Consider the following 55577-nt stretch of genomic DNA (forward strand, 5'->3'; position numbering starts at 1 on the left):
CAGAGACATTAATCCGTGAATATCCGGAATCTAAAGCATTCGTAAGAAATTTATATGGAGCTAGAGAATTCATGAGCAATTCACCAAGAAAATGCTTATGGTTTCAGGGCATGGATTTGGCTGATGTCAGAAAATTCACTTGGGCAAAAGAAAGAATTGAAGCAACTCAAAAGTACAGGCTTAATAGTGACAGGCCAGCAACCAGGGCTTTAGCGCAAGTCCCGCATCTTTTCGGCGAGATACGGCATACAGGAGAAGACTTCCTCTTAATTCCATGTAATTTGCCGAGCGACAGAAGCTATTTCGCAATGGGTTTCAAGTCAGGCGAATCTATATCTACAAATCTAAATCACACGGTTCCTTCTGCTAATTTGTTTGATTTTGGAATCCTTAGCTCAGCAATGCACAACGCATGGATCAGATTCACTGCGGGTGGGCTTGGGGATGGGCTCCGATATTCGTCGGTGTTGGTCTACAACACATTCCCATGGCCCTTTGTGGTTAACGACATCGATGCAGCGCAAATTTATGCAGCGGCTCAAAACATCTTAGATATCCGCGAATCTTTTAGCGAAAAATCAATGACAGATCTTTACCGAGATCAAAGCATGCCTTCGTCTCTGAGAGAGGCACATGAAGCCTTAGATGATTTGGTTGATGTTATCTATGCTTACCGAGGAGCAAAATCAGAAGAGGACAGATTTGAGTTTCTCATGGCAATGTATATGGAACGGAAATCAAAAAGATAATTGATTTGAAAGGAATCTATTTAGAATCCGCTAAATGGTTGGGGAACCATTCGGTTGACGAGACTCTAGCAATTTTGACTGGCCCTTGCTCGGTCAATGAGTAGAGATCACCATGAGTAGTTATTTTCAACTCATCCAGCGGGTTTACAGCTTTCTTTAGAACAGCTGTTAGAGTTCGTGCATTTTCACCGAGAACCTTGCTCAAGTTCTCGCCAGTTGATTCGCAAACTATGCCATTTTCGGTGAGTGAGTAACTGTAAGGAAGGCTAAACCCTTGAACCTCGGAGAGGTCGCGTTCAGGTTCTGCACCGAGGTAACCAAGTAGACGTTCTTGTCCGTGTTTGTAACCAAACAGTGCTCCGTCAGAGTCATCTACAAAGATATCGCCCATGGGGTCAATCATTTTGAGACGAGCAATCTGGAGTGCAGCTTCGTCACCCCACAGATGCTTGACCGACTCTTTAGTTTCTACGTCAGTTAGATCATTCAGTTGTCTCTTAAACTTAAGAGCGCGAGTAGGCTTTGGGCCGATCCACCTTCCGCCCACCCGCGGACGCGATTCAGATTTCGCAGCAGTTCTTTCTCGCGTGCGCTCAGCCTTTTCAGCGTCATCTTTTTCAACCGCTACTTGAACTTCTTCAGATGTTTCTTCTGCGCTGACGGTGACAGGTTCTTCTGCTGAGGTCTCAGGATTGAAAGATCCCGAGAGGATGTTATTAATTCTTTGAAGCAACTGTGGCAAGGCACCCTCGATAGACAACTTAGCTTCTTGGGCTACGAAGTAGAAGTACTTCATATCCTTCTTGAGCTGTTCTAGCGAAGGGGATATTTGCCTATGTTCCCAACGATTACGGGCCCAGCGGCAACTCTTGTAGTTGTTATAGAACTCAGCATTATTTGGCAGAACTCGCCATAACAAACTGTCGTGGTATTTCAAAGGTTGTGAAAAGACAAAGCTGGGGTCAAATGGCGATGTCCAGTTCGAGATCTCCTGGGGGTCCCCGCCCTGGGCGACTAGCTCTTCAAGCCAGTCATCACCAAGTTGTGCTTGGCCAACCTTTTCGAACTTTTGTCCAAGCTCGATAACGAGCGCTTGGCACATCTTGTGGAAGGCGTCTTCTGCTTCTTCTTCAGTGTCTGCTTTGGGGAGATAAAGTTTTCTTACGCCGACCATTAGTCAATGGCCTTCGGGCTGTTGACTCCAAGTTGCTGTGTGATGGCTTCAACTCGAGTCAGTGCGTAGATCGCTGCGATCACAGCAACGTTTCCGACGGGGCACTTCAAGCCTGAATCGCCTCTTTGGGCAGGTGCTGCGCCGGGGTAAACCTCGAGGTATGTACCAGTGTGAGTGGCCCCGAGTGAGATGAGGAATGCCTTCGTGTCCACGCCCTTGTTGAGCCAGTCAATTTCGCCCCAAGTGACCCTGTTGCCTGTTGGCCATGGCTTTCCATTGATTTTCATTGCTGTCACCCTGGCGACCCATTCACCGTTGATGGTTTTCATGTTCATGGTGCCAGCGCGAATAAGTCGCGTGTAGGGCTCTGGTCCTTCTTCGAAATCGATGACTCGAACGTCTGCCCCGTCTCGTCCTGGCCAAGTGATTACTCCAACGGTCATCTCCAAACCATCAGGGGTTCTCATGTTTGCGAGTTGAGCAGATCCAGTCAATTCACCAGCACCACGCTCTGGTTCGCCAATGAAGTCAGTGGCCCCTTCTAGGATCGTCACATCTACGTGGCCGACAGTGAAACTATTCATCTACATTCCCCTCCACTTATGAATATAGTCACCACTTCAGACAACCGTGCTTATCTGTAGTTTCTTTGGTACGACGATTGATTAAGACAGTAAAAGGGGGCGACTTGGTCTCTCAAGTAACTGCCATCCAATAGCTAGAACTGTTCTACCGTGGTCCAGAGCTATCTGGTCGATTGAGTGCCCCATTCGGTATTCGGCCTCGATTTCGTCTTTCTCACCTTTCCTATACGTACGGCGATTGTTCCCAGCAGATTCTTCGTCCTCCATTGCTTCTTCTGGATCAATCAGCAGGCGTATAAGTCGGATGGCAACCTGCTTTTGATCAATTACCAGCCGATTGGCAATGGCAAATACGCCGAGACCTTGTGCGTAGAGGTCAAGTAATTGTTCATCTTCTTCACTGGTGAAAGGTCGTTCACGGCCTGCATATCGATCAACATACTTAACTCCAGGAATTCCAAGGTTTGTCCTGGTCCGAATTGCAGGAGTTGAGTTTGAAATTGAGCGCGGTATTGTCTCTTCGTCTTCGTCTTCGTCTTCGTCTTCGTCTTCGTCTTCGTCTTCGTCTTCGTCTGCTATCACTGCAATTTGAATTGGTTGATAGGTTTTTGGGACTTGCTTTTGTCGCTCAGCAAGCACATTGGCATTGCGTACCAACTTTTTGACCCACAGAGCGCTCAAGAGCATCGTCAGGATTCCCACAAAGAGTGCGATGCCGCCGTTTTCGCCATTCATCAGTGCAAGTGCTCCTAAAGAAGCAACAAACATCCCCATCCAGAACAAAAGCAAGTGCATTAGCCACTACCAATGGACGAATCAGCACTTAACCATTCAGACAATTCAAGTACATCCTGAGCTCTGAAATATGCAACATCCCCGTGCGCATGTTCTTCAACTTCAGCTAAGAATCCCTCATGTCCGCCCCCATCAATGGGGTCTTCTGACGTCCCCTTGACATAGGTGATAAGAATCTTGGCAGCTCTGGGCGGAGACTTTTTCCTAATCACACGACCCATGCGTTGAATCATTTGGCGTTTGCTTTTGCTTGCGGCAATCACGATTGCAATTTCAGCTTCTGGAACATCGATACCTTCATCGAGGATTCGAGGAGTGCAAATGACTTTGAGCTTTCCAGAGCCGAATTCCTTGAGACGAGCTTCTCTTTCTAGATGTTTATCATCACCTGTCAATGGCATCGCAGTGGTTGCTTGTGAGGCAATCCAAGCTAGCCTTCTAGCGCTTTCTTTGGTCTCGGTGAAAATCAATGTTCCGCTGGATTTATCGAGAGAATCTCGAATGCCAACCAGGAAACCTTCTTTACCAGAGGCCTCAGCCATAATGCTTCGACGATGTGCGAATCCCTCAACATATTGACGGCAGAAATAAGACTCTGTGTCACGTGAGTGGTCTTTAATCTTTGTTTGCACTTGAGCAAAGAACTCTGGCCAGTCATCTGGATAGAAGCAATTCTTAACTAGATAGCGCTTTGCCTTTCGACATTTTTCTGTTTCGAGGTCGTACTCATGTTTTTCATGAGGCGTGAACTCTGTAGCTACTAATGCCAGATTGAAAGGTGCAACCACGTCATCTCGAAGTGCGGGGCCGTAGCCATAGTTATAGATGACCCCGTCAAAAAATGGGTTTAAGTATTTCTCAACACCATCATCTTGCTGTCTTTCATAAGTGCCAGAGAGCGCGAGCCTGCGGTTGTAGCTGCTATTGAGGGCAAAGCTGAACTGAGATGATCCATATCTGTGTGCTTCGTCTGCTACGAGCAAAGCCAAGCTCTTAGGTTTTGGCTGATTCTTGCAAGCAGTTTGAACTGTACTTACTAGGACGTTGTAAGAGTTGAAGTCGTCGTGCCTGCCCCCGGTGAGTTTGCCAACACGAGCCCTGGGAAGAGCCTTTTCCAAATTGCGGTGCCATTGTTCTAGTAGCGCTGAGGTTGGAACTAAAACTAATGCGCAACCTCCCTCTGCAAGGACTTGTCTAATTGCGGCAACGCCAACGAGAGATTTGCCTGTGCCAGTAATGGCTTCGACAACTCCTCGATTGCTATTTTCGCCCCAATGCCAAAGTGCTTCCTTTTGCCACTGTCGAAGCTCAGGGCCGACATAATCGCCATTTCGGCCAATATCTTCCCATTGATAAAGATCCACTATTCCCCCCCCGCGTGTAATTCAGATTACTGATTACTTGAGTGTCTTTCGAAGAGATAACGGAAAGAATTTTCTATGCAGCCAAACTAAAGTCTTCTGCTGAATAGAGCTGAACATCATTACAAGCTGATTGAAGAATCAAGCTCACAAAAACTGCACGTGCAAAAACCTTGACCTTGACTCCTAAATTCTGAAGTGCCTCAGCGGCTTCTGCGAAGAAATGATCTCCCGATGCGATGACAACTTGGTCATAGCGCTTCTCCACGTTCTCTTCATAAGCGATCTCTAGAAGTGCACGGTCAGCACCGTCGTGACCTGGTAACCACACGGTTCGAGCTCCTGGCCACCCGAATGCTGACTCGAGCAGGTTTTGTGAGCTGCTCGATGCGACAACAATGTGTGCATCAGCAGGGACATTGTTTGCTTCTAGATAGAAGGCCCGAAAGCGAGCAATGTCTGATGCTTTAACTTGGCTTGTACCGAGTTCGTTCTCTATATCGATGAGGTGTAGTTCGCGGTTGGCAGTGTTGAAGTGGCGAATGTTCATCTGGATTCCCCTCCGGTTGCTGTGGTGACATCAACCTATTGGTACCCACGGACATTCTCAGAAGTTCTCATTTTGTTTTTCACAATTGGGACCACTGGCAATTTTTATTCTTCAGGAAGACCCTGTGGCCCGAATACTTTGTATCCCTTATTCGAAAGATACGTTCCCCATTTCGTTTCTTCATCATGTGCATCATAAGTTGAAAAATACGAGATACTTGTTGGTTCTAATTTGGCCAATCTTCTTTTGAAGTGTTTCTTTACTTTAGTCGAGGCCAAGTAACCAGATCGATGTTGGGCAATACGATCTTCTGGATTTCGAGACGTAACTCCTACATAGATTGGGACTCTGTTGTCCTTAACCCAAGCCTCTCTCTTCAACTCGACAACATAAATTGAGTAGGGAATTTTGGGATCCGGATTTATGCAGTATCCCTGGGCAGCAAGCTTCTTGCAGAAACTGTCTTTTGCTGATGCAAGCGTTCGCGAATCCTGATACCAACCAATGGGGGATAAATCTTCGCGGAGCTTGATTGCATGCTTTGCATATTTTCGGCGAGAGGTAATCAACTCATTGAAAATTCTTGGGTCTTTCCGTCGGAGCGATGTGGTTGTTACAAAAACGTTTGGTTTTGTTCGTCTCCGCCTTGGAACAACATCTCCCAATTCAAAAACAATAATTCGGTGGCGAGAATCAAGTTTCTTTGTTTCTTTCATTGTCCCCAGATCGATAGATAGCTGAATGCTTACTTGAAGAAAAGAATATGACTCAGTTTGATCTCACAGTCGAAACTATTCCTAGGTTCCCACGATCCATCTCCCCAGGCCGCTTGTGAATCACAATTGTCTTCACCCACATCGGGTGAACCTTCTTCAATACTTCAATAGGAATGACCAAGGGCTCTCGCCAGAGCTGGGGATCTTTGAGTCCTCGAGCTTGCAGCCAACCTCCTGAGCCATCAAGAACAGTGGCAAACTCAGGACTGTCTTCTTGGATTTGTTGAACCAAGCCTTTGAAGATCTTGGCCTGAGCTGTGCGGGCCTTGTTCCAGAGGGCATAACTTGCTTTATCTTTTCCTCGGCTGGGCCAGCCCTTAGCTTCCATCATGTCTTGAGCTGCCAGCATTTCTGGAAGTATCTGGTCTGCCTCGAAGAGGATCTCGGTTCGAGAGCCTCGCATTCTTTGTTCCATAGGAACTGCCACTGCCTCGGCAATGATCGAGGGCGATTCAAAGCGACGAGTGAGTACTTTGCCAGGATTGATTCTCCAGCCGGTGCTCACGCCAAAGGTGAAGTCTTTGAGTCCATATAGTTCTTCATCTGACCACACAGTCATGTGTTTGCCTCCTTCTTTGGATGAATAGTTAGCTGTAACCGGATTCCCACTCGTAGAGGGTCACCGTGATGGCGGCGTCATCCCACGCGCCATTTCGTATTTGTGCCGTCATGGCTTCAATATCTTCCTTGAATCTCCACAGCTCTGAGCCATAGCTTTGGATCTGTTCTCGGTTGAGATCCACAAACTGCTTGAGTGTGAGATTGGCTACCCAGTCGGTGTAACCAGGAAGATCTACCCGGGTGAACAGATCATGTCCCTTGACGTTTCGTGGAGTCCACCACCAGAGCTCGGTGGAGAAGAGAGTTTTCTGCTTGCTGTCTTTCACTACGAGTGCTGTTCCCAACGCAGGCATCTCTTTGCTCCCCTCAACTCCTCCTACTTTTACCATGGCACCACCCACTGACATTTCAGTGGGTGGTGCCTCTCCTCACTGGGCTATCCAGTGAGGAGAAAGTAGTTCTTCAGTGAGAGCTAGTGGCTCTTCTCCTGCCCGATAACGGGCTAACCAGTTCGTCCACTGCTGGGCATTGAGTCGGACATATTCTTTGTTGAGGTTGCCCCAGGTGGTAGTTATCATGGTGTTCCTTTGGCCACGCTTGTGGAACTTCCTCACCTGAGTGTTGAGCTCAATGAACTCTTCTGGAGTGAATCCTGCAGCTCTGAACTCGAGTGCAAGATCAATCCAGCCCTTGCTGTTGGTTATGCCTGTTTGTTTGGCGTGCCTGTCATGCAGCCCCATGACGGTGGCACCTAAGAACATGGGCGGGAACTGCAGCGTTGCTGCAGTCCACGCTCTGCGTTCTTCATCAGTGCAGTCACCCCAGGGGTCTTCTGCGGGTGTTGTGTTCTCTGGGGTGTTGCTGGCGAGTGTGCCTTTCTGGAGCAGCCATTCATAGGCAGTGACACCCAGGTCGTCCCAGTATCGGGCAACAGCAACCCACTGCCTATTCATGACGATGCCATCTCGGTGAAGAAGCTGAGTGTTCTGGAGCTTGCCCATGACAGTCAGATCAGTGGGTGGGTTATCCAGCAGAGCATTACTCCACTGAATGCGTTCACGTGGGGGGATGGGTCCCCAGAGTTCTTCCCGCAGGAGGCGAAGCTCTCGGCTAATCGGTTCTTTCTCCTGCCAGGTGGTGCTGGGGATCTTTTCTGGTGCAGACATAGGTGCCTCCTTGGTGTTGTGGAGGCAGAGGTTGCTGCACTCCATTGACTTATATGAGCGCGGATGCGCTCATATCTGTTCTTCCCCTAGGGCACCCCACTCAATGGTTGGGGGTTGCCGGATAGCTAGCTAGGTACTTGGCGCTATCGCTCTGGAACGTTGTACCGAGTATGACACGAGCCGCAGACATTTGAGGTTTGGGGTGGGTGCCGTACGTTGCAACCTAACGGCGTGACTTTGTACTAAAAGCCCAACAGTCGAACAGGGAAAAACACCTAGACTTCGAATATGAGTCCTCGTGGTTTTAGACGTTTATGTGCTGTGGGGGCAGCATTATTTTCTGCATTATTTGTTGTGGTTTTTGGTGGGGTTGTTCCAGCTCATGCCGCTCCTGCAAATCAGATGCAGCTCGAGTTTGCTACTTCGGGGATGTACGAAAACATCAGCGTTACTCTCGGCGGCGAATTGAACAATGTTGTTATCAACTGGGGTGACTTAGATAGTGATCCAGGCACGACTGATGTGATTCAAAATGTGACAAACCAGGGACCAGGTTCTGGCGATGTCACATTGACCCAAACGGTTGATTTTGGTGGGACCTATGTTGTTTCCATCACCGCAACAAAGTTGGAACGTTTTGGTAAATGCCTAGGTGGTTCCGACACAACTCTCACCAAAGTATTGAGCTGGGGAGACTTTGGCATGACGAGTTTGCGCTGTGGTTTTGATCACCGCAGTGAACTCAGACAAGTTCCGGCAACTCTTCCTGCCACGGTGACGGATCTCAGTAATGCATTTTCATATGCAAATGGATTCAACCAAGACATCAGCGGATGGAACACCAGCAACGTCACCAACATGTCACACATGTTTGAGTCCGCTGTGAGCTTCAATAGGTCACTTTCTACTTGGAACATTTCAAACGTCACAAATATGACTGACATGTTCAAAAAGGTTGGGTTCTATTCAATGTCGAATGAGAACTACTCCAGCACACTCGTTGGATGGGGTTCGCAGAGTGTGCAGCCGAATGTGAACCTTGGTGCAATCTCGACCCAAGCGGTCACTTGTGACGCAGTGAATGCCCGAGCCACATTATTAGGAAGTCCGAACAACTGGACTATTTCTGATGTTGCGCCAACCATTTCTTGCCCAACAAATAACAATCAGAACAACAACCAAAACAACTCTGGTTCTTCTGGTGCTGTCGCTGCAGAGCTTGCTCAAACGGGTTCTCCGGTAAACGGATACTCCGAGTTCGCATGGCTCCTGGTTATCGTGGGCACACTCGTCCTGGTATCACCAAGGGTGCTCAAGAGATTTAATCAGTAGAGGTGCTTCAACATCCCGGCACTTGATCCCGATCAGCAATAGCCCTTTGCAGTGCGTCACGTGCTCGGGTGAACTCTGACTGGTTGTCAGCTATGCGTTGGCGTTCGAACGCTATCTCTTCATTCGAATCCACGCGCCACACATAGGGTGTTCCATCGGGATTCCATTGGAATACTTCAATGGGCCTATAGGGAGAAGCTAGGAGTTCTTCGAGGTGTGCAGTGTTACTGGCTATCCAGCCTTCTACGCTGGTCACGTAGTTCTGTGCTTGATCAACAGCAGCCTGCTTGGTGGCACGAATGTTGTTGTAGTAGGTCTGTTCTTCCGGGGTATAGGGGCAGGGTTCAGCTGTGGTGATGAACCCCGTGCTGGGGCTTGACCCTGCCTGGGCATCGGGTGTGCTGCCTGATGTCCCTGGTGTTGATCCTGGATCAGCACTGCCGTTGGCAGTGCTGGATTGTGGATCCAGCACTGTGGTCAGTTCTTGTGACTCGCTTGTGGCTTCGGTGTTGCTTGAGGTGCTGGTTGTGGTGGTGGGGTCGTCGTTGTTGTTCAGAGCAATAGCTCCACTGACCCCACCACCGACCAGCACGATGGCTGCGATGAACAGTCCATAAACCTCGGCGCGCGATGCACGCCCTCCTGTGAACTTCTTGGTGTGTGTTTTCATGTGTTTCCCTCCTGGTGTGACTGTAGGAGGGGGTACGGACATTCCTCCACAACTAGATGCCAAGCAACTTGTCCACATCCTGGTTATTGGGCCATTGTTCTGCGCCACTGTCTTCCTACAGTGGCGTGCATGGTTTTCGAATCTTTTGCGCATGTTCCTGTTACGGAGGAACTCCTTCGGCACGTGTGGGAGGGGGCAGTAGATCCCACCAAAGGTGGGCATCGTCATGGGTTAGGGCGAGAAGGAAAAACCGAGTTTCCTCAGGATTGGGATCTTGCCATGGTGGAACAAGCCATACACGCAGTATTGGAACATCCACAGAGCATCCGCGTTAGAGGAAGCGAGGTCAGTTGCCTCAGAGTAGTGAGAGAAGTAATGGTCAAAGTTATTCTCAGATCAAACGCCCAAGGCCTATTTATTCACTCCGTTTATCCAGTTTGTGGTGAAGGTGTTGTCACAAACTTCTACGGCAAAGCTGTTTCGGTGCCTCTCGATTTATCAAAATTGGAGTTTTAGAATGTTGATTATGGACAACAGCGAATTCGTTGCACGGGCGTTGCGGGATTATTTGAGACCTCTCGTAACTGAGAACGAAGTCCAGCACTTGGACACTTCAATTCAATGTGGTGAAGCAGATGCTGCAATTTTCAGTGGAATTAGCATTGCTCGCCACTTTGGTATTGCGCTTCCTCCCATTTTTCGAGAGAAAATCATTGAATTAGGAGTCCTCCCCATGGGCATGGATGAGGCAATTCTTAAAGAGTTTGATGCTCTTCCCGCTTATTGGCAGGCCGCTTCCTAATCCCGCTCTTCGTGGTTCCACTCGGCATCAGGAACAAACCCTGAACCGTATTGGGTCTCTGGATATCCCGTCATTGGTGAATACCCATGGGGGCCGTTGTAGTAGTCCCCATTGTTCATGCCATCAATGTCATCTGATGCTGGCGGGGTGTATCTGGTTGGGGTTTGTGTGGGGGAGCTCAAGAGCTTCCCAATGCCCCGGATAAAGGCAATAAAGCCCCACCCAATAAGTCCCAGCCCAACAAGGAGCAGTACTCCTGCAATTGTTTCCATGTGTTCCTCCCTCAATGAGTAGCACTGTAGAACCTGCCACGGACAGTGTGGTTTGTCCGCGTGGATTGGCAATGTCCGTGGCTGCTGTGATGCTCACTTTTTGTGACGGGGAATCGGCACGGGGGGCTCTGCTGAAACTGCCGGGGGAACCGTCACCAGTGAGGGGTGGTCACTGATCATCCCTCACTGTTCAAAAGCTTTGACCCTTCGCAGCTGCACTTAGACGTTGAGCGCAACAATCAGTGTGCAGATAGCGCTGACCAAGAGAACTGGAACCCACAGGTTTCGTTCCTTCTTACTTCTACTGATGCTGTTCACAATGAGACCTAAGACAGCAAAGCCAAACCAGAACCAGTTCACTATGGCGTTCTGTCCAGGGCTGAGTGCTGGCGTGAGAATTCCTGCTTGGGCGAGGTAGTGACCGCACTGGGCAAGCATCACGATAGCTGAGACAGCTGCGGCGATGCGCAGCTGCCCCGGCAGCTTGCCGGGGTTCTGTCCACCGAGGGTGTATTCGCCCCAGGGAGCACCTGAGAGAACTGCTATTTGAAATCCTGCGACGCCCAGTGAAATCAGTGCCTGGATAAGTGCTGCTGTGGTGACAAGCGTGGTCATGGTGCAAGTTTATTGAGCAAATACTCCTACACACTCAATCTGGATTTGGAGATCTCCACAGTCATTCAGGTTGTTCCGCTTGGTGATATTTGTCATCAATAACTTTGCCTGCATGGTCTTTGAATCCTTCTCGCATGTTCCTGTAACTGAGGAACTCCTTCAACACGTGTGGGAAGGTGAACAAGATTCCACTAAGGGTGGTCATCGCTATGGGTTGGGGCGACTCTTCAAGACAGAATTTCCTCACAGCTGGAATCGGGAACATGTGCATTTAGCAATACTCAAGACCCTGTCTCGCCCTCAGTTCATCAACAGGCAAAGCAGATTCATCTTGTGTGACCGTGAAATTGAGAATGTCATTGTGCGCGTGGTTATTGCAGAATTCATTTCGCATCAACACATTCACTCCGTATATCCAGTTTGTGGTGAGGGCGTTTTTCGAAACGACAGGACCGGAAGAGTAGCACTGCCACTCGATTTCTATATTTGGAAGGAATAACATGACAATCATGAACGAAGCGGAATTCGTAGCACATGCGTTGAGTGATTACCTCGGTACGTACATTCCGCATGCTGAATCCGCCACCATCCACAACATCATCATTTCAGGGGAGCCTCTGTCGGGAATTGGGTTTGCCCTAGGAGTTGCCGTTGAAAACTCTGTTGCAATCCCAGAATTACTGAGAGAAAGAATTCTTTCTCTGGCAGAACTCACTCCTGAAGAAAACCAATTGTTTGTCAGCGAATTTCAGTTACTTCCCGCATTTCAAAAAGCTGCGTGACATATTAACGAGGCAGAACTGCTAGCACATGCACTGTGTGACTAAATACACAAATTGCCTAGCATTCCTGTGAGTCATAGGTTGCGTTTTTCGAGGCCAAATTATTTCTTGCTGCGCTGAAAAAGTGATGGGACACTTGCCTATCTCGCCCAGTTAGGCTGGAGTAATGTCCTACAACGTTGTTGAGAAATCCTTGAGTGAACTGCGCCATGATTTGGCTGCTGGAGTGGTTACAAGTGTGGAGCTGGTAGCTCGCTACCTTGATCGCATTGCGTTCTATGACCGTCACGGAATTACTCTCAACGCTGTCCCCATCTTGAGCCCAAGTATTTTCGCTGAAGCGCGCGCTGCGGACGAGCGTCGCGCTCGGGGAGAAGTCCTCAGCCCTCTCGATGGAATCCCTTACACAGCGAAGAACAGCTACAAGGTCAAAGGCTTGACGGTTGCTTCCGGGTCTCCGGCATTCGCCGATCTCGTTGCAACAGATGATGCCTTTACTATTGCGCAGTTGCGCAAGGCGGGTGCCATTTTGATTGGTCTGACCAATATGCCCCCGATGGCTAACGGGGGCATGCAGCGCGGTCTCTATGGCCGCGCAGAAAGCCCCTACAACGCTAACTTCCTCACCGCTGCTTTTGGTTCTGGTTCATCTAATGGTTCGGGAACAGCAACCGGGGCAAGCTTTGGTGCTTTTGGGTTGGGTGAAGAAACCTGGTCCTCTGGTCGTGCTCCGGCTTCTAATAATGGGCTGTGTGCGTACACACCCTCTCGGGGTGTGATTTCTACGCGTGGTAACTGGCCATTGGTTCCCACCATGGATGTGGTTGTTCCTCACACCCGAACGATGGATGACATGATGGAACTGTTAGACCTCATCGTGGATGACGACTGGGAAGTCCGCGGAGATTTCTGGCGCATGCAGCCCTGGGTTCCAACCCCGAAAAGCTCGGAACTGCGACCTGACTCGTATGTGGGGTTAGAGAACCCAGAGGCGCTGCGCGGTAAGCGCATCGCGATTCCGCGGATGTACATCAACAAGGATCCCGAGACCATCACTCTCGAGGAGATTGACCGCATTCACACTCGTGACTCCGTTGTGGAGCTCTGGAATAAAGCCAAGGCTGACTTAGAAGCATTAGGTGCTGAGGTTATCGAAACAGATTTCCCCGTCGTGACCAACTATGAAAGTCGAGGCCCAGGAGCCACAAACCTCGTTTCACGAGGTTTGGTTCCAGAAACCTTTGCCGAGCATGAGCTGTGGGAACTGTCCATGTGGGGATGGCATGACTTCTTGGCTGCTAATAATGACCCTCACCTCAATGCTCTCGAGCAGGTTGATGGAGACAAGATTTTCCCCGTACCCACCGGGTCGGTACCAGGTCGTTATGACGACCACCTGCACCGCTTTGCTCCTGAGGATGTTCCTCTCGAGGAATATGTGGTGCGCGCTAAGCGTGACGGAATTCCTGAGCTCGTAGACATTCCCGACATGGCCGAAGGTATTCCCGGTTTAGAAAAGGCCCGCAAGTTAGATCTAGAAGACTGGATGGACGAGCTAGGCCTGGATGCTGTGGTGTTCCCTGCTGTAGCGGATGTGGGCCCCGCTGATGCTGACGTTAATGAGGCATCTGCTGATTTGGCTTGGCGCAACGGAACCTGGGTTGCCAACGGCAACCTGGTTCCTCGCCACCTCGGCATTCCCACCGTGACTGCTCCACTAGGCGTCATGGCAGACATTGGCATGCCTGTTGGCTTAACCTTCGCTGGCCGCGGTTATGACGACAGCAACCTCTTAGCTTTCGCGTGGGCTTTTGATCACCAGCGCAACCGCCGCATTGCAGCACCACGAACTCCTGAGCTGGGTGATGTTTCTTGGAACGCAACTGGTCACGCAGGTGAGGGAACCCCCACCCTGGCGGTCACCGCCACCGCAGGTGAGGTGACCGGGGGTGTGGTTCCCCTTCGTGTGGTGATCAACACCACGGCTGCCGAGGTTGCCGTCACCATCAATGGTGTTGCACTCTCTGGTGTTCACACTGCCGAGGGCTATGTGGTGGAAACAACCGTTCCAGAGGCAGAGCACACCCGTGTGCACAGCGAATGGCGCGGCGGTTATGGCTCGCTTATCGTGGCGCTGGCACGCACCGGCCACGATGTTGTCGGAGACTACGTCGTGGTGGGAGGCGTGGCCTAAGCCAGAGAATCCCGCCAGGCGGTGTGCAAGCTGGCGAACTTACCTTCACCTTCAATGAGGTCATGGGGTGTGCCATCTTCGATGATTTCTCCGTGTTCCATGACGAGAACTCTGTCAGCAATGGCCACCGTCGACAGACGGTGGGCAATGATGATGGCAGTGCGATCAGAGAGCAAGGTTTGTAGGCCTCGCTGCACCAAGCGTTCGCTGGGAATATCCAAGGAAGCGGTTGCCTCATCCAAGATCAACACGGTGGGATCTGCAATAAATGCGCGGGCAAAGGAGAGTAGCTGGCGCTGTCCTGCCGAGAGGCGACCACCGCGCTTATTCACATCGGTGTCATAGCCTTCGGGCAGTCGCATGATGAAATCATGCGCGCCGACGGCGGTGGTGGCCGCGATGATCTCGTCCCTCGTGGCATCGGGCTTACCCAATGCGATGTTCTCGGCTACGGTTCCTGAGAACAGATAGGACTCTTGGGTCACCATGGTTACCGCATTGCGCAGGTCTGCATTACTCAGGCGACGTAAGTCGATGCCGTCCAGGCTGACAGTTCCTGAAGTGGGGTCATAGAAGCGGGCGACAAGTTTGGCCAGTGTTGATTTACCGGCACCGGTGGTGCCCACTAGGGCAATGGTTTGGCCAGCAGGAATGTGCAGGTCCAGATCAGGCAACACCACGGTGTGCTCGTTGTAGCCAAAGCGCACATGTTTGAAATCCAACGCACCCTGGGGATGGGGAAGAGCAATAGGGTCTTCGGGTTCTGTCACCGTGGCGCGCTCTTCGAGCATGCCCGAGACCTTCTCCAAAGCAGAGGACGCATTCTGGAAAGAGTTGTAGAACATGGCCAACTCTTCCATGGGCTCAAAGAACCGGCGGGTGTACAAAACTGCAGCCAAGAGCACACCCACATCCATAACACCGTTGACCACACGGAACGAACCCAAGATCAACACGGCAGAGAGGGTGAAGACACCAATAACTTTGAGGCCAGGGTCATAGGTTCCAAACAGGCGAATGACTTTCCTGTTTGCTTCGCGGTAGTCATCCACGGCAACGGCGTAGCTTTGTTCGTTGCGTTCTTCGCGGCGGAATGCTTTAACCGCACGAATACCAGTCATGGTTTCCACGAATTGAACAATCAACCGGGCAGAGAAGGTGCGTGCTTCACGGAACTGCTTTTTAGAGGTTTCAGAGAACCACCTGGTCAGGTAGAAGCAAGGAATGAGCGCAACCAGCAGCGGCACTGCACTGGAGGGATCCAGAGCAATCAGAGCACCTGCGGTGAAGAGCATGAGCAGCACACCTCTAAAGAGGTTGCTGATGCCACCGTCGAGCAGTTCGCGCAGTACTTCAATGTCGCTGGTTTGGCGGGCGATAACCCGGCCTGAGGTGTAGTTCTCGTGGAAGCTCATGCTCAAGTTTTGGGTGTGCTGGAACACACGCTCGCGCAGATCAATGAGTACTGTCTGGCTGATTACTGCGGAGGAGCGCATATAGACCGCCATCATGGTGGAACCAGTGATGGCGGTGATGACATACGCGCCCACAATGAGCTGTGCGGGGAGCCAGTTATGGTTTTGCACTACCTGGGTAAGCCCTTGGTCAATACCTAGTGCAAGCAGGGCAGGACCGGCAACCTGGGCAGCCGTGCTGATGACAACAACAAGCAGCGTCCAATACACCCGCACCCGCACAGGGTGCAGCAGGGAACCCAGCAGGGCTAAGGAACGCTGACGTAAGCGCTTGCCTTCTGCTTTTGTGAAGTCGGAACGTTCTTCTCCGCGAACACCGGTAATGGTCATTGCTTCTCCTCATCCAGTGAAGCAATCACGTTGCGGTATTCGGGGCAGCGAGCCAGCAACTCGGAGTGGGTGCCAACATCCAAGATCTTTCCTTCGTGTAGCAAAGCAACACGATCGGCCAGCATCACTGTTGAGGGGCGGTGCGCCACTATCAATGCCGTGGTGGTGTTGAGCACGTGACGCAACGCCTTCTCCACAGCGGCCTCCGTGGTGACATCAAGAGCAGAGAGGGGGTCATCCAAGACGAGGATGCTGGGTTGAACGGCGATAGCTCTGGCTAATGCTAAGCGTTGGCGTTGACCACCGGAGAGGCTCAGGCCTTCCTCGCCAATTTTGCTCTCAACTCCGTTGGGCAAATGGCGGGCGAAGTCTGCCTGAGCAATATCCAGCGACTGGTTGAGCAGGGCTTCTGCCTGCTGTTGTTGCTCTGGGGTTCTTGCATCGCTGAGTTCTTCACGGCCTAAGAGCACGTTCTCTCGAACAGAGATGGAGAACAAGGTGGCGTCCTCGAAAGCCATGGCAATACGGGTGCGCAGGCTTTCAATGGAGACATCTCGTATGTCGACGCCGTCAATGAGAATGCGTCCCGAGGTGACATCAAAGAGTCGGGTGGTCAATGCTGTGAGGCTGGTCTTTCCAGATCCTGTTGCCCCCACCAGTGCCATGGTTTCGCCAGGCTGAATGCTCAGGTTGATGCCGTTGAGCAGGTCGGGGTGCTCCGGAGAGGAATCTTCATAACGGAAGTGAACGTCCTCGAAGACCAGTGCACCGGGCCCCGCTGGGGCCTGGGGTGCACCGGGCTTGTCCAGGATTTCTATCGGCGCATCCATGACTTCGTGGAAACGATTGAGGGAGCTAGCTGCCTCAATCGAGATCGACAGCATCGGTGCAATCGATTGCATGGGGCCCTTGAGCAGGGCTGCGGTGGCAAAGAATGCCACGAGTGTTCCCACCGAGACGACACCGCGTTCTGCCTGCACAATTCCCAGCAGCAAGGTCAACGCAAAACCCAGGTCAGGAATGAGCAGCATCCAGAACCACATACGCCCGTTGGCCCGGCCCTTGGCCAGTTCTGTTCCCCGCAAGATATTTGCCTGGTCTAAGAAGTCATCGAGGGCTTCGCCCGCGCGACCAAAGGACTTCAAAACACGAATACCGTGAACAGATTCTTCAATAGTGGTGGCGAGGTCACCTTGTTGGTCTTGAGAACTGCGTGCTAACTGCGAGAACTGCCGCTGGAAGCGAATGCTGAAAATAATCAGCGGAAGAGAACAGGCCAGGAAGATTGCGCCGAGCAACGCACTGAAGGTAAAGAGCATGGTGAAACCAGCCACCAACATGATGGTGCTGGTAATCAGCTGCACAAAAGCAAAAGAAATCCAGCGGCGAACCGTGCTGACATCTCCCATTGCGCGGGAGAGAAGCTGACCACTTTGCCACTTGTCGTGGAAGGCCACCGGCAATTGCTGAAGGTGAACATAGATGGCATTACGCATCTTGCCTTCGAGGTGAACCCCAGGACCTAAGGTGAGCCAGCGGCGTAGGTAGATGAAAATCACCTCGGCCATGCCGAGGGTGAAGATCACGGCAACGCCGGGAATGATCTGGGCAATATCCCCTGAGGACAGGGGGTTATCTACCAACCAGCGCAGAGCAAGCGGAATAGTCAGTGCTATTGCTGCAGCAGCGAGTGCAATAAAGACGCCCAGAAACAGACGGGGGAATGCACCTTGCACATAGGGAATCACGCGCCACAAACTCTTCACAGTTGATAACTGCTGAGTTTGTGTGGTCACGAGGAAATCTTTCTAAGAGAAAAGCTAGTCCGGCTCTTGAGGGCCTGGGCTTTCTGTGGTTCAGGAGAGAAAAGTGAGCTCTCGAACCCACAGACTGTAACGTCTGCGCACCCTGTAATTATTCCGGATAGGGCTTGGCAGAAATGCCGGAGCCCGCCTCAACCTACTCTCTATGTGAGCGGGGCGTAAAGTTTTCATTTCCTTCACGGGGAAGAAGGTGACAGAGTCAGAGTATGACCATGGATGCTTCAGAGAGAACCCCTTACGCTCACGCCCTCGGAGAGTTCGCTCGCAGGGAGACCCTGCGCCTCAACACCCCTGGTCACAATGCCTCGGCAGCTGCATCTCCAGCCCTTGCTGTGTTCTTTGGCCCTGAGGCTCTCCTGCTCGATGCCCAACCGTTGCTCAGTGGCTTGGACAAGGGAGAAAACAATCCTTTCGATCGAGCAGTGCGGGCAGCGGCACGTGCGTGGGGTGCCCGCCGGAGCTGGTTTCTCACCAACGGTGCCTCCCAGGGAAACCGAATGGCCGCACTGGCATTGGCACAGTTTGGCTCCGCTGAACAACCGGTGATTACTCAGCGCAGTGCCCACTCCAGCTTTATTGACGGCATTATTCTTGGCGGAATCTCACCCCGCTTTGTTCTGCCCACCATTGATACTCAACACGGCATCAACCACGGCATTACGCCGGAGGTTTTTGCTCAGGTTGTTGCCGAGAACCCCGATGCCAAAGCTGCCTATGTGATTAGCCCCTCCTATTTCGGAGCTGTGGCAGATATTGCTGCCTTGGCTGAGATTGCTCACGCAGCAGGAATGCCCCTCATTGTTGATGGGGCGTGGGGTGCACACTTTGGATTCCACCCTGACGTGCCAGTGAACCCTCTGGCACTGGGTGCAGATGTGCTGGTCTCGAGTACCCACAAACTCGGGGGATCACTGACCCAATCGGCCATGCTCCATTTGGGCGAGGGACCATTCGCAGACCAACTTGAGCCACTGCTCGAGAGCGCTTTCTCTCTCAACCAGTCCACCAGCGAAAGCGCACTCCTGCTGGCTTCACTGGATATTGCTCGCGATGAGTTGGAATACGGGCACGACCGCATCGCGCTCGCGATCGCCTCGGCAGATCGCTTACGCGATGCCGTTCGCGCATCTGAGTGGCTGTCTGTGGTCAGTGACGGGTTTGATCTATTCCCTGACATTGTTACCCACGACCCCTTGCACGTCTCGATTGATGTTCACCGCCTAGGCCGAAGTGGCCCTGATCTGCGCGAAGCTCTCATGGACGAATTCGGCATCTTTTGCGAGATTGCCTCCCACAGTTGCATCGTGGCACTGGTGGGGCCAGGCATGGAATTCGATGCCGACTTCTTTGTCTCAGCACTGGTTTCGCTTGCTGCCCCGGATGGAAACTCCTCACAAACTGCCGAAGTGCTTCCGTTACCTGCGCCAGGAGAAATGAAGGTTCTTCCCCGCACAGCCTTCTTTGCCGCACGTGAACTCGTTCCAGCTAAGGAAGCCATCGGCCGCATCAGTGCAGATTCCCTGGCGGCCTACCCGCCAGGAATCCCGAACGTGCTTCCCGGAGAAGTCATCACCACAGAGGTGGTCGAGTTCTTGCAGGCAATAGCCACAGGCCCTGGAGGGTATGTGCGCGGAGCACACGACTCCGACGTCAGTTCATTCTGGGTTGTTCGCTAGCTCATTGTCTGACCTGTCAGACAAGGTTCTGGGCTCTTTTCTCGCTCTAGGACATCTGCGGTTCTAGCCTGAACTCATGCATGATTTCCTTCGCTTAGGTGACGAACGTGACAGTGTCTTGGAAGAAACCTTCGACATCGTCAACAAGATGTGGCAAGGCCAAGACAAGGCCCGCGAGGGTGAACCAGAGTTCACCAACGAAACCAAAGCACTGCTTCAAGAGAGCCTTCCTGAAACCGGCATGGACGCATCAGATGCGCTGGAATTGGCAGCAGAAGTGCTGGATCAATCCATTGCGCAATCCCGACCACGTTTCTTGGCCTATATCGGCTCCAGCGGACTGGAAGTTGGCGCTGTCGCCGACTTCTTAGCTGCAAGCTATGACATCAATGTTGCGCTGAATTCCAAAGCCTCCACCCTGTTGGAAGTGCAAACAGGCAAATGGCTTGGTGACTTCATCGGATACACCGGGTCTCGTGGGCTCTTCACCTCTGGTGGAACTGTCAGCAACATCACGGGCTTGGCTGTAGCGAGACAAAAAGTTCTCCCCGAATCTCGGGAATACGGAAACAGTGTTCCACTGGCTGTGTACTGCTCTAGTGAAGCCCATTACTCCAACCGCCGAGCAGTGGAACTGCTCGGCCTGGGAAACAAGGCCATTCGTTCGATTCCTATCGACGAACAGCGCCGCATGATTCCAGCAGAGCTGGAAAAGAGCATCAAAGAAGACATTGCTCAGGGCGTGAAGCCAATGGCCATTATTGCCAGTGCTGGAACTACGCTTACCGGTGCTGTGGATCCACTGCGAGAAATTGCCCGCATTGCCCAGACGTATAACGTCTGGATGCACGTGGATGGCGCATATGGTGCACCTGCAGCGGGAGCAGACTCCACCCGCGAACTCTTTGATGGTCTTGAATTAGCTGACTCTGTCACTATCGATGCACACAAGTGGCTCTTTGTGCCCAAGGCCTGCAGCATCCTGTTGGTGCGTGACTATGCAGCCTTGGCTGAAACCTTCGGGCACAACGAGGCATACATGCCACACAACACCGAAGACGCTAACCCTGTCGATGTGACGCTGGAATACTCACGACCACTTCGTGCATTGAAGCTGTGGCTCGGTTTCAAAACCCATGGTGCAGAACAATTCCGTGCAGCCATCGAACATGATCTGCACCTGGCACAGATCACCTATGACCGCGCCAGTGTTAACCCTCGCTACCGCGTGATGCCACACCGTCCGCAGCTCTCTGTGGTTCCCCTGCAATACATTCCTCAAGGAATGACTGACCCTTCGCAGATTAGTGAACACAACGCGAAGTTGTGTAAAGCGATTGTGGAAGATGGCCGTGTCTATCTCTCGCCAGCAGATATTGATGGGCACGTCTGGCTTCGTCCGTGTTACACCAACTTCAGAACTCAAGAAGAGGATGTTGACGTATTCTTCGAGGTCATCGAAGAACTCAGTCACAAACTGCATCACTAACTTCGGTGGAAGAATGATGGCTATGACCAACGCCATTGTGATCTCCGAATTCGGAGACTCCTCTGTCCTGAACTTCACTGAGGTTCCCACACCAACACCTGCCCCCGGACAGGTGTTGGTGAAGATGCGTGCCACGGGTGTGAACTTCATTGAGATTTATCAGCGCAAGGGCCTTTACTCTGTTCCCCTTCCCACCGTTCTTGGTGCTGAAGGAATGGGTGTTATCGAAGCACTCGGTGAGGGTGTGACCACCCTTGAAGTGGGTCAACGCATTGCCTTCACCGATGGCATCTCCACCTACGCCGAGCATGCCCTCGTTGATGCTCAGAAAGCTTTACTCATTCCTGAAGGCATGGATGACCTCACGGCAGCTGCGCTGCCGTTGCAAGGTCTCACCGCGCACTATTTGTCTTCTTCCACCTTTGCCCTTGGCCCTGAGCACACCGCGCTGATTCATGCCGGTGCTGGTGGTGTGGGGTTGTTGTTGATTCAGCTGGCCAAGATGCGCGGAGCGCGCGTGTTCACCACCGTCTCAGATGAATTCAAAGCTGAGCTTGCCCGTGAAGCCGGTGCGGATGAGGTGTTGTCCTATGACGGTTTTGATGTTCGCGTCCGGGAGCTGACCAACGGCCGCGGCGTAGACGTCGTCTACGACGGCGTTGGTCAAGCCACCTTTGACCGTTCGCTGATGTCTTTGGCTATTCGCGGAATGATGGTGCTCTTTGGTGCCGCCTCTGGACCGGTGCCCGAATTTGATCTGCAACGACTTAATTCCGGTGGTTCCCTGTTTATTACTAGGCCCACACTGTGGAATTACCTCTTAACTGCTGAAGAACGCAATTGGCGCTGGAGTGAGCTCACAGAAGCCGTCATTTCCGGCAAACTCAACGTTCGTATTGGCGGAACATACCCGCTAGCGCAAGCTGCACAGGCTCATGACGACTTGGCTGGCCGGAAAACCACCGGCAAACTGTTATTGCTTCCCTGAGAAAGATAAGGCACACATGAACAAGGGCGAATATCAGATTATTCACCGGCAGTCATCTGACTATGACTCAAAGCTGCTCAGCACAGACGGTGTTGAATCGGTCACATTAGGTGAACACACCTTCACTCAGGTTTCACCTGAAGCCCTCGAGAACCTGGCATACACCGCCTACCGCGAGATCAACTACTTCCTGCGCCCAGCCCACCTGGCACAGCTGCGCAAAATCTTGGATGACCCTGAAGCTTCCGGCAATGACAAGTATGTTGCGTTGGATCTTCTCAAGAATGCCAACGTTGCCTCCGGTGGCGTGCTGCCCATGTGTCAGGACACCGGAACTGCACTAGTCATGGCTAAGCGTGGCCACCGCATCTTGACCGATGGTCGCGATGCCGAATACATCACCAACGGTATTGCTAAGGCGTATCACGACCTCAACCTGCGTTACTCCCAAATGTCTCCCGTGACCCTCTGGGATGAGGTCAACACCGGAACCAACCTTCCTGCCGAAGTAGATATTTCCCTGACCAAGGGGGACAGTTATGAATTTTTATTCATGGCTAAAGGTGGCGGTAGCGCCAACAAGACCTTCCTCTACCAAGAGACCAAGGCAGTGCTCGAAGAGCAGCGCCTGTTGGAATTCCTGCGAGAGAAGATTGCCAGCCTCGGAACGGCTGCCTGCCCTCCCTACCACCTGGCCATTGTGATCGGTGGAACTTCCGCAGACTTCGCCGTGAAGACAGCCAAGCTGGCCTCCACCCACTACCTGGACTCCCTGCCCACCGAAGGTGGCAAGGAAGGCCAAGCCTTCCGTGACGAAGCATTCGAGCAGAAGGTATTCGAGATGACCCAAACCATTGGGTTTGGTGCACAGTTTGGTGGCAAGTATTTCTGCCACGACGTACGTGTTGTTCGTCTACCTCGCCACGGCGCATCGTTGCCAATTGCGATTGCCGTGTCCTGCTCCGCAGACCGCCAGTTGCTGGCCACCATCAATAAAGACGGAGTCTTTATTGAGGAGCTTGAACACGACCCTGCCCGTTTCATTCCTGAGACTGGTCTTGAGGCCATCGAGGAAGCTTCACCGGGTGTTCCCATCAACTTGAACCAACCCATGCCAGAGATTCTCAAAGAACTCTCTGCCTGCTCTATCGGTACTCGTGTAATGCTCACCGGAACCATGATTGTGGCCCGTGACATCGCGCATGCGCGTATGCGTGAGCGGTTGGAACGTGGTGAAGGCCTGCCTGACTACGCAATGAACCACCCCATCTACTACGCAGGCCCCGCAAAGACTCCCGAAGGTTTGCCTACCGGCTCCTTCGGGCCCACCACGGCAGGCCGCATGGACAGCTATGTCGAAGAGTTCCAGAAGGCTGGCGGCTCCATGATCATGCTGGCCAAGGGTAACCGCTCCTCTGTCGTAACCAAGGCTTGTGGCACTTACGGTGGTTTCTATTTGGGTTCGGTCGGTGGTCCTGCTGCCCGCCTGGCTCAAGACAGCATTCGCTCGATGGAAATCATCGACTATCCCGAACTGGGCATGGAAGCTGTTTACAAAATCGAGGTAGAGAACTTCCCTGCCTTCGTCGTCGTCGACGATAAGGGCAATGACTTCTTCACCATGGACACCAGCAAGCCTTTGCTTCTCGGTCCCACTCGCACGAAGTAAACACATCAACGTTATGCAGGGGCTCTGTGAGCCCCTGCATTGTTTAACCACGCGCATGGTGTTCAGTGCCAGACTGGAAAGATGAACACGGTCGTCAGTTTCCTGCGGAAGAACCCCCTGTTCAGTGCCACGGGGGTTGTTGCCCTCGTTGGTGCCGGGTTCGCACTCTCCGGCGCGAACGAGATTGCTCAATGGCTGTTGAGTATCTTTGCGCTCATTGTGGCGGCTAAAGAATCTGTCGGTATGGTTCGCTCGCTGATCAAAGGCCACTGGGGTGTGGATGTTTTGGCGGTCACCGCCATCATTGCCACCGTGTTGGTGGGGGAATACTGGGCCAGCATCATCATCGTCTTGATGTTCACCGGTGGTGAAGCGCTTGAGGACTATGCCGAACGACGAGCTAAGCAAGAGCTCACGGCACTGTTGGATAAGTCTCCCCAGATTGCCCACCGTGAGGTGTATTCCAGTGCGGGGGCCGAGCGCGGTGCGCTCTTTGCCACCGAGGATTGCCCCGTGGGCGATCTGAACGTGGGTGACATTGTCGTGATTAAGCCTGGGGAACTCATTCCCGTTGATGGAACACTGCTTTCTCCCGAGGCCACACTCGATGAATCTTCACTCACCGGTGAAAGCATTCCGGTGGAGCGCGTCACCGGTGAGGCACTGATCAGTGGTGCAGTCAATGGTGCCGCCGCCATCCGAATGGAAGTGACCGCCCGCGCGGAAGATAGCCAATATCAGCGCATTGTGCAGTTGGTTACCGAAGCGTCAGAAAGTAAAGCACCATTTATCCGCATGGCAGATCGCTATGCGATTCCGTTCACCATCGCTGCCTATGTCCTGGCTATTACTGCCTGGGTGCTCAGTGGTAACCCCACTCGTTTTGCTGAGGTGTTGGTCGTAGCCACACCGTGCCCGCTCATCATTGCGGCGCCGGTTGCCTTTATTGCCGGAATGAGCCGGGCAGCTCGTCACGGCATCATCGTGAAAAACGGCGGAACGTTAGAAAAGTTGGCCCGAATCAAAACGGTGGCCTTTGACAAAACAGGTACGCTCACCCACGGTCAGCCCGTGTTGAGCTCCGTCGTCACTGTTCCAGGCGTGGACGAGAACGAACTCATCCGTTTAGCTGCGATTGCTGAGCAATACTCTGCCCACACCCTGGCCCACTCGATCGTCGAGGGGGCCCGCTCTCGCAACATCACGATTGCTCCGTGTGAGAACGTCAAAGAAACCACTGCTTCAGGACTCACTGCCACCATCGATGGCAAAACAGTAGTGGTGGGCAAATACAGCTTCATTGCTGAGCATGACCCACAAGCTGTGCGGGTAGAAATTGCCGCAGGTGAACTAGCTGTGTATGTCGCCATCGATGGAAAGTTCGCCGGAGCATTACTGCTCCGTGATGAACTGCGCAGCGATGCGCCAGAAACCTTGCAGTGGCTGTCTGCCTTAGGGATTAAGCACACCCTCATGCTCACCGGTGATGGCAAAGTCACTGCTCAGCATGTGGCTGATGCACTCGGTGTGACCAACGTGCAAGCAGAATGCCTACCGCTGGATAAAGTTCGTGCGGTTGAAGCAGTGACGAACCGTCCGGTGATGATGGTGGGCGATGGTGTCAACGATGCACCTGTGCTCGCAGCGGCAGATGTGGGTGTGGCCATGGGAGCTAGGGGCTCCACTGCCGCGAGCGAATCGGCTGATGTCGTGATCATGAAAGATGACCTGCACCGCGTAGCCAGATCGATTGAAATAGGTCAGCAAACCATTCGGATTGCAACCCAAAGCATTTGGATTGGTATCTCTCTGAGCTTGGTGCTTATGGTCTTAGCCACTTTTGGATTCATTCCTGCCGTGGTGGGTGCTGGATTCCAAGAAATTATTGACGTGGTGACAATTCTTAACGCGCTACGAGCTCTTGGAACTTCGCGTTTGCTTGCACGGCTCCATCTAAGCCAACCGTCACTACAGCCACAGAAAAGTCTTGTGTGATTTGGTTGAGCGTCTCGCTCCCGCCAGAAATAATGGCGGTTGCTAACACATCAGCAGTAATGATGTCGTTGGCAATCACACTGGCTTGAACAAACTCTTTGGTTGTTTCTGGACGCAACCAGATGTGTTCCCCACGCTCGGCCGAACCGGAGGTGGCCATCGCGGGAAATTCTTCTGTCAGGCGAACAGCTGCCAGCAATGTGTTGCGGTCTGAAGGTTCGACAATGCCGGTAATCCAGCCAGGGATATCCTCTGCCTGGTTACCTGCAGTGGTGAGATCACCACCAACATTCACACTGAAGTTGGCAAAGCCAGCTTCAGTGAGTATCCCTGCAGCTTGATCGATGGCAACCGCTTTGATGGTTCCTGAAAGGTCAATAACGTCATCGGGGCGATGCGGGGTGAACGCACCTCCGGTGCGATCACGCCATTGCAGAGCCCGGGCGTATTCGTCACGCATGAGTTCACTGGAATCTGCCAGAGCGAGCTCGCCGGAGGCGATGCGGGAGGCTTCGGAGTCTTCCCGATACAAACTAAATGTCTCATTGAGCTGGGCGAAGTTGTGCTCCACTTCGTTGAGAACGGGGATGGCATCAATAGTGCCCAAATCAGCATCAGCAATTCGGATGCTGACCATGGTTCCCATGGTCTCAAACGAGTGGACAGCCATGATGTTTAGCCAGTGAAGCCAGCAGCATCCAGTGCAGACTGCAGGGACTGCAAGTAAGCCTGAGTTGTGTAAGTACCACCAGAGATATTGGCCACATGTGCGGACTGTGCAGTCAACACTTCCGAGCGAACCATGGGAGCAACCTGCTGGCTGATCGCAATGGACTTCCGGTCGGCATCCGTGAGCTTCACGGCAATGACGTCGGTGATCTTTCCGCCAGAGATGACTGCCTGAACTTGAACAGTTCCAAAACGTGTGTTCACCACAGAACCGTCATAGGTTCCATCTGCAGGACCAGAGGCAACCGGTGCTGTGGTGGCAGCAGGTGCTGCCGCACTGGTGTCGGTTGTGCTCGTGGAGGAGTTAGAGGTTGTTGCCGAGGAGGCAGAGTTGCTGGTTCCTGAGGCAGAAGCCTGGCTCTCAGGAAGAGCAGAAACAAGAGTTCCCACTCCTGCCTGCCATCCGATAGCGATGATCGCTGCCGAACCCATTCCGGCAAAGAAAGCACTACGAGCGCGCATTAGAAATCAAACCTTTCTGCATGGATCTGGTGATCGTGAAGACCCAGACGCTTCGCGTCACGGACCACGAGGTCCGTCCAAGGGGTAGGGCCACATATGTATAAATCGGAGTTTTTGATCTGGGGTGCCAGGGTAAGCAAGCTTTCACCCTTGCTGTATGCCTCGGCTGAAAGCCAGGTGTTCACACCCTTAGGGCGGTGACCTACCAGGACGCGCAGCGATGCGGACTTCTCTACGCAGAGGTCATAGGTTTCCTGCCACAGGTAGACATCCTGGGCGTCGCTTCCGCGAAGGATCACGGTTGCCTCGAGAGGATCCAGGTCTGAGCTTTCCAAGATGGCGCGGATGGGGGTGATACCAATACCTGCACCAACAAAGACGGCCTTCTTGGTGGTTCTCGACGCATCAGTGAAGATTCCATAGGGACCTTCGAAGCTCACGCGAGTACCGGGCTTGAGAGAGAGCAAACGTGCACTTCCCTTGCCTAGGTCACGCACTGTGATACGCAGCGAGCGACCATCTGGGTGTGCCGAGAGGGAGTAAGGGTGTGCATCCCACCACATGTTGGGAGCCCAGAAGCGCCAGGTGAAGAACTGTCCGCCCTGTGCACGCAGAGCATTAATGTCGCGACCGGTCATGGTGACCGAAACAACACCGGGAGCTTCAATATCTACTGAGCTCACGCGTAGGTCGTGACGCAGCGAGCTGGCTACGGGAATGATCACGCGGAAGATGGTGATGGAAGCCAGGGCACCGACATATAGTGCCATCCAGTACCAGCGAGCCCAGGTTCCTTCAGCGAACATCATTCCCTGTGTGAACTGGTGGGGCAGGGCAAGCAGGATTGCGCCGTAGCTGAGCAGGTGCACGATGTACCAGAACTCGTAGGAGAGCTTGCGGCGGACAATCACCAGCGAGGTAACTACGACGGCAATCAAAAGTCCGGTCGCGATAAACGCGATAGACATATCTTGCTGGTTCACAATCATGTCGATTGCTTCAGCAATCGGGTTCAAGCCCTGAGCAATGCCGTAGCCAACCATGAGCAAGAACATGTGAGCCAGGATCAGGTACAACACTGGCTTGCCCAGTTTGCGGTGCACGGCCAAAGCCTTGTCGTGACCGAATGTGCGGTCAATTACAGGAATACGTGCAGCCAAGATGAGCATGATGAGCATGAGGTCAGAGCCGACCAGGCCGGTGACAATGCCGATACCGGTGGTGACATCCTTAAGGCTCAGGAAGTATGTTGCTCCGCCGTCTGCGAGGAAAAGTGCAAGAACGATGGCAACAGAGAAGTAGACAATGGTCTCGAGCAGATCACCGCGACGCAGACGAGCGGTGTAGCGCTTCTTGATCTGCGTTTCACGTTGGGTAGCCACGTTATTTCTCCGTGTAGCTGCTTTGGTGGGCAGGGGTGCGGTTGAGGTCATGAGATAAACCTGTCAGGGCTATCTGAAGGGACCCTATGGGCAACCTATGAATTACTTATGAAGATTATTCTACAAGATGTAGAAGTAAATTAGGCAAACTGCCAAGACCGCTTGGACAGTCCATACCAAAAACCGTCAATAGCGCTGGTGTTATCTAAACCGCTGTCTAATGCAGCACCCAGTGCAACATAGAGCGGAGCCCAGTGTTCAATGCGGGGATGTGCTTCATGGGCAGCAGGAGCGTCATCCCAGAAGTTCAGTAACGCATCAATGTCTTTGTTTTCTAACGCTTCGGCAGCCCAGTGATCGAATTCCGCAGAGGCCTGGGGTGGTGTCACATCAGGACCGGCACCGGGGTTGAACCAGCGCAAGTTGTGGGTTGTGAATCCCGACCCAATAATCATTGTTCCGGCATCACGCAGCGGAGCAAGCTTGCGCCCCATCTCGAACAGTTCCACCGGGTTCAAGCTCGGTAAAGATAACTGCAGCACAGGAACATCCGCATCGGGATACATCTGGGTGAGCGGAACATAAGCACCGTGGTCGAGGCCTCGGCCCTGGTCCTGCTGGACCTGGGGTCCGAGCACGCCGAGAACCTCAGCGGCTAACTCCCCCGCTGCAGGAGTGTCATATTGCATCTCGTAGTACTTGCTGGGGAACCCATAAAAGTCATAGACCAGGGGAGTGTGTTCCTGGGTTGAGCTGATGGTGGGGGGAGCTTCTTCCCAGTGTGCGGAGACCATCAAGATCTGCTTGGGCTTATCCAGTTCTTTACCCCATGAGGCAAGTTCACCTGACCAGCGCTGGTCGTCGACCAGCATGGGTGCACCATGGCTCATGAACAGGACGGGCTGTGTGGTGTCACTCACAATAGGGTCTCGCAATACATCACAGAGAAGTTCTTTACACAGGCAAGAAGTGATTCTTGTGCGGTTTTATTCCCTCAGCGTTGTTCTGAGGTGAACTATTTGAAGATGATGGTGCGTTGACCATCGCGGAGTACGCGGTCTTCAGCGAACCACTTCACTGCCTGAGTGAGGGTGCGACTTTCTTCATCCTGACCGATGGCGACGAGTTCTTCTGGCGTGCGGGAGTGATCTACACGGACCACGTTTTGCTCAATGATGGGGCCTTCATCTAAGTCTGTGGTGACGAAGTGGGCGGTGGCACCAATGAGTTTCACACCGCGAGCGTGAGCCTGCTTGTAGGGGTTTGCCCCCTTGAAGCCGGGCAGGAAGCTGTGGTGAATGTTGATGATTTTGCCTTCGAGCTTGTCACACAACTCGGGAGAGAGAACCTGCATATAGCGGGCTAGAACAACCAATTCGATGTCATGTTCTTCCACGACCTCAAGTAGTCGCTTCTCGAATGCTGCTTTTTGCTCGAGTGAGGTCACTGGCATGGATTCGAAGGGGATGCCGTAGAAGCCGGCGAGATCTGCCAGGTCTGTGTGGTTGCTGAGCACGAGAGGAATATCGACAGGCAGTTGTCCCGCGCGCTGACGGAAGAGCAAGTCGTTGAGGCAGTGCGCTGCCTTGGTGGCGAGTACGAGGGTGCGCAGTGGGCGACCAACCACATCCAAGCGCCAGTCCATGTCATATCCGCTGGTGACTGGCTGCAGCGCCAGTTCAAATTCTTCACGGCTGGCAGTGGTCTCCACCTGCAAGCGCATGAAGAAAGTTCCGGTGTCATCGCTGGAGAATTGCTGGCTCTCGGTGATATTTCCATTGGCTGCAACAATGGCTCCGGATACTGCGTGAACAATGCCGGGTTTATCGGCACAAACAAAGGTGAGTACCCAGTGCGTAGCGTCAGACATACTTCAAGATTATTGCCTTCAAGCTTGGTAGACTGACACTGTCGCAACTGGCGTTGAGATGGGTATCCATCGGGGAGCGATTAAGGATCGGATGTGGCCGAACGCCTGGGCCATCACGAAAGAAACCTGTTACCGGGTTTGTCCCGGTCTACACCTAGGAGCCCACTGTGTCTTCAGATAACACCTTCAACGCCCCGCTCTCTGAGGTTGACCCCGAGATTGCTGCAGTACTGCAGGATGAACTCGGACGTCAGCGCGACTTCCTTGAGATGATTGCCTCCGAGAACTTCGTTCCTCGTGCAGTGCTGGAATCTCAGGGTTCTGTCCTCACCAACAAGTACGCGGAAGGCTACCCCGGCAAGCGCTACTACGGTGGTTGCGAATTTGTTGACGTAGCTGAAAGCCTTGCCATTGAGCGCGCAAAGAAGCTGTTTGGTGCTGCCTACGCCAACGTTCAGCCACACTCCGGTGCTACCGCTAACGCCGCTGTTCTGCACGCGATTGCTCAGCCTGGTGACACCATCCTGGGTCTTGAACTAGCTCACGGTGGTCACCTCACCCACGGTATGAAGCTCAACTTCTCCGGCAAGGTTTACAACCCTGTTGCCTACGGAGTTGACCCCGAAACTTTCCTTGTCGACATGGAGGTCGTACGCAAGCTTGCTCACGAGCACAAGCCTGCTGTGATCATCGCGGGATGGTCTGCCTACCCACGCCAGCTCGACTTTGCTGAATTCCGTGCCATCGCTGACGAGGTCGGCGCCAAGCTCTGGGTCGATATGGCTCACTTCGCTGGTTTGGTTGCTGCTGGTCTGCACCCCAACCCCGTTCCTTACGCTGACGTGGTTTCCACCACCGTGCACAAGACCCTGGCAGGTCCTCGCTCCGGTCTGATCCTCAGCCGTGACGAAGAACTGGCAAAGAAGCTCAACTCTGCTGTGTTCCCTGGACAGCAGGGTGGACCACTCATGCACGTCATCGCAGCGAAGGCAACCGCTTTCAAGTTGGCAATGGAACCCGCATTCAAGGACCGCACCGAGCGCACACTCCGTGGTGCACAAATCATTGCTGACCGCCTCACTCAGGCAGACATGAAAGAAGCCGGCGTTGACGTCCTCACCGGTGGAACTCAGGTTCACCTGGTTCTGGTTGACCTGCGTAACTCTCCACTGGATGGCCAGCAGGCAGAAGATGTTCTGCATGCTGCCGGGATTACTGTGAACCGTAACGCTGTTCCCTTCGACCCTCGTCCACCTATGGTGACCTCGGGTCTGCGTATTGGAACCCCTGCATTGGCAACTCGTGGCTTCGGCGACGTAGAGTTCACCGAGGTTGCAGACATCATTGCTGAGGCACTCAAGCCCGGCGCAGATGTGTCTGCACTCAAGGCTCGCGTGAAGGTTCTCACCGAGAAGTTCCCACTGTACCCAGGCCTCGAGCAGTGGTAGCAGTCACTCTCGACGGAAAAGCTACCGCTTCTGCCGTCAAGGGTGAACTCGCACAACGCATCGCAGCACTCAAAGCTCAGGGCATTACTCCTGGCTTGGGAACGCTGCTCGTTGGCGATGACCCTGGATCGCATTCGTATGTCGCGGGGAAGCACCGCGACTGTGCAGAAGTAGGCATCAATTCGATTCGAATTGATTTGCCTGCAACAGCCACTCAAGCTGATGTTGAAGCTGCCATTAGGCAGCTTAACGAAGATCCTGCCGTCACCGGTTACATCGTGCAATTGCCATTGCCCAAGGGCCTCGATGAGCATGCTGCACTGGAACTGATTGACCCTGCCAAGGATGCCGATGGCCTGCACCCTATGAACTTGGGTCGACTGGTTATGGGTATTGAAGGTGAGCTGGCTTCGCCACTTCCGTGCACCCCTGCAGGGATTGTGGAATTACTGAGCCGTTATGGTGTTCCCCTGGCAGGTAAGCATGTCACAGTGGTGGGCCGTGGGCTGACCGTGGGTCGCCCACTGGGACTCTTGCTAACACGCAAGGGCATAGATGCCACGGTGACACTCACTCACTCCCGCACCGTCAACATCGAGGACGACATTCGTCGCGCCGATGTTGTCGTTGCTGCTGTGGGTGTTCCTCACTTCATCAAACCTGAGTGGGTCAAGCCCGGTGCTGCTGTTTTGGACGTGGGAATTACTCGTGTGGAGAATGCAGAAACGGGCAAAGCACAGCTCACCGGCGATGTTGATCCTGCGGTTGCTGAGATTGCTGGTCACTTCTCGCCAAACCCCGGCGGAGTTGGTCCCATGACCAGGGCAATGCTTTTGGCGAATGTGGTGAAGGCTGCGGAGTTAGCTTCCCACTAAAGCCGATCGAGTTCCTTCAGAACTTCGGAAGCTTCAAAGACTCTGTTCCGTTTTCCTGCACTGACCTGTCGGATAATCCCAGCACGTGTCAACTGTTCTAGGGCATTATCCGCGGTCATTGCCGTGCAATTCAGGCGGTGTTGAAGCCAGGTGGAGGTCACGACAGGGTGCCCCAAAAGTACCGGCAACACTTTCCATACGGCCGAATCACTTCTGGTTCCTTGCAGTGCGTTGGTCCATTCATCGAAGAGTAGCTGCAGTCGAGCGTCACAGGACATTGTTCGACTTGCTGCTTGTTCTAACACTCGAGTGAAATACAGGCACCACTCATTCCAGTTTGGATCTCCCACAGCGGGGTGAGTCTGTTGAAGCTGGAATATGTAACTCTTGTTGTCCTCACGAAGTACTCGAGAGAGCGGAATCAGTACCTCTCCGCCCACGGATCGCTGCTGAAGAATCAAGTGAACTAGCGCACGACCAGTTCTGCCATTTCCATCTCCGAAAGGATGAATCATCTCAAACTGAGCATGAGCAATAGCTGCGGTGATCAGCGCTGAGTGCTTCCGAGAATTGATGAATTCAAGTAGATCAGCGATCAGTTCCGGAACCATCTCAGCGGGAGGTCCAACATAACTTGCATGCAGTGGTGACAGGCCACCAATCCAACTCTGAGACTTTCTCAGTGCACCTGCACTTGCTGCGAATTGTGTGTATCTCATCAGCGCGCGGTGAACTTCGAGAATGTGCTCGAGTGTTATTGGTTGCCCTGGATTGCTCTGAGCAGAAGCAACGTTGAGTGCATCAAGGTTTCCCAGAACCTCGTATTCGGAGTTGTGTTGGGTTAGTTGAGTGTGATTCAACTCCCTCAGTTGCTCAATACGCAGAAGTTGTGCCGGTGAAACAGAAACGCCTTCGATGAATGAAGAGGCAACGGCTTCAGATCTCATGACGGCAAGTCCGATCATCTCGGATCGAGCCGTGAAGTGAAGAGTTGTGCCAGCTTCTGCCAAAGCCACGAGCGCATCTTCAACAGCAAGGCTGAGCTCTTGATCGGGCTGGAACTCTAGCTCACTAAGTTTGTTGGGTATGTATCGGGAATATGTTCCCGATTGTCGTTCTTGCCGGTAATAGGCGGTGGGGTCGCCTTCCCAGTATCCCTCAAGAAAACTGCCCACGTGAACCTCATAATATAGTTTAATTACTTAAACTATATTATGTGAGACAGACAATGTCTAGGCTTCTGACGCCTCGGTCTTATAAATCTCTAGGCGCTTGCGGTAGTTGGCCGCATTGTTTCGAACAGCCTCCTGCTCTTCTGGAGTGAGTTCGCGGCGCACCTTCGCTGGCACACCCGCAACAAGTGAACCCGGAGGAACGATGGTTCCTTCCAGCACGAGGGCACCGGCAGCAACTAAAGAACCCTTGCCAATCACGGCACCGTTCATCACGGTCGCATGCATGCCAATGAGGCAATCATCTTCCACCGTGCAGCCGTGAATAACAGCGTTGTGTCCCACAGACACGTTCTTTCCCAGAGTGAGGGGATAACCAGTGTCAACGTGACCGCTGACGTTGTCTTGGATGTTGGAGCCTTCACCAATCACGATCGGTTCGTAGTCCCCACGCAGCACTGCGTTGAACCAGATACCCACGTTGGCATGCAAGGTGACATCGCCGGCCAGGCGACCGCCTGGTGCGATGTAGCACGAGTCGTCTACGACCGGAGTGCCATAGGTGGGAACAGAAATGATCTGGGCATCAGGAGAAGTCATGCACCCAAGCCTAGAAGGTTAACGCCGAGGTGGCGGAGGAAGTTTGGGCCCAATTTCAGGATTGGTTTGTGCATAGTGCCGGGCAGCATTCCAGGCCTGCCATTTACGCAGTGCGCGCCACCAGGCTGCAGACTTGTGCTTCCACGCCTTCGTCAACTCTTTGCCCCACAGCTGCAATACAGCCTCGTCGTTGAAGCCCTGCACGGTTGCGATGGCTGCCTCGCGCATGGCCGTTACTTTTTCAGCAGGGAGCTGCTGCAAGGTGGCAATGGCTTGAGCCATTGCTGTGACATCCCCGTCGGGAATGAGGAAGCCGTTAACCCCATGGGTAATCAGATCACTGGGGCCATAGCGAATATCAAAAGCGATCGGAATACACCCAGCTGCCATACCCTCCAACAACACCAGGGGTGTGCCCTCCGTCTCAGAGGTAATGAGAATAAAGGAAGCTGTCTTTGTCTCTTCCAAAGCCGTGGTGCTGTAACCGTGCAAGGTGGTGTACTCAGCTGCACTGTGCTCAGCCAGTGCAGCCTCGACCTCGGGACGCGTCTCACCTTCGCCATAGACATCCAGGATTAACCCCGAGCCCACCATCAGCTGTGCTCGTGAAGTTGCTTCAATCGCAAGAGGCACACGTTTACGAGGAATAAACGTAGCGACAACGAGTCCCCGGTTCACCGGGCGCTCCACCGTAATCGAAGCAGGATCAGGTAATGGCACCGAGTTGGGAATGACTACCAGGTTGGGGCTTGCCCCCATGACAGCTGTAATGTCCTTGCGCTGACGTTTAGTGAGTGCAGCAACGAGGTCGAAGCCTGGTAACTCACGAATGCTCTTGTGCCGTGCGTCCGAAAGAATGGGGCGGCCATCAGAAGTTGTGCCCTCTATGTGTGCGCCCTGAATGATGTGCACCGTCAGTGCATTACGGCGGCGATAACCCACAAACATTCCCACTGCCGTCTTGCTGTCAATCAAGAAGGTGGTCTGTTGTGAACCAAATCTGCGATCAAGCACCCAGTGATAGAAATCATTCTGGAACTTCCATAACTTGAATGGTTCACCAGAGTGATCACAGAGGATGATGCGGCGACCGCCACGGATTCCGCGCTCGCGGAAGTCCCGGCGGTCGCTGAGCATCAGCGTTCCGTCTGCGCGGTAGTGATCGGTTTGCAAGATGGTGATGTCATCTGCGGCATAGCGGATGCGACTGTAGAGAACACCGTCTCGGTAAAGCTCCTCAAACTCATCACCGTCACCCAGGGGCGTGAAGGCCTCATTGAGTTTGGGTGAGGGTCCTGTAGGTCGTGCAGGAATGTGTTCTGTGCGTAACCAGTCCCAGATGTTCTCAATCGAGACGTCTCCATCGAGACGGCCGAGCTGCCGCATCTGCTCTTCGATTTGGTCATAGTGGGGATAGCTATCGAACGTCAGAACAGTCACATGACCAGCACCGGCCTGGCTCAAGATGCTTGCGCGGTGCAACAGTGTGACGGTGAGCCCACCCGATTCGGGTCGAACACCCCAGGTCACGCTGACGTAGTTCGAGGCAGGGAGGGAAAAACTCACCTGCCTATGTTAGTTCGTTCCCAAGCCGAATGTGACGGCTCGCGACTAACCAGCAAGCTCCGAGGAAACTCACAAGTTACTCTTAACCAGGATTTTCCCCCGCACACCCAATATGAAAAGAGAGTGTTCTCCCGATGGCTAAGTCATCTTTCCTCGCCTCGCTCAAGAAGGCATTCCGTTCCGGCGCAAAGCAGGCCGGTGCAACCGCAGCAGAAGTTGTTGTCAAGGTTGAAGACGTTGCAGCAGATGTGACCGCAGCATCTAAGGATGCCGCTGCCACCATCAAGAAAGACGCAGCAAAGACCACTGCAGCAGTCAAGAAGACTGTTGCTGCAAAGAAGCCAGCTGCTAAGCCAGCAGCAAAGAAGGCTCCCGCTAAGCCAGCAGCTAAGCCTGCTGCTAAGCCAGCAGCGAAGCCTGCTGCAAAGAAGGCTCCTGCCAAGCCAGCTGCGAAGCCAGCTGCTAAGAAGCCAGTTGCTAAAACTGCTGCTGCAAAGCCAGCCACCAAGGTTGCTGCGAAGCCTGTTGCGAAGAAGGCTCCAGCTAAGCCTGCTGCAAAGCCTGCAGCAAAGGCTCCTGCAAAGCCTGCGGCTAAGGCACCAGCTAAAGCAGCTGCAAAGCCTGCTGCAAAGAAGGCTCCTGCCAAGCCAGTAGCCAAGCCAGCTGCCAAGAAGGCACCTGCAACCAAGCCTGCTGCGAAGCCCGTAGCGAAGAAGGCACCTGCTAAGCCCGCTGCGAAGCCTGCAGCTAAGCCAGCAGTCAAGAAGTAACTTCGGTTACTTAACTCAGTCAATGGCACCCTTCGGGGTGCCATTGATCGTTAACAGGGAATACTTGAAGAACTATTCGACTTATCAGTAGTGAATCTCACAAAGGAGAACACAATGCCCGCAGTCACCGCTGATACGTTCACGCTTCCCCACCTGGCTCCTGCCGTGGGTCGAGCTCGTGCCATTAAGTCGGTAACTCGAGGGCCTCAAGCTTTTGAGGGTGACGGTTTCCCTGTGACCCGTGCTTTCGCTGGAGTCTCCTACCAGGACATTGATCCCTTCATTCACATGGACCAGATGGGTGAAGTGGAATACGCACCCTATGAGCCACGTGGTACGTCATGGCACCCCCACCGTGGTTTTGAGACCTTCACGTACATGATCGATGGCACTTTCCAGCACCAAGACAACCACGGCGGTGGTGGCATTATCGAAAACGGTGCGACCCAGTACATGACTGCTGGTTCTGGTGTGCTGCACATCGAAACTCCACCAGATGAACTCGTGATGTCTGGTGGTTTCTTCCATGGCATCCAGTTGTGGATCAACCTGCCGGCAGAAAAGAAGATGACGGCACCGAACTATCAAAACCTTGCCGGTGGAGATGTTGAGTTGCTCTCCAGCCAAGATGGTGGCGCACTCATTCGTGTCATCGCAGGTGAGATTGACGGGCATGTTGGTCCTGGAAAGTCTCAGACACCGATGACCATTGCACACGTCACGTTAGCTCCCGGAGCGTCGGTGTCTATTCCGTGGAACCCAGAGTTCAATGCCCTTGCTTACACCCTCGCTGGTCAAGGATCCGTGGGTGAAGGCGAGCTGGGTGGAAGTGCTGCATTCATTAGCGCTGGAAGCCTCGCTGTCATGGTTGATGGTGATCGTGTTGTTCTCACTGCTGACAAAGTCCAGGACGCGCGCAATGGAGCACTGGATGTTCTCCTGCTTGGTGGTTTGCCCATCAAGGAGACAGTCGTTGCTTATGGACCGTTTGTGATGAACACCAAAGAGGAAGTTATTCAAGCCCTCGAAGACTTCAACTATGGGCGTTTTGGTCAGATTCCTGACGACGCACTTCAGCCATTCCACCACCGGCACTAACTTTCCTGTGCAGGTGCAGGGATAGCCCCGTAAGCTCTCAAGCGAAAGGGGCAACATGGCTCAAACTGATATTCACCCGCACCAGGTCAGTCGATTGTTGCTTTTCTTGGCTGTCTTGGGCCCTGTCCAGTCAGTACTGGGTTGGAGCTTATCCGCTGCCCTCTGGCCCGGCTATGACCCGATAACCCAAACAATTAGTGAATTGGCATCACCGGAATCCCCGGTGAGATATCTCCAGTCAAGCTTTTTTCTCCTAGGTGCACTGATCGACATCATTGTTGCGCTGAAGCTTAAAGTGATAGCCAAACCTGCTCGCGTCTTGTTTTTTCTGGGCGGGCTGGCAACGATTGGGCTCACGATTTTCCCCACCCCGTTGGTTGGCGTCTCAGAGCCTCACAGAGTTTTTGCCACGATTTCGTTTGTGATCTTTTCAATATGGCCAGTCTTTGGCATGCGGTTTGGTCGCCAATGGCCCCCCATCGTTCGACCGCTCGCTTCTATTGTTGGGACGCTCGTTCTTGGAGCTATCGCATTCGCGTTCTTAAGCGTGTGGACGAATCCCGAAATCCACACGGCAGGATTGTGGGAACGAGTCGTCACAACCAGCCAGGCGATCTACCCAGCTCTCGTGATATTCCTGTCCTGGCGGTTCATCAACCGCCAGAACAGCTGAGGTTATTCAGGCACTCCAGAACCTGGACTCTTGGAACTTTCCCTATAGCTGCTGACCTGTTGAGTTAAACACCTTGCGGAGTGTGAAGGCTTCCGGAGTGGGTCCGTGTTCGCGGAGGTGCTGAACTTTCTGTTCTGCTTCGTCCGTCGTTGGGATATGACCTGCAGGAACCCACCACAGTGCAGTCGTTGCCTCGGCAACTTTGTGGAACCATTCGAAACGACGTTTCATCATTTCGACATGTTTGCCCGAATACATAAATTCTTTGAGGGCCTCGATAGATTCCCACTTCGAGAGGTTGACGATGACCCCGGCAGTATCGTGAACATCCCATTCAAAAGCAGAGATAGAGGTTGCATCCCCATCTTCTGTTTGTAGGCGCCAAATGAAGCCAGGTGCCTGATCTGCTTCCGCGTTCACAGGGCCGAGATTGGCGACAAAATCTGCGATTCTGTCGCTCTCCAATGGTTCAATCAACCGAGCAATGTTGACTTGGGCGAGCTCCCACTTTTCCATAGAAATCCCTTCACGGCGGTGTGAAAACTATACAAAGAATCCCTCATCGCATGATGAGGGATTCTGCTGTAGGCCCCGTGGGGATCGAACCCACGACCCTCGGATTAAAAGTCCGATGCTCTAACCAACTGAGCTAGAGGCCCGCCGTGCTTGAAAAGCACGTAACTAGTCTAGAACAGACCAGAAGTGTCTAATTACTCCAGCCCAGCTGGTTGAACAGTTCATAGCTGGTGGGGTCATCTGGCAAGTACCAGTTGAAGCCTTCAAGCGCGAAGACGGCAATGAGGTTGGCCACGATGGTGAATAAGAAGATTCCGATCACTACCCATGCCACCACACGACCAAAGCTCGAGCTAGGTCGAACAGGCAGGAATTCAGTTCCGAAGGTGAGCAGGACACCAGCAAAGACCAACACCACAACGAAGCTGATCAGTGCCCAAGTGTAAAGGTGAAGACCCAGGACGGCTCCGCCGTATCCGGGGTCGCCGGGCATAATGTGCAGCAAGATTTGGCGAATAGACATCGTGGCACCCAGCAGGGCACCCAAGATCGCGAAGCCCAAACCTGTCATGAAGCCAGAAGGGGAGAGCGTTCCACGCAGCGAGTTCACCACGACATAGAGCGCACCCAGTGAAGAGAGCATCATTCCCATGCGCTGGGTGATGCACAGTGGGCAGGGGAATTCGCCCAAACCGAACTGGAAGTAGAACATTGCACCGGAGAGAACTCCGATGTAGGCAAGCATGAATCCGATCTGTGCCCAGAAGCCCAGCTTTCCTAAGAGGATGTGGTGAGGCTTGGTGGGTGGGGAAACAACAACGCGGGTGTCACCAACCACAACAGTGGTGTTGCCGGTTTCGGTCTGCAAGGCAGAGACGTGAATCTCACTCATTAGAAGCTCAAATCTAGAACGCTGGTGACATGGTGTGAGAACAGGAATGCTGTGGCAATAAATGCCACAGCAAAGCCGAGAACGACGACCCAACGCTTTTTGACGAAAATGATGAGAAGTGCCGATACCAGGATGAGGGCGAAGACGATTGTGTCCATATATTCACCCTAGTCTCCGGCAGAATGAATACATGTCTGCGCCCTATCGAAAACCAGCATTGTTTGCTGGCCATGAGTTCAGCGCATTTCAGGGTGGAGATGATCCCGCCGAAGTTTCGGCCATTGCTCATGACACCGCGCGGGCATTGTTATCTCGTGTGCAAGAGGGCGCCTCGGCAGACCTGGTGCAGCGGGTTGTCACTTTCGCCGATGAGAACGGCATCGATACTCTGGCGGAACTGTGGTCCCGCTCCAGCGCACACTCCTTACCCGGTGCACTGTGGCGGATGTACTTAATCAGAGACCTCATTCGTGCCCAGGCACCCCAGATGAGTGTGCTCTTTAGTGAAGGTCTTGAACAGCTCAGCACAGCCGATGTTGTTGTTGCCGGTGCCCCCACCCCAGCGGGTCCAGATGAGATGGTGACGTTAGCCGACACGATTTTGCACGGAGCATTCACCGGTGATTTCAGTGGAGCACTCGATCGTGCAGCAGCGTTTTGTCGAATCGTTTCAGCTGGGTGCACGGCAACAGCCAACGTGTCCGATCTGACGCATCCTGAGCGTGCTGGAACACTCACTCAACAAGCTGCACGATTGACACAAACTGCCCATGAATTGGCTGTGTGTGCCCGGTTGTGGCGTGACCACGCTCTGGACTAATTGCTATTCTTGTTGTGCCGGACCGTAGTAACCCCGGGCTCCAATATTTCGCCGCTGCGAGCGGCCTTCCGCCGAGAGGCGTTCACTACGGTTCGGTATTTTTGTGCCTTCGCACTATAGCAGTGACGAGTGTGTCTCCACGGCAATGATGCCCGAGGAAGGATGTGTTGAGCTGAGGTGCACGATGCTAAAGGCGGCTGTATCGAGCAGACCTGCCTCATCGAGTGCTGATGTGCGAGGGGTGCCCGTTGCGAGTGCAAGCTCTCGAATCACTTGAGGTGCAACAGGCCCGTGAGTGCAGACAATGGCACTCTTGCGCTTGCGGACGATATCTCCCACCACGGAGCGCACATCTGAGGTGCCCCTTTCGTAGGCGTCCTGACTGACCTTCTTTGTGAACTTGACGTCTTCACCAAGTGCTTTGGCGGTGGGGGTGATGGTTTCTTTGCAGCGCACTGCGGTACTTGAAACCAGTCGCTTGGGCTTCCAGGCTGTGATGGTGCGAACAATGCCGTGAGCCTGAGTGAGTCCTCGCTCTGTCAGCGGGCGAGAGGCGTCCTCTCCTCGCCAGTCTGACGGCGAGGTTGCTTTTGCGTGACGCAGGACAACGACAGCAAATGTTTTGGTGACGCCTTCTTTAACGAGCGCAGCGAAGTTGTCGAGAATTTCTTTATCGGGGCCGTAGCTGAGCTCACCGCGTGCGGTAGCAAGGGGCAGCCATTCCAAAGCAGCCACTTCACCATTGGGTACAAACTTAGACTTCTGGATTGCTTTGGTGGTTACTTCCGCAGCCCAGTACTGCACAAACTTATTCTTGCCATTGGGCATGACGTATTCAGTTGCGCCGAGGGGAACACCAAGGGAAACCTTGATGCCAGTTTCTTCACGAATCTCGCGCACAGCTGTTTGGGGAAGAGTTTCACCCGGATCAACCTTGCCCTTAGGCAGAGAGACATCCTTGTGTTCGGTGCGGTGAATGACAAGGACGTGAATATCGTCACCGATGTGACGCCACAGGACAGCACCTGCCGCATAAACCGTGGCGGAAGGCTTGGAACTCATCGGTGTCCTCCGGGGCGACGACGCTTACTAATTTGTTTCATGAGCAGATCTTGCAGATCCACCAAGGTGTTTCCAGCTTCGTCGACAACGTGACGTTTCCAGGAACCATCTGACTCTAGCCACCATGAGCTTGTTGTCTCATCGAGGGCTAAATCAAACAGCTCAGAGAGCTCTGTGATTTGTTCGGGCGCAGATAAGCGAACTAATGCTTCCACGCGACGGTCGAGGTTGCGGTGCATCATGTCGGCGCTACCGATGTAGACCTGGGGGTCACCGTTGTTCTCAAACATGAACACACGAGAGTGCTCGAGGTAGCGACCCAGAATCGAGCGCACGCGAATGTTCTCGCTCAGGCCAGGAACTCCCGCCTTGAGGGAGCAAATACCGCGCACCCACACATCCACTTTCACGCCTGCTTGGCTGGCGAGGTAGAGAGCGTCAATGATTTTCTCATCCACCATCGAGTTGATCTTGATGCGAATGCGGGCAGGTAAACCTGCCTGGGCATTCTTGGTCTCGGCGTTGATGAGTTTGAGCAGACCTTTGCGCAGGTGCAGAGGAGCAACCAACAGACGCTTGAATTTCTTTTCAATCGCATAACCTGACAGCTCGTTGAACAAGCGAGTGAGGTCTTTGCCCACAACAGGATCTGCGGTGAGCAAACCAAAGTCCTCATAGAGCCGGGAGGTCTTGGGATTGTAGTTTCCCGTACCAATGTGGCTGTAGTGCTTGAGCTCACCCTTTTCTTGGCGAATCACCAAAGCAAGCTTGCAGTGGGTCTTCAGTCCCACCAAACCATAAACAACGTGCACGCCGGCTTTTTCTAGCTTGCGCGCCCAGCTGATGTTTGCCTGCTCATCAAAGCGAGCCTTGATCTCTACCAGGGCGAGAACCTGCTTGCCGGCTTCGGCGGCGTTAATGAGTGCCTGAACGATAGGACTGTCACCGCTGGTGCGATACAGCGTCTGCTTAATTGCCAACACGTTGGGGTCAGCAGCTGCCTGCTCAAGGAATGACTGCACGCTGGTTGAGAACGATTCGTAGGGGTGGTGCAACAGCACATCCCCACGGCGAATCGAAGAGAAAATACTCCGAGGCTCATTCGCGTCAGCAGCGGTCAGACCAACAGCAGTGGTGGGAACGTGGGGTGTGTAGTGCAGTTCGGGACGTTTGATTCCCGCAATCTCAAACAGTCCGCCCAGGTTCAGTGGTTCGGGCAGGCGATAGACCTCTTGCTCGGTGATATCGAGTTCTCGAATGAGCAGATCCAAAGTGGTGGGGTCCATCTGCTCCGCTACTTCAAGACGAATAGGGGGACCAAAGCGACGCTTGAGCAGACCCTTTTCCAAAACCTGGATGAGGTCTTCGGTTTCGTCCTCATCAATTTGGACATCCTCGTTACGCGTCACACGGAAGGTGTGGTGCTCCAAGATCTCCATCCCGGGGAAGAGGTCTTGCAATTGGTTTGCAATGAGATCTTCCAATGCGATGTATCGCACGTTAGTGACAGCCTCACGGCTGTCCACGCGCACAAAGCGGGGCAACATCTGGGGAACTTTTAATCGCGCAAACTCTTCGGTTCCGGTCTTGCTGTTACGCACACGAATAGCCAGGTTCAATGACAAACCAGAGATGTAAGGGAAGGGGTGAGCGGGGTCTACTGCCAATGGCATCAACACGGGGAAGATCTGGTCCGTGAAGTAGTCGTGCAGAATGTCGTGATCGGCGGCATCCAGTGAATCCCAGGTCACAATCTGAATACCCGCTTTGGAGAGTGCAGGCTTCACGCTGTTCTGATACACCGCTGCATGGCGCAGTTGAAGTTCGTGAGCTCGGGCAGAGATATCTGCCAGTGCGTCTGCAGGTGCTCGACCAATGTTGGTGGGCACTGCCAGGCCGGTCATGATGCGGCGCTTGAGACCTGCAACGCGCACCATAAAGAATTCATCAAGGTTGCTGGCAAAAATGGCTAAGAAGTTAGCCCGCTCCAGGAGCGGCAGCTTGTGATCTTCGGCCAGTTCTAATACCCGCTGGTTAAAGGCAAGCCAACTGAGTTCGCGATCGAGGAAGCGATCAGAGGGCAACGATTCGGTTGCGACAGCAACGAACTCGTCGAAGTCGTTGTCAACGTCGACATTGTCCGAATCGATTTCGTGCGGGGCCATACATTCATATTGGCACGCGCAGGTGACCGGAAAGAAACTAGGAGGTTACCGAAGAGCGTTCGTGACTCTCATCAGCCACATTGAAGCGGTAGCCAACGTTGCGCACGGTGCCAATTACCTGCTCCATATCGCCCAGTTTGGCGCGCAGGCGACGTACGTGCACGTCTACTGTTCGGGTACCACCAAAGTAGTCATATCCCCACACTTCACTGAGTAACTGTTCACGTGTGAACACTCGTGAAGGATGGGTTGCCAAAAAGCGCAGAAGTTCAAACTCTTTATAGGTCAGATCCAAGGGCTTGTCATGAACCCTCACTGAGTAGGAGGCTTCATCAATGACGATGCCGGAGGCAGAGATACGTGCCTCGGAGGGAGAGTCCTGTTCAGCACGACCAAGAGCTAAACGAATACGAGCATCAACCTCAGCAGGGCCTGCCGTGTCCAGAACAACATCAGTAATACCCCAGTCTGCAGTGACTGCAGCCAGGCCACCCTCGGTGATGATCAGAAGCAGCGGAGAGCTCAAACCGGTGGCGGTGAGAATCTTGCACAGGCTCTTGGCGTTGGCCAGATCAGCACGGGCATCAACCATGACCACATCGCAGTGCGGTGCTGAGACAAGTTGAGCAGGCTCGGCAGGAATGGTTTTGACCGAGTGAGAAAGTAAGCCCAGAGCAGGAAGAACTTCGACGCTAGTGCGCGCAGTGAGAATCAGGATGCTTGCCATGATCATCACCTCGCTTCGGCTTGTAGTTTTATTGTAAACGAGCTGTGTTTCAGTCAGGTTACATACTTCCTCAGTGTGGAATGCGGCATTACCGCTGTAGGCACCTGCCCGGAATAAGATAGGAACATGCTTCTAGCAATTGAACTCTTCTTCATTGGCCTTCTTGGTCTAGCCGGCCTGGCTATCGCCTGGGTTTCTGGCATCGTTGTGTACAAGCTGTTCAAGGGACAGCGCTAAGCGCAGACAATGGCTGACGCATCATCGTCGGCATCCAGCTCACCCCTAGCTGAATTACCTGCTGCCATTGTTGGGAGCACTGGCGTTGCTCGCGCCTATGGCAACACATTTAGTGAGCAGCGCGCACTTTCTACCGGCACAGCACTGGTGGATCTTTCCCACCGCGGGGTTATTCAACTGTCTGGCTCAGAACGGTTGAGCTGGTTGGACTCCCTTCTAAGTCAACGCCTCGACAGCCTCAAAGCTGGACAGAGTTCAGAAGCTTTGCTTCTGGATCCTCATGGTCACCTTCAGCACGCCATGCGCATCCTCGAAGATGGCGAGAACACCTGGCTGTTAGTGGATGAAGACCGTGCTCCAGCTCTGACAGCGTGGCTGATCAAGATGCGCTTCATGAAGCAGGTCGAGATCGTGGATCGGTCTGAGGAACTGGCCACTATTGGCTACTTCGCTGACTCCATTCCTGAACCACTCCAGTCACTCGTGCTCAACCACACCGGAACCCCCGTGGTCTGGCAGGACACCTGGAACCAGGTCAGCGAAGGCGGGTGGCAATATTCCGCAGAACACCCAGCAAGCCAGTGGAACTATGCAGAAGCAGTCATTCCCCGCGAAGCACTCACCACTCTTGCCCAGGCTGCTGCTACCGGTGACGTCATTCTTGCTGGAACCGACGCCCTGGAAGCCCTGCGTATTGCGGCATGGCGTCCGCGCATCACCACCGAGGCAGACGAGAACGCCCTGCCTCACGAATTCGACTGGCTTCGCTCTGCTGTTCACCTCAACAAGGGTTGTTATCGGGGACAAGAAACCGTGGCCAAAGTCCACAACCTAGGCCACCCACCCCGCCGCTTAGTGTTCCTCAGCCTGGACGGTGTTGCCGAAGTGCTTCCTGTAACCGGTGACCCGGTGATGCATGGCGAGAATGAAGTGGGACACATTACCGCCGCAGCACGCCACTATGAAGAAGGCATGATTGCGTTAGCCATCCTCAAACGCAACACCTCCGTCGACGCGATGCTCAATGTGCACTCCCAGGGTGAGGTTATCCCTGCAACACAGGTCGTGATTGTTCCGCCCGAGGCAGGGCGCACAGCAAACGTTCCACGTTTGCCGCGCCTGGGAGCCGTCAAGCGCGAGAGCTAATCTGCTCTCACCGCGTCATAGGCGACCGTTAACTCACCTAAACGCCATCTGGTCTTGCCGCCGGTAATCGGCCAACCGGCATCTTTCATGCTCTGTGCTGTGGCAATCCAACGTTGTGTGGCCCCAAAACTACTCAGGGCGGAATGGGTGAGCCAGAACTTATCCAGAGCGGATAGATAGTCGTGGATGCGCTCGCCTTGGACATTGTGGTGAATAAGGGATTTGGGCAGGCGCTCAGCCACGACCGAGGGTAGTTCGATGGCATCCAGTTTGAGTGCAATGCTCAGTGTTTGTGGTCCAGATTCTTTCACTGCGATCCAACTGGAGATGCGACCAATCTCATCGCAGGTGCCCTCGACCAGGACTCCACCTGGTTGCAGTCGGGAGAGCATGAGATTCCAGGCCGACTGCACCTCGGATTCGTCATATTGGCGCAAGACATTGAACGCTCTAATAATCACCGGTTTTCTATTGCCGGCAACAGGAACTTCGAAACCTCCACGGGCAAAAGAAATGGAGGAAGCAACCCCCTCGGGAACAAGACCAGTGGCTTGCCAGGTGGCAAGTTCCTCGCGCGCGATTGTGACACGTTCAGGGTCAATTTCTAGTCCGAGTACTTCCACATCTGGGCGAACTTTCGCGAGCCTGCTGGCTAATTCAGTGGTTGTTGCCGCACTGGCGCCATAACCTAGGTCAACCACCAAGGGGTCGCTCGTGCTGCGTAGCGCGGGCCAGGTGGAAATCCACCTGTCGACGCGGCGCAGGCGATTGGCGTTGGTTGTCCCACGCGTGATGTTTCCCACGGGCATAGTGACCAGTTAACCACCCAATAAACTGGAGGTATGACGCACACTTTGATTTTGCTCCGACACGGAAACAGTGACTGGAACCAGAAGAACCTCTTCACCGGCTGGGTAGATGTTCGCCTCAGCGAACAAGGCGTTGGAGAAGCCAAGCGCGCAGGTGAACTTCTTGCAGAATCAGGTGTCCTTCCTGACGTTCTTTACACCTCTGTTCTTAGCCGTGCCATCCAGACTGCCAACCTTGCACTGGACACCGCTGACCGCCTCTGGATTCCCGTCAAGCGCAGCTGGCGCCTCAACGAGCGTCACTACGGTGCACTGCAGGGTAAGGACAAGGCTCAGACTCTTGCAGAGTACGGTCCCGAGCAGTTCCAGACCTGGCGCCGCTCCTTTGATGTTCCCCCACCACCCATCTCGGATGACAACGAGTACTCTCAGGTCAACGATCCACGCTATGTCGGCATTGATGGAGAGATTCCTGCAACTGAGTGCCTCAAGGATGTCATTGACCGCATGCTTCCTTATTGGGAGTCTGACATCACCAAGGACCTCGCTGCAGGCAAGACCGTGCTTGTCACTGCACACGGTAACTCTCTGCGTGCCCTCGTGAAGCACCTTGATGGAATCTCTGATGAGGACATCGCAGAACTCAACATTCCTACCGGTATTCCTCTGGTGTACAAGCTGGACGAGAACTTCCGTCCACTTGGCCCAGCAGAATATCTTGACCCAGAAGCTGCCGCAGCAGGAGCTGCTGCTGTTGCTGCACAGGGAAACAAAAAGTAGAACTTCAACGCCGAAGTTTTCTTCAATACCAGGCGGCTTTGTGCCGTTGATCACCACATCACCAGAAATTGAGGAAAAACATGAAGCTATTTGGTTGGTTCAAGAAATCAGAACCTGTCGTGGACATCACCTTGACCGAGTCCATCATTGTTCAGAAGTCTAAAAAGAATCCTGACAAGTTGACCAAGAAGGAAATCGAAGCGCTCAAGAAGATTGTTGAGCGGGTCGAAAACACCAACGCTTTAACAAAGAAGTGACCAGGAAAACCTGGTCACTTCTTTGTTAAGTGCGTTACTTAGAGATCGTGATCACGTTCTTAGGAGCCAAGCCGTTGTATTCAGGTTGTCCTGAGGTGAGCACAGGAACCAGAACGGTCTTCATGTCACCGTCTACTTCGAAAGCAACCTCGAGCAGGCCACCGGGCATGGTGTTGATGCCACCGAGGATAATGCGATCTTCAGTCTTGGTGCCGAAGGAGGTGGGGTACTTTGCGTTGCTAGGAATCTCTACGTGACCGTCAATGACGGTGTTATCAGAGATGAAGCCAATGTGAAGCTTGACGTCCTTACCAGAACTGTTGACGGCGTTAAGCAGGAAGTTACCAGTCTCACCGTTGTCGCTGATGATCATGAGGTTACGCAGGTCAAGACCACCCACGTTGACGTTCACACCATCGCTAGGGGTGTATTGAATACGGGTTGCCTGGTGCTGGACGAGGTTACATCCTGCGGTACCCAACGCGACGGAAACTGCGAGTGCAGCAGCGACAAGAACACGAACCTTCACGGCGTAAGCCTCCCGAGCTTTGAGGCGGCCCTTGTGCACAGGTTTACCCGCCATTTCTTCCCTTTGACTCTAGCGTATGGCGCGATTGAGAACCGAAGTTACAGCACCGCTCAGTGGGAAGCGGAGGGCAGAATTTAGTGTCAGATACCCGTGGTAAACTAGGGGTTCAATACAAGGAGTCCCACACCTATGCAGTTCATTGTTGGCGAAACAGTTGTTTATCCTCACCACGGCGCAGCAAAGATTACCGAAGTAAAAAAGCGCGTTATCAAGGGTGACGAGAAACTGTATCTCAAGCTCCACGTTGTTCAGGGCGATCTCACCATTGAGGTACCTGCAGAAAACGTTGACCTTGTCGGTGTCCGTGACGTTATTGGCAAAGAAGGACTTGAGCAGGTCTTCGAAGTTCTGCGTGCTCCTTTCACCGAAGAGCCCACCAACTGGTCTCGCCGCTACAAGGCGAACCTCGAGAAGCTTGCTTCTGGTGACGTGATCAAGGTTTCTGAGGTTGTTCGCGACCTGTGGCGTCGTGACCAGGACCGCGGTCTCTCCGCTGGTGAAAAGCGCATGCTCGCTAAGGCTCGTCAGATTCTTATTTCTGAGCTCGCTCTGGCTAAGAAGACCGACGAAGAGCAGGCTTCTGAATTCCTTGATGGAGTTCTCGCGTCCTAATCACGCGAGAGGGCAGGCAAATTCAGCATGTCTGGTGACCTGCACGTCTCCACAGCAGTCATTGTTGTTGCTGCCGGCAGTGGCACCCGTTTAGGTGCTGCGCTACCGAAAGCTTTTGTCGATCTCGCTGGTCAGACGCTGTTGGAGCGCAGTCTGCGCTCCATCATCTTGCTTCCCTACCCCGTCCAGGTTGTTGTTGTGGCACCTGCCGACTTCGTCGAGGACGCTCACGCCATTGTGAACAAAGTTGCTCCAGGTTTGGAAGCGTTGGTTTCAGTGGTGACCGGTGGAGCAACCCGTCACGATTCTGTTGCTGCCGGCTTGGCGGTTGTTGATGCTGGTGTTCAGGTCGTGTTGGTTCACGACGCCGCTCGAGCACTCACTCCAACGAGTGTTTTTGCTGATGTTGATATGGCAGTTCAAGCAACCGGTGCCGGAATAGTTCCGGCGCTTCCTGTAGTTGATTCCCTGAAGCAAGTGGATGTCACCGGAGGCGTGCTCGGGATTGCCGACCGGGAACAACTTCGCGCAGCACAAACACCTCAGGGTTTCCCACGTGCTGAACTCGATGCAGCGTATGCAGCCGCAGGTTCGTCTGACTACACCGACGATGCAGCAGTCTTTGCGGCGAACGGAGGAGCAGTGACCACTATTCCCGGCGATGAAGTTGCCTTCAAAATCACCACAGCTTGGGATCTCAACAGAGCTCATCAAGTGCTCGGTGGAATTCCCGATCGTCACCGCGTGGGCACTGGGATTGACGTGCACGCCTTTGGCGAGAACGAGAACTTGTGGCTTGCTGGTCTGCACTGGCCTGGTGAGAAGGAACTTTCCGGGCACAGCGATGGTGATGCTGTCGCACACGCCATCTGTGACGCACTGCTTTCTGCGGCCGGATTGGGAGATATCGGTTCCCGCTTTGGCACCGACGACCCCGCCTATGCCAATGCCTCGGGAGAGGTGTTTATTCGGGGAACCGTCGCCCTGCTCGAAGAAAACGGCTTTGACCCCATCAATGTTTCCGTTCAGATCGTAGGAAACAAGCCACGGTTTAGTCCGCGACGTGAGGAAGCACAAAACGTGCTGAGCAGCTGGGTTGGTGCACCTGTCACCGTCTCTGCCACAACAACAGATGGTCTGGGCTTCACCGGTCGCGGCGAAGGTATTGCCGCCATCGCAACAGCCCTCGTTCGCCAGCGCTAAGGCGCTGCGCCGATAGGCTTGAAGAGTGAGCATGCGTTTATTTGACTCGAAGGAGCAAAGCCTTCGGGACTTTACTCCCCGTGTTGCGGGCGAGGTCGGGATGTACGTGTGTGGACCCACCGTGCAGTCCAGTCCCCACGTAGGACACCTGCGCAGCGCGCTGGTGTATGACCAACTGCGCCGGTGGCTCACCCACGAGGGATACAACGTCACCCTGGTGCGCAATGTCACCGACATTGACGACAAAGTCTTAGAAAACGCTCGTGCCGCCGGGGTGGAGCAATGGTGGGCTTTGGCTTACCGCATGGAGGCAGAGTTCACTGCCGCTTATGACCTGCTAGGTATTCAACGCCCTACTTATGAGCCCCGCGCTACCGCAAGCATCCCCGAGATGATTGCCATCATTGAGCGCTTGATTGAACGTGGCCACGCCTACCCAGCACCAGATGGTTCCGGAGACGTGTACTTCGATACCGCTAGTTGGCCAGCCTATGGTGAGCTCACCAACCAAAAGCCTGCCGAGATGGAAGCTGCCGCAGATGCAGATCCTCGTGGCAAGAAGGCACCACAAGACTTTGCGCTGTGGAAAGGGCACAAAGAAGGCGACCCCGAGTCTGCCTCTTGGTCTTCCCCCTGGGGTCCCGGGCGACCTGGCTGGCACATCGAATGCTCTGCTATGTCGACCAAATATCTCGGTAGCAGCTTCGATATTCACGGTGGTGGACTCGACCTGCGCTTCCCGCACCACGAAAACGAGCTCGCGCAGTCCAGTGCTGCCGGTGATGGTTTTGCCCAGTACTGGCTTCACAACGGCCTGGTCTCCGTCGGCGGTCAAAAGATGAGTAAGTCTCTAGGGAACTCCGTCTTTGCCAAAGACCTTCTCGATCAGGCCAAGCCTGTTGTTTTGCGCTACCTCTTAGGTTCAGCCCAATATCGCTCCACCCTCGAACTTCACGATGGCGCTATCGAGGAAGCAAAAGCTTCCTTCGACCGCATCGAAGGATTCCTCTCACGCACGCAGCGTGAGGCAGGACAGATCGGCTCCGCCGATGTTCCTGCCAGCTTCCGCGATGCGATGAACGATGACCTCAACATTCCTGCTGCGCTCGCGGTGGTGTTTGAGCTGGTTCGTTCCGGCAACACAGCCTTGGATGCGGGGGATGGTGCCACTGCCTCTTCTCATGCAGCACAGGTTGTGGCGATGCTTGATGTGTTGGGTGTGAACCCATTGGATGAACAGTGGGCAGGAAACTCAAGCCAGGGTGATGCAGCTCTAGAGCTGTTGATGACCGAACTACTCGAAGCTCGGGCAGAGGCCAGAGCGAATAAAGATTTTGCAACCGCAGATCTTCTGCGTGAGCGTTTAGCTGCAGCAGGAATCACTATCGAAGACACCCCTAGTGGTGCACATTGGAGTTTCAATGGCAGGTAAGCCTCGGGCTGGAGCAGTCCGCAAATCAGGTAAAGGTCCCTCGAAGGGTACCGGTGGCTTAGGTCGTCGTGCCCTCGAGGGCAAGGGCCCCACCCCAAAAGCTGAAGACCGCGAGTGGCACCCCGCTGGAAAGGCAAAGATCCGTCGCGAAAAGCTTGCCGCGATGGGCAAGCTCAACCGCAACACCATGGATGGTCAGCGCAAGGCTGCGCCCAAGCGCAGCAAAGCTGCTGACGATACTGAGGTCGTCACCGGTCGTAACTCGGTACTCGAAGCTCTGCGTGCCAAGATTCCGGCAACAGCTATGTATATCGCCACGCGTATCGAGATGGATGACCGCGTCAAGGAAATGCTTGCCATTGCCACCCAGCGCGGCATCCCCATCATGGAAGTGATGAAGCCTGAGCTTGATCGTATGGGTGGGTATGACTCCGTCCACCAGGGCGTCGCCATCAAAGTGCCGCCCTATGACTACGCCCACCCCCACGATCTTCTAGAAGCAGCGTTTGACGCAAACAAGACGCCGTTGTTTGTGGCACTCGATGGCATCACCGATCCACGCAACCTTGGAGCAATCATTCGCTCAACCGCTGCATTCGGTGGAAACGGCATCATCTTGCCTCAGCGTCGCTCGGTGGGTGTTACAGCTGCTGCCTGGAAAACCTCCGCAGGCGCGGCAGCGCGTCTGCCTGTTTCCATGGCAGCGAACCTCACCGCAACAATCAAGTCCTTCAAAGACCAGGGCGTTTTCGTGATCGGCTTGGACGGCGGTGGAGACACCATGCTTCCTGGACTCGAGCTTGCAGATCGCCCCCTGTTGATCGTGGTGGGCAATGAAGGTAAGGGGCTGTCAAAGCTTGTCACCGACAACTGTGACGCCATCGTCTCGATTCCCATTTCTGCCAGCACTGAATCACTCAACGCAGGTATTGCTGCCAGCGTTGCACTTTATGAAGTTGCACGTTTGCGTTCAGCAGCCGTTTAGTAATTTCACAGAGTTCCCCTCTAAGGTAGTTCCAGCACGTGTGACTGACTGTTCACGTGTCCCCTCACATTTTGGAGAGTAACGAGAATGAGCACCGGAGCCCACGGCAACCGACCCACTCGAAACCAGCAGCGTGAAGCTGCTCGGGCAAAAGCTAAAGAACTTCGCGAACAGCAGGTCAAGAATGACAAGCGCCGCCGCTTGTTCCTGCAGGGCGGTATTGGTCTGGGCATCATCGCCATCGCCACCATCTTCATTGTGACGTTGGCAACCTCGGGACCGAAGGAAGGTCCACGACCTGCCAACATGGCCAGCGACGGTATCGTGCTGAGTGGTTCCGGCATGGGTGCAATTCTCTCTGACGCGGGTGCTCCCGGCTCAGACCCTATTGCGACCACTCCAACTCCTGGTTCCTCAACCGTGAACATCGTTGTTTACCAGGACTACCTCTGCCCAGCATGTAAGGCATTTGATCAAGCCAACGCTGACCAGCTCCAAACTTTGGTTGAAGCAGGTGCAGCAACTCTCGAACTTCACCCCATTGGTATGTTGGCAAGCCGTTCGGCTGGAACCCAGTATTCAATGCGCGCAACCGCCGCTGCGGCCTGTGTTGCTGAGTACTCACCCAACACTTTCTGGGCAGTCAACCAGGCTTTCTATCTCAACCAGCCCCAAGAGGGAACTCCTGGTTGGAATGACGACGAGATTAAGGCTCTGATTGCACAGCAAAAGCCACAGAACCAAACCAAGATTGATAAGTGCATTGCCGACCAGACATTTATCCCCTGGGCTAAGCAGGCAACTGACTACGCACTGAACGGCCCCATGGCTGATGCAGCAAAGCAGTCAGGTGCTAACGGTGTGGGCACACCCACCATCTTGGTCAATGGCAAGGTCTACACCGGATCCATCGTGGACCCCAAGGAATTCCTTGCTTTCATTACCCAAGTTGCCGGTGACTCTGCATCGACGACACCCGCTACTCCTGCCGCAGGTTAGGATTAATGGGTCGTGAGGTGAGTTTCACCTCACACAAGCCGACTTGGCGCAATTGGTAGCGCACCGCTCTTGTAAAGCGGGGGTTGTGGGTTCGAGTCCCATAGTCGGCCCGTGTTAGACGAGCGTGATCGTGCCATTCTCGATTTTGAACGCGAATGGTGGGAACGCCCCGGCGCCAAAGAGGATGCCATCAGACAAACTTTCGGTTTGTCTCCGGCTCGCTACTACCAAGTACTGGGCACGATAATGGCCTCCGCGGATGCGCTGGCCTATGACCCCGAGTTGGTCAATAGGCTCCAACGCGTCAGGCAAGAACGTCACCGTTCACGCCAAAGGCGCGTTAACCCTGAATCTTCAGGTAAGAACTGAAAGAATACTGAGATGGCTGAAAAGAACGAGCACGACATTTTTGATGATCTGGTGATCACATCAGATCGTCGCGGTGTTCACCGTGCTCCGAAACGCCCCGGTGCCGGCTGGATTAAGTTTGCCTGGGCGGCGCTAGCTACCGGTGTTCTTGTCGTCGGTGGTGTTGGAACGTTGATCGTTTCCAGCGACAGCATCAGCATGAAAGATTTTGAGAGCATCTTTGCTGTGCCAACCACGGCACCGTCAGCAACTCCCAAGCCCACGGCAGCACCCACAGTAGATCCTGCATCTGTGGTGAACGTGCTCAACGCAACCGGTGCAACCGGTGTCGCTACTGCTGTTGGTGATCAGCTGGCTGCTGAAGGCTGGACCATTGGTGCGAAATCTAACGCCAGTGAAACCACTGAAGAGACATTCATTTACTACGGAAACCCTTCACTCGAAGGTGCTGCACGAGGTGTTGCGCAGTCGCTGGGATACGGCACTATCAAGCTCACAGATAGGTACATTGAGAGCTCCGCCGCCATCACTTTGGTCATTGGTGCTGACTACGCTGGCTAAATCGTTGCCATAATGCGACATTAATTGTGAGGTTAGGCTAACCAAACTTCCCAATTCACCAGTAGTGTGAGAGCAACGGCACAAGCGATTTGTGTGTGTCGGTTGGGATACTGCAATTGGAGTTACACATGGCCACTGGAACCGTTAAGTGGTTCAACGCTGAAAAGGGCTACGGTTTCATCACCGTAGATGGCGACGAGCAGGACGTTTTCGTCCACTACTCCGCTATCACCATGGACGGCTACAAGGTCCTCGAAGAGGGTCAAAAGGTAGAGTTCGAGGTTGGTACCGGAAACAAGGGTCCTCAGGCTGAGTCGGTTCGACTGGCTTAAGTCTCGTAATATTCGGGCACGCCCGAGCTAACGCCGTCCACAAATGTGGGCGGCGTTAGTCTGTGGTCGTGACTAAAACTTCGCGTACTCTCACTCGTGCTGTCGGTATAGCTGCCCTGAGCGCTCTAGCGTTCGGTATGGTTGCCTGTTCAGGTGGATCGCCATCCCCAACCACACCCAGCTATAAATCCACCTATAAAGCACCAGCTCCCGTTGCTTATGCTCCGTTGACCGGGCTTGTCCTCCCTGAGGGCACCACGGTCGGGCCTGCACTTTCCGTGAAGATTTGTAACGTCTACAACTGTGAGCCACAGGATGGTCTAAACCAGACCGATGTGGTCTTTGAAGAAATCGTCGAAGGTGGCATTACCCGCTACGTCGCGATTTGGAACTCAAACGTTCCTGCGGTTGTTGGCCCTGTTCGTTCCTTGCGCCCCATGGATGCTGACATTGCTGCACCATTCGGCGGAATTATTGCCTACTCCGGTTATGGAGCTCAGGAAACTCGTGACCTGGCCGTGGCCACCGGTTTGGTCAACGTCACCGAGAATGATCCTGCGATGTTCCGCAACGACTACAACGTAGCTCCCTACAACCTGATGCTGCGTGCT

At 53.6% G+C, this 55577-nt stretch carries 58 protein-coding genes, 2 tRNA genes, 1 pseudogene and 2 riboswitches (2 of these 63 running past the window's edge); of the genes and pseudogenes, 30 read left to right on the forward strand and 31 right to left on the reverse strand.

Going from position 1 to position 55577, the window contains the following annotated elements:
* On the forward strand, positions 1-749 hold the 3' end of the coding sequence (locus AINA4_RS01205; protein WP_281787161.1) for a DNA methyltransferase. The gene continues 2170 nt to the left of window position 1, outside the view; 749 of the gene's 2919 nt are visible here — the last part of the coding sequence; its start codon lies beyond the left edge, outside the window; its stop codon occupies positions 747-749.
* 16 nt (positions 750-765) lie between these two features.
* On the opposite strand, the gene AINA4_RS01210 is transcribed toward AINA4_RS01205, so the two are convergent.
* The 9 genes from AINA4_RS01210 to AINA4_RS01250 form a co-directional block, all read right to left on the reverse strand.
* The gene (locus AINA4_RS01210) at positions 766-1923 is read right to left on the reverse strand and encodes a hypothetical protein (RefSeq protein ID WP_281787162.1); all 1158 of its coding nucleotides are present in this window, start codon (positions 1921-1923) and stop codon (positions 766-768) included.
* Positions 1923-2507: a hypothetical protein gene (locus AINA4_RS01215; RefSeq protein ID WP_281787163.1), complete on the reverse strand. Its 585-nt coding sequence runs from the start codon at positions 2505-2507 to the stop codon at positions 1923-1925. Before AINA4_RS01215 ends, AINA4_RS01210 begins: the two co-directional genes overlap by 1 nt.
* A gap of 81 nt (positions 2508-2588) precedes the next feature.
* Positions 2589-3302 carry a hypothetical protein gene (locus tag AINA4_RS01220; RefSeq protein ID WP_281787164.1) on the reverse strand — a complete coding sequence of 238 codons (714 nt, stop codon included), beginning with the start codon at positions 3300-3302 and terminating at the stop codon, positions 2589-2591.
* Positions 3302-4666 (reverse strand): DEAD/DEAH box helicase, encoded by a 1365-nt coding sequence (locus tag AINA4_RS01225; RefSeq protein WP_281787165.1) that lies wholly within the window; start codon positions 4664-4666, stop codon positions 3302-3304. The genes AINA4_RS01220 and AINA4_RS01225 overlap by 1 nt, the downstream gene beginning before the upstream one ends.
* Before the next feature lie 73 nt (positions 4667-4739).
* Positions 4740-5213 carry an NYN domain-containing protein gene (locus AINA4_RS01230; protein ID WP_281787166.1) on the reverse strand — a complete coding sequence of 158 codons (474 nt, stop codon included), beginning with the start codon at positions 5211-5213 and terminating at the stop codon, positions 4740-4742.
* Positions 5214-5317: 104 nt separating this feature from the next.
* Positions 5318-5929 (reverse strand): GIY-YIG nuclease family protein, encoded by a 612-nt coding sequence (locus AINA4_RS01235; protein WP_281787167.1) that lies wholly within the window; start codon positions 5927-5929, stop codon positions 5318-5320.
* A gap of 52 nt (positions 5930-5981) precedes the next feature.
* The gene (locus AINA4_RS01240; RefSeq protein WP_281787168.1) at positions 5982-6548 is read right to left on the reverse strand and encodes a hypothetical protein; all 567 of its coding nucleotides are present in this window, start codon (positions 6546-6548) and stop codon (positions 5982-5984) included.
* A 28-nt stretch (positions 6549-6576) separates the two neighbouring features.
* A complete protein-coding gene (locus tag AINA4_RS01245; RefSeq protein ID WP_281787169.1) occupies positions 6577-6939 on the reverse strand; it encodes a hypothetical protein in 363 nt (120 codons plus the stop codon).
* Between the two features lie 39 nt (positions 6940-6978).
* Positions 6979-7716 (reverse strand): hypothetical protein, encoded by a 738-nt coding sequence (locus tag AINA4_RS01250; protein ID WP_281787170.1) that lies wholly within the window; start codon positions 7714-7716, stop codon positions 6979-6981.
* 40 nt (positions 7717-7756) lie between these two features.
* Positions 7757-7874, reverse strand: a riboswitch (SAM riboswitch).
* A gap of 130 nt (positions 7875-8004) precedes the next feature.
* Here AINA4_RS01250 and AINA4_RS01255 point away from each other — a divergent pair.
* Positions 8005-9048 (forward strand): BspA family leucine-rich repeat surface protein, encoded by a 1044-nt coding sequence (locus AINA4_RS01255; protein ID WP_281787171.1) that lies wholly within the window; start codon positions 8005-8007, stop codon positions 9046-9048.
* A gap of 7 nt (positions 9049-9055) precedes the next feature.
* On the opposite strand, the gene AINA4_RS01260 is transcribed toward AINA4_RS01255, so the two are convergent.
* Positions 9056-9718: a hypothetical protein gene (locus AINA4_RS01260; RefSeq protein WP_281787172.1), complete on the reverse strand. Its 663-nt coding sequence runs from the start codon at positions 9716-9718 to the stop codon at positions 9056-9058.
* A gap of 129 nt (positions 9719-9847) precedes the next feature.
* On the opposite strand from AINA4_RS01260, the gene AINA4_RS01265 reads away from it, so the two are divergent.
* Together AINA4_RS01265 and AINA4_RS01270 are read left to right on the forward strand one after the other, a co-directional pair.
* Positions 9848-10234, forward strand: coding sequence for a hypothetical protein (locus tag AINA4_RS01265; RefSeq protein WP_281787173.1), 387 nt, complete (start codon positions 9848-9850; stop codon positions 10232-10234).
* A gap of 10 nt (positions 10235-10244) precedes the next feature.
* Positions 10245-10520 (forward strand): hypothetical protein, encoded by a 276-nt coding sequence (locus AINA4_RS01270; protein WP_280799317.1) that lies wholly within the window; start codon positions 10245-10247, stop codon positions 10518-10520.
* Here AINA4_RS01270 and AINA4_RS01275 read toward each other — a convergent pair.
* A complete protein-coding gene (locus AINA4_RS01275) occupies positions 10517-10792 on the reverse strand; it encodes a hypothetical protein (RefSeq protein ID WP_281787174.1) in 276 nt (91 codons plus the stop codon). The two genes, AINA4_RS01270 and AINA4_RS01275, sit on opposite strands and share 4 nt — an antisense overlap.
* 219 nt (positions 10793-11011) lie before the next feature.
* Positions 11012-11407, reverse strand: a complete 396-nt coding sequence (locus tag AINA4_RS01280; protein ID WP_096382364.1) for a hypothetical protein — start codon at positions 11405-11407, stop codon at positions 11012-11014.
* A gap of 500 nt (positions 11408-11907) precedes the next feature.
* Between AINA4_RS01280 and AINA4_RS01285 the strand changes: the two genes are divergently transcribed.
* On the forward strand, positions 11908-12189 hold the full coding sequence (locus tag AINA4_RS01285) for a hypothetical protein (protein ID WP_281787175.1): 282 nt from the start codon (positions 11908-11910) through the stop codon (positions 12187-12189).
* Between the two features lie 166 nt (positions 12190-12355).
* Positions 12356-14041: pseudogene (locus AINA4_RS01290) on the forward strand (amidase); the annotation flags it as partial.
* Between the two features lie 338 nt (positions 14042-14379).
* Here AINA4_RS01290 and AINA4_RS01295 read toward each other — a convergent pair.
* Together AINA4_RS01295 and AINA4_RS01300 are read right to left on the reverse strand one after the other, a co-directional pair.
* Positions 14380-16188, reverse strand: a complete 1809-nt coding sequence (locus tag AINA4_RS01295; RefSeq protein WP_281787176.1) for an ABC transporter ATP-binding protein — start codon at positions 16186-16188, stop codon at positions 14380-14382.
* Positions 16185-17984: an ABC transporter ATP-binding protein gene (locus AINA4_RS01300; RefSeq protein ID WP_281787177.1), complete on the reverse strand. Its 1800-nt coding sequence runs from the start codon at positions 17982-17984 to the stop codon at positions 16185-16187. The genes AINA4_RS01295 and AINA4_RS01300 overlap by 4 nt, the downstream gene beginning before the upstream one ends.
* A gap of 239 nt (positions 17985-18223) precedes the next feature.
* Here AINA4_RS01300 and AINA4_RS01305 point away from each other — a divergent pair, with 239 nt between their 5' ends.
* The 5 genes from AINA4_RS01305 to AINA4_RS01325 all read left to right on the forward strand — a co-directional run bounded on the left by AINA4_RS01305 (position 18224) and on the right by AINA4_RS01325 (position 25828).
* Entirely contained in the window at positions 18224-19687 is a 1464-nt protein-coding gene (locus AINA4_RS01305) for an aminotransferase class V-fold PLP-dependent enzyme (RefSeq protein WP_281787178.1), read from the forward strand.
* Between the two features lie 76 nt (positions 19688-19763).
* On the forward strand, positions 19764-21176 hold the full coding sequence (locus AINA4_RS01310; protein ID WP_281787179.1) for an aminotransferase class V-fold PLP-dependent enzyme: 1413 nt from the start codon (positions 19764-19766) through the stop codon (positions 21174-21176).
* A 22-nt stretch (positions 21177-21198) separates the two neighbouring features.
* The gene (locus tag AINA4_RS01315; RefSeq protein ID WP_281787180.1) at positions 21199-22164 is read left to right on the forward strand and encodes a quinone oxidoreductase; all 966 of its coding nucleotides are present in this window, start codon (positions 21199-21201) and stop codon (positions 22162-22164) included.
* Between the two features lie 16 nt (positions 22165-22180).
* The gene (locus tag AINA4_RS01320) at positions 22181-23833 is read left to right on the forward strand and encodes a FumA C-terminus/TtdB family hydratase beta subunit (protein WP_281640318.1); all 1653 of its coding nucleotides are present in this window, start codon (positions 22181-22183) and stop codon (positions 23831-23833) included.
* A gap of 81 nt (positions 23834-23914) precedes the next feature.
* Complete coding sequence (locus tag AINA4_RS01325; protein WP_281787181.1) at positions 23915-25828, forward strand: heavy metal translocating P-type ATPase; 1914 nt, start codon at positions 23915-23917, stop codon at positions 25826-25828.
* On the opposite strand, the gene AINA4_RS01330 is transcribed toward AINA4_RS01325, so the two are convergent.
* The 5 genes from AINA4_RS01330 to purU form a co-directional block, all read right to left on the reverse strand.
* The gene (locus tag AINA4_RS01330; RefSeq protein ID WP_281787182.1) at positions 25737-26498 is read right to left on the reverse strand and encodes an FAD:protein FMN transferase; all 762 of its coding nucleotides are present in this window, start codon (positions 26496-26498) and stop codon (positions 25737-25739) included. The two genes, AINA4_RS01325 and AINA4_RS01330, sit on opposite strands and share 92 nt — an antisense overlap.
* Before the next feature lie 5 nt (positions 26499-26503).
* Positions 26504-27019 (reverse strand): FMN-binding protein, encoded by a 516-nt coding sequence (locus AINA4_RS01335; RefSeq protein WP_281787183.1) that lies wholly within the window; start codon positions 27017-27019, stop codon positions 26504-26506.
* Positions 27019-28452: a ferredoxin reductase family protein gene (locus AINA4_RS01340; protein WP_281787184.1), complete on the reverse strand. Its 1434-nt coding sequence runs from the start codon at positions 28450-28452 to the stop codon at positions 27019-27021. The genes AINA4_RS01335 and AINA4_RS01340 overlap by 1 nt, the downstream gene beginning before the upstream one ends.
* A gap of 89 nt (positions 28453-28541) precedes the next feature.
* Entirely contained in the window at positions 28542-29291 is a 750-nt protein-coding gene (locus tag AINA4_RS01345) for a class III extradiol ring-cleavage dioxygenase (protein WP_281787624.1), read from the reverse strand.
* Between the two features lie 125 nt (positions 29292-29416).
* Positions 29417-30271, reverse strand: coding sequence for a formyltetrahydrofolate deformylase (purU, locus tag AINA4_RS01350; protein WP_281787185.1), 855 nt, complete (start codon positions 30269-30271; stop codon positions 29417-29419).
* A gap of 33 nt (positions 30272-30304) precedes the next feature.
* Positions 30305-30389: riboswitch (ZMP/ZTP riboswitch) on the forward strand.
* A 49-nt stretch (positions 30390-30438) separates the two neighbouring features.
* On the opposite strand from purU, the gene glyA reads away from it, so the two are divergent.
* Together glyA and AINA4_RS01360 are read left to right on the forward strand one after the other, a co-directional pair.
* Positions 30439-31719 (forward strand): serine hydroxymethyltransferase, encoded by a 1281-nt coding sequence (gene glyA, locus AINA4_RS01355; RefSeq protein ID WP_281787186.1) that lies wholly within the window; start codon positions 30439-30441, stop codon positions 31717-31719.
* On the forward strand, positions 31713-32594 hold the full coding sequence (locus AINA4_RS01360; RefSeq protein ID WP_281787187.1) for a bifunctional methylenetetrahydrofolate dehydrogenase/methenyltetrahydrofolate cyclohydrolase: 882 nt from the start codon (positions 31713-31715) through the stop codon (positions 32592-32594). Before glyA ends, AINA4_RS01360 begins: the two co-directional genes overlap by 7 nt.
* Here the strand turns inward: AINA4_RS01360 and AINA4_RS01365 are convergent.
* Genes AINA4_RS01365 through AINA4_RS01375 form a run of 3 tightly spaced genes read right to left on the reverse strand, consistent with a single transcriptional unit; the run spans position 32591 to position 35932 of the window.
* Positions 32591-33769, reverse strand: a complete 1179-nt coding sequence (locus AINA4_RS01365) for a Fic family protein (protein WP_281787188.1) — start codon at positions 33767-33769, stop codon at positions 32591-32593. The genes AINA4_RS01360 and AINA4_RS01365 overlap by 4 nt on opposite strands.
* A gap of 57 nt (positions 33770-33826) precedes the next feature.
* A complete protein-coding gene (locus AINA4_RS01370) occupies positions 33827-34366 on the reverse strand; it encodes a gamma carbonic anhydrase family protein (RefSeq protein ID WP_281787189.1) in 540 nt (179 codons plus the stop codon).
* Between the two features lie 18 nt (positions 34367-34384).
* The gene (locus AINA4_RS01375; RefSeq protein ID WP_281787190.1) at positions 34385-35932 is read right to left on the reverse strand and encodes a glycosyltransferase; all 1548 of its coding nucleotides are present in this window, start codon (positions 35930-35932) and stop codon (positions 34385-34387) included.
* Positions 35933-36066: 134 nt separating this feature from the next.
* Between AINA4_RS01375 and AINA4_RS01380 the strand changes: the two genes are divergently transcribed.
* The 3 genes from AINA4_RS01380 to AINA4_RS01390 all read left to right on the forward strand — a co-directional run bounded on the left by AINA4_RS01380 (position 36067) and on the right by AINA4_RS01390 (position 38473).
* On the forward strand, positions 36067-36702 hold the full coding sequence (locus tag AINA4_RS01380) for a hypothetical protein (protein WP_281787191.1): 636 nt from the start codon (positions 36067-36069) through the stop codon (positions 36700-36702).
* A gap of 114 nt (positions 36703-36816) precedes the next feature.
* A complete protein-coding gene (locus tag AINA4_RS01385) occupies positions 36817-37800 on the forward strand; it encodes a pirin family protein (protein ID WP_281787192.1) in 984 nt (327 codons plus the stop codon).
* Positions 37801-37855: 55 nt separating this feature from the next.
* Positions 37856-38473: a DUF998 domain-containing protein gene (locus AINA4_RS01390; protein WP_281787193.1), complete on the forward strand. Its 618-nt coding sequence runs from the start codon at positions 37856-37858 to the stop codon at positions 38471-38473.
* Between the two features lie 42 nt (positions 38474-38515).
* Here AINA4_RS01390 and AINA4_RS01395 read toward each other — a convergent pair whose 3' ends face one another.
* From AINA4_RS01395 to AINA4_RS01410, 4 genes are all read right to left on the reverse strand, one after another.
* Positions 38516-38989, reverse strand: coding sequence for a DUF3291 domain-containing protein (locus AINA4_RS01395; protein ID WP_281787194.1), 474 nt, complete (start codon positions 38987-38989; stop codon positions 38516-38518).
* A 69-nt stretch (positions 38990-39058) separates the two neighbouring features.
* Positions 39059-39132 (reverse strand) — tRNA-Lys (locus AINA4_RS01400).
* A gap of 47 nt (positions 39133-39179) precedes the next feature.
* Entirely contained in the window at positions 39180-39881 is a 702-nt protein-coding gene (locus AINA4_RS01405) for a disulfide bond formation protein B (protein ID WP_281787195.1), read from the reverse strand.
* A complete protein-coding gene (locus AINA4_RS01410; RefSeq protein ID WP_281787196.1) occupies positions 39881-40039 on the reverse strand; it encodes a DUF5993 family protein in 159 nt (52 codons plus the stop codon). The genes AINA4_RS01405 and AINA4_RS01410 overlap by 1 nt, the downstream gene beginning before the upstream one ends.
* 32 nt (positions 40040-40071) lie before the next feature.
* Here AINA4_RS01410 and AINA4_RS01415 point away from each other — a divergent pair, with 32 nt between their 5' ends.
* Entirely contained in the window at positions 40072-40701 is a 630-nt protein-coding gene (locus AINA4_RS01415) for a DNA-directed RNA polymerase subunit beta (RefSeq protein WP_281787197.1), read from the forward strand.
* Positions 40702-40815: 114 nt separating this feature from the next.
* Here AINA4_RS01415 and AINA4_RS01420 read toward each other — a convergent pair whose 3' ends face one another.
* Genes AINA4_RS01420 through AINA4_RS01430 form a run of 3 tightly spaced genes read right to left on the reverse strand, consistent with a single transcriptional unit; the run spans position 40816 to position 44655 of the window.
* On the reverse strand, positions 40816-41763 hold the full coding sequence (locus AINA4_RS01420) for an NUDIX domain-containing protein (protein ID WP_281787198.1): 948 nt from the start codon (positions 41761-41763) through the stop codon (positions 40816-40818).
* Positions 41760-43928, reverse strand: coding sequence for an RNA degradosome polyphosphate kinase (locus AINA4_RS01425; RefSeq protein WP_281787199.1), 2169 nt, complete (start codon positions 43926-43928; stop codon positions 41760-41762). The genes AINA4_RS01420 and AINA4_RS01425 overlap by 4 nt, the downstream gene beginning before the upstream one ends.
* A gap of 37 nt (positions 43929-43965) precedes the next feature.
* Positions 43966-44655 carry a response regulator transcription factor gene (locus AINA4_RS01430; protein WP_281787200.1) on the reverse strand — a complete coding sequence of 230 codons (690 nt, stop codon included), beginning with the start codon at positions 44653-44655 and terminating at the stop codon, positions 43966-43968.
* A gap of 246 nt (positions 44656-44901) precedes the next feature.
* Between AINA4_RS01430 and AINA4_RS01435 the strand changes: the two genes are divergently transcribed.
* On the forward strand, positions 44902-46038 hold the full coding sequence (locus AINA4_RS01435) for a glycine cleavage T C-terminal barrel domain-containing protein (protein ID WP_281787201.1): 1137 nt from the start codon (positions 44902-44904) through the stop codon (positions 46036-46038).
* Here the strand turns inward: AINA4_RS01435 and AINA4_RS01440 are convergent.
* Positions 46035-46847 (reverse strand): class I SAM-dependent methyltransferase, encoded by an 813-nt coding sequence (locus AINA4_RS01440; protein ID WP_281787202.1) that lies wholly within the window; start codon positions 46845-46847, stop codon positions 46035-46037. The genes AINA4_RS01435 and AINA4_RS01440 overlap by 4 nt on opposite strands.
* Positions 46848-46880: 33 nt before the next feature.
* Here AINA4_RS01440 and AINA4_RS01445 point away from each other — a divergent pair, with 33 nt between their 5' ends.
* Both AINA4_RS01445 and AINA4_RS01450 read left to right on the forward strand, forming a co-directional pair.
* Positions 46881-47627 (forward strand): phosphoglyceromutase, encoded by a 747-nt coding sequence (locus tag AINA4_RS01445; protein WP_281787203.1) that lies wholly within the window; start codon positions 46881-46883, stop codon positions 47625-47627.
* A gap of 80 nt (positions 47628-47707) precedes the next feature.
* Positions 47708-47884: a hypothetical protein gene (locus tag AINA4_RS01450; protein WP_281787204.1), complete on the forward strand. Its 177-nt coding sequence runs from the start codon at positions 47708-47710 to the stop codon at positions 47882-47884.
* 34 nt (positions 47885-47918) lie between these two features.
* Here AINA4_RS01450 and AINA4_RS01455 read toward each other — a convergent pair whose 3' ends face one another.
* Complete coding sequence (locus AINA4_RS01455; RefSeq protein WP_281787205.1) at positions 47919-48467, reverse strand: hypothetical protein; 549 nt, start codon at positions 48465-48467, stop codon at positions 47919-47921.
* A 135-nt stretch (positions 48468-48602) separates the two neighbouring features.
* Between AINA4_RS01455 and AINA4_RS01460 the strand changes: the two genes are divergently transcribed.
* The 10 genes from AINA4_RS01460 to AINA4_RS01505 all read left to right on the forward strand — a co-directional run.
* On the forward strand, positions 48603-49085 hold the full coding sequence (locus tag AINA4_RS01460) for a CarD family transcriptional regulator (RefSeq protein WP_096382189.1): 483 nt from the start codon (positions 48603-48605) through the stop codon (positions 49083-49085).
* Between the two features lie 27 nt (positions 49086-49112).
* On the forward strand, positions 49113-50288 hold the full coding sequence (ispD, locus tag AINA4_RS01465; RefSeq protein ID WP_281787206.1) for a 2-C-methyl-D-erythritol 4-phosphate cytidylyltransferase: 1176 nt from the start codon (positions 49113-49115) through the stop codon (positions 50286-50288).
* 25 nt (positions 50289-50313) lie between these two features.
* Positions 50314-51720 (forward strand): cysteine--tRNA ligase, encoded by a 1407-nt coding sequence (cysS, locus tag AINA4_RS01470; protein WP_281787207.1) that lies wholly within the window; start codon positions 50314-50316, stop codon positions 51718-51720.
* Positions 51710-52705 (forward strand): 23S rRNA (guanosine(2251)-2'-O)-methyltransferase RlmB, encoded by a 996-nt coding sequence (rlmB, locus tag AINA4_RS01475; RefSeq protein WP_281787208.1) that lies wholly within the window; start codon positions 51710-51712, stop codon positions 52703-52705. The genes cysS and rlmB overlap by 11 nt, the downstream gene beginning before the upstream one ends.
* A gap of 87 nt (positions 52706-52792) precedes the next feature.
* Positions 52793-53704, forward strand: a complete 912-nt coding sequence (locus AINA4_RS01480; protein ID WP_281787209.1) for a thioredoxin domain-containing protein — start codon at positions 52793-52795, stop codon at positions 53702-53704.
* A 37-nt stretch (positions 53705-53741) separates the two neighbouring features.
* Positions 53742-53814, forward strand: a tRNA-Thr gene (locus AINA4_RS01485).
* Between the two features lies 1 nt (position 53815).
* Positions 53816-54073: a DUF3263 domain-containing protein gene (locus AINA4_RS01490; RefSeq protein WP_281787210.1), complete on the forward strand. Its 258-nt coding sequence runs from the start codon at positions 53816-53818 to the stop codon at positions 54071-54073.
* 12 nt (positions 54074-54085) lie between these two features.
* Complete coding sequence (locus AINA4_RS01495; protein WP_281787211.1) at positions 54086-54634, forward strand: LytR C-terminal domain-containing protein; 549 nt, start codon at positions 54086-54088, stop codon at positions 54632-54634.
* A 128-nt stretch (positions 54635-54762) separates the two neighbouring features.
* On the forward strand, positions 54763-54966 hold the full coding sequence (locus tag AINA4_RS01500) for a cold-shock protein (RefSeq protein WP_096382174.1): 204 nt from the start codon (positions 54763-54765) through the stop codon (positions 54964-54966).
* Positions 54967-55034: 68 nt separating this feature from the next.
* On the forward strand, positions 55035-55577 hold the 5' portion of the coding sequence (locus AINA4_RS01505; protein ID WP_281787212.1) for a DUF3048 domain-containing protein. It continues 495 nt past the right edge of the window; only the first 543 of its 1038 coding nucleotides appear in the window; the start codon lies at positions 55035-55037; its stop codon lies beyond the right edge, outside the window.

The sequence above is a fragment of the Aurantimicrobium sp. INA4 genome (assembly GCF_027924525.1).
Classification (GTDB): domain Bacteria; phylum Actinomycetota; class Actinomycetes; order Actinomycetales; family Microbacteriaceae; genus Aurantimicrobium.

What these genes read in the sequence shown, in the direction of transcription:
- AINA4_RS01210 (WP_281787162.1), bottom strand. Translation starts at nt 1,923, where the DNA reads ATGGTCGGCGTAAGAAAACTTTATCTCCCCAAAGCAGACACTGAAGAA.
- AINA4_RS01215 (WP_281787163.1), bottom strand. Translation starts at nt 2,507, where the DNA reads ATGAATAGTTTCACTGTCGGCCACGTAGATGTGACGATCCTAGAAGGG.
- AINA4_RS01220 (WP_281787164.1), bottom strand. Translation starts at nt 3,302, where the DNA reads ATGCACTTGCTTTTGTTCTGGATGGGGATGTTTGTTGCTTCTTTAGGA.
- AINA4_RS01230 (WP_281787166.1), bottom strand. Translation starts at nt 5,213, where the DNA reads ATGAACATTCGCCACTTCAACACTGCCAACCGCGAACTACACCTCATC.
- AINA4_RS01235 (WP_281787167.1), bottom strand. Translation starts at nt 5,929, where the DNA reads ATGAAAGAAACAAAGAAACTTGATTCTCGCCACCGAATTATTGTTTTT.
- AINA4_RS01240 (WP_281787168.1), bottom strand. Translation starts at nt 6,548, where the DNA reads ATGACTGTGTGGTCAGATGAAGAACTATATGGACTCAAAGACTTCACC.
- AINA4_RS01245 (WP_281787169.1), bottom strand. Translation starts at nt 6,939, where the DNA reads ATGGTAAAAGTAGGAGGAGTTGAGGGGAGCAAAGAGATGCCTGCGTTG.
- AINA4_RS01250 (WP_281787170.1), bottom strand. Translation starts at nt 7,716, where the DNA reads ATGTCTGCACCAGAAAAGATCCCCAGCACCACCTGGCAGGAGAAAGAA.
- AINA4_RS01255 (WP_281787171.1), top strand. Translation starts at nt 8,005, where the DNA reads ATGAGTCCTCGTGGTTTTAGACGTTTATGTGCTGTGGGGGCAGCATTA.
- AINA4_RS01260 (WP_281787172.1), bottom strand. Translation starts at nt 9,718, where the DNA reads ATGAAAACACACACCAAGAAGTTCACAGGAGGGCGTGCATCGCGCGCC.
- AINA4_RS01265 (WP_281787173.1), top strand. Translation starts at nt 9,848, where the DNA reads ATGGTTTTCGAATCTTTTGCGCATGTTCCTGTTACGGAGGAACTCCTT.
- AINA4_RS01270 (WP_280799317.1), top strand. Translation starts at nt 10,245, where the DNA reads ATGGACAACAGCGAATTCGTTGCACGGGCGTTGCGGGATTATTTGAGA.
- AINA4_RS01275 (WP_281787174.1), bottom strand. Translation starts at nt 10,792, where the DNA reads ATGGAAACAATTGCAGGAGTACTGCTCCTTGTTGGGCTGGGACTTATT.
- AINA4_RS01280 (WP_096382364.1), bottom strand. Translation starts at nt 11,407, where the DNA reads ATGACCACGCTTGTCACCACAGCAGCACTTATCCAGGCACTGATTTCA.
- AINA4_RS01285 (WP_281787175.1), top strand. Translation starts at nt 11,908, where the DNA reads ATGACAATCATGAACGAAGCGGAATTCGTAGCACATGCGTTGAGTGAT.
- AINA4_RS01295 (WP_281787176.1), bottom strand. Translation starts at nt 16,188, where the DNA reads ATGACCATTACCGGTGTTCGCGGAGAAGAACGTTCCGACTTCACAAAA.
- AINA4_RS01305 (WP_281787178.1), top strand. Translation starts at nt 18,224, where the DNA reads ATGGATGCTTCAGAGAGAACCCCTTACGCTCACGCCCTCGGAGAGTTC.
- AINA4_RS01310 (WP_281787179.1), top strand. Translation starts at nt 19,764, where the DNA reads ATGCATGATTTCCTTCGCTTAGGTGACGAACGTGACAGTGTCTTGGAA.
- AINA4_RS01315 (WP_281787180.1), top strand. Translation starts at nt 21,199, where the DNA reads ATGACCAACGCCATTGTGATCTCCGAATTCGGAGACTCCTCTGTCCTG.
- AINA4_RS01320 (WP_281640318.1), top strand. Translation starts at nt 22,181, where the DNA reads ATGAACAAGGGCGAATATCAGATTATTCACCGGCAGTCATCTGACTAT.
- AINA4_RS01325 (WP_281787181.1), top strand. Translation starts at nt 23,915, where the DNA reads ATGAACACGGTCGTCAGTTTCCTGCGGAAGAACCCCCTGTTCAGTGCC.
- AINA4_RS01330 (WP_281787182.1), bottom strand. Translation starts at nt 26,498, where the DNA reads ATGGCTGTCCACTCGTTTGAGACCATGGGAACCATGGTCAGCATCCGA.
- AINA4_RS01335 (WP_281787183.1), bottom strand. Translation starts at nt 27,019, where the DNA reads ATGCGCGCTCGTAGTGCTTTCTTTGCCGGAATGGGTTCGGCAGCGATC.
- AINA4_RS01340 (WP_281787184.1), bottom strand. Translation starts at nt 28,452, where the DNA reads ATGACCTCAACCGCACCCCTGCCCACCAAAGCAGCTACACGGAGAAAT.
- AINA4_RS01345 (WP_281787624.1), bottom strand. Translation starts at nt 29,291, where the DNA reads ATGAGCCATGGTGCACCCATGCTGGTCGACGACCAGCGCTGGTCAGGT.
- purU (WP_281787185.1), bottom strand. Translation starts at nt 30,271, where the DNA reads ATGTCTGACGCTACGCACTGGGTACTCACCTTTGTTTGTGCCGATAAA.
- AINA4_RS01370 (WP_281787189.1), bottom strand. Translation starts at nt 34,366, where the DNA reads ATGACTTCTCCTGATGCCCAGATCATTTCTGTTCCCACCTATGGCACT.
- AINA4_RS01380 (WP_281787191.1), top strand. Translation starts at nt 36,067, where the DNA reads ATGGCTAAGTCATCTTTCCTCGCCTCGCTCAAGAAGGCATTCCGTTCC.
- AINA4_RS01385 (WP_281787192.1), top strand. Translation starts at nt 36,817, where the DNA reads ATGCCCGCAGTCACCGCTGATACGTTCACGCTTCCCCACCTGGCTCCT.
- AINA4_RS01390 (WP_281787193.1), top strand. Translation starts at nt 37,856, where the DNA reads ATGGCTCAAACTGATATTCACCCGCACCAGGTCAGTCGATTGTTGCTT.
- AINA4_RS01395 (WP_281787194.1), bottom strand. Translation starts at nt 38,989, where the DNA reads ATGGAAAAGTGGGAGCTCGCCCAAGTCAACATTGCTCGGTTGATTGAA.
- AINA4_RS01405 (WP_281787195.1), bottom strand. Translation starts at nt 39,881, where the DNA reads ATGAGTGAGATTCACGTCTCTGCCTTGCAGACCGAAACCGGCAACACC.
- AINA4_RS01410 (WP_281787196.1), bottom strand. Translation starts at nt 40,039, where the DNA reads ATGGACACAATCGTCTTCGCCCTCATCCTGGTATCGGCACTTCTCATC.
- AINA4_RS01415 (WP_281787197.1), top strand. Translation starts at nt 40,072, where the DNA reads ATGTCTGCGCCCTATCGAAAACCAGCATTGTTTGCTGGCCATGAGTTC.
- AINA4_RS01420 (WP_281787198.1), bottom strand. Translation starts at nt 41,763, where the DNA reads ATGAGTTCCAAGCCTTCCGCCACGGTTTATGCGGCAGGTGCTGTCCTG.
- AINA4_RS01425 (WP_281787199.1), bottom strand. Translation starts at nt 43,928, where the DNA reads ATGGCCCCGCACGAAATCGATTCGGACAATGTCGACGTTGACAACGAC.
- AINA4_RS01430 (WP_281787200.1), bottom strand. Translation starts at nt 44,655, where the DNA reads ATGGCAAGCATCCTGATTCTCACTGCGCGCACTAGCGTCGAAGTTCTT.
- AINA4_RS01435 (WP_281787201.1), top strand. Translation starts at nt 44,902, where the DNA reads ATGGCTGACGCATCATCGTCGGCATCCAGCTCACCCCTAGCTGAATTA.
- AINA4_RS01440 (WP_281787202.1), bottom strand. Translation starts at nt 46,847, where the DNA reads ATGCCCGTGGGAAACATCACGCGTGGGACAACCAACGCCAATCGCCTG.
- AINA4_RS01445 (WP_281787203.1), top strand. Translation starts at nt 46,881, where the DNA reads ATGACGCACACTTTGATTTTGCTCCGACACGGAAACAGTGACTGGAAC.
- AINA4_RS01450 (WP_281787204.1), top strand. Translation starts at nt 47,708, where the DNA reads ATGAAGCTATTTGGTTGGTTCAAGAAATCAGAACCTGTCGTGGACATC.
- AINA4_RS01455 (WP_281787205.1), bottom strand. Translation starts at nt 48,467, where the DNA reads ATGGCGGGTAAACCTGTGCACAAGGGCCGCCTCAAAGCTCGGGAGGCT.
- AINA4_RS01460 (WP_096382189.1), top strand. Translation starts at nt 48,603, where the DNA reads ATGCAGTTCATTGTTGGCGAAACAGTTGTTTATCCTCACCACGGCGCA.
- ispD (WP_281787206.1), top strand. Translation starts at nt 49,113, where the DNA reads ATGTCTGGTGACCTGCACGTCTCCACAGCAGTCATTGTTGTTGCTGCC.
- rlmB (WP_281787208.1), top strand. Translation starts at nt 51,710, where the DNA reads ATGGCAGGTAAGCCTCGGGCTGGAGCAGTCCGCAAATCAGGTAAAGGT.
- AINA4_RS01480 (WP_281787209.1), top strand. Translation starts at nt 52,793, where the DNA reads ATGAGCACCGGAGCCCACGGCAACCGACCCACTCGAAACCAGCAGCGT.
- AINA4_RS01495 (WP_281787211.1), top strand. Translation starts at nt 54,086, where the DNA reads ATGGCTGAAAAGAACGAGCACGACATTTTTGATGATCTGGTGATCACA.
- AINA4_RS01500 (WP_096382174.1), top strand. Translation starts at nt 54,763, where the DNA reads ATGGCCACTGGAACCGTTAAGTGGTTCAACGCTGAAAAGGGCTACGGT.